Origin of the sequence: Rhodanobacter sp. C06 (assembly GCF_002001105.1) — a bacterium.
Classification (GTDB): Bacteria; Pseudomonadota; Gammaproteobacteria; order Xanthomonadales; family Rhodanobacteraceae; genus Rhodanobacter_A.
The window spans coordinates 1-46,960 of the sequence record NZ_MUNP01000019.1 but is presented as its reverse complement, the minus strand read 5'-3'; the positions used below and the strand labels follow the sequence as shown (position 1 = coordinate 46,960).

At 68.6% G+C, this 46,960-nt stretch carries 35 protein-coding genes; 20 read left to right on the top strand and 15 right to left on the bottom strand.

Annotated elements, in window-relative coordinates:
- From B0E52_RS00840 to B0E52_RS00820, 5 genes are all read right to left on the bottom strand, one after another.
- A partial coding sequence (locus B0E52_RS00840) for an AarF/UbiB family protein (RefSeq protein ID WP_254426656.1) occupies nt 1-884 on the bottom strand: 884 nt, incomplete at its 3' end.
- Nucleotides 881-1,558, bottom strand: coding sequence for an SCP2 sterol-binding domain-containing protein (locus tag B0E52_RS00835; RefSeq protein WP_077480806.1), 678 nt, complete (start codon nt 1,556-1,558; stop codon nt 881-883). The genes B0E52_RS00835 and B0E52_RS00840, both read right to left, overlap by 4 nt.
- A gap of 106 nt (nt 1,559-1,664) precedes the next feature.
- Nucleotides 1,665-2,132, bottom strand: a complete 468-nt coding sequence (locus B0E52_RS00830) for a tRNA (cytidine(34)-2'-O)-methyltransferase (protein WP_077480804.1) — start codon at nt 2,130-2,132, stop codon at nt 1,665-1,667.
- Between the two features lie 48 nt (nt 2,133-2,180).
- Nucleotides 2,181-2,384: a hypothetical protein gene (locus B0E52_RS00825; protein WP_077480802.1), complete on the bottom strand. Its 204-nt coding sequence runs from the start codon at nt 2,382-2,384 to the stop codon at nt 2,181-2,183.
- 33 nt (nt 2,385-2,417) lie between these two features.
- A complete protein-coding gene (locus tag B0E52_RS00820; RefSeq protein ID WP_077480800.1) occupies nt 2,418-2,612 on the bottom strand; it encodes a hypothetical protein in 195 nt (64 codons plus the stop codon).
- A gap of 526 nt (nt 2,613-3,138) precedes the next feature.
- Here B0E52_RS00820 and B0E52_RS00815 point away from each other — a divergent pair.
- Together B0E52_RS00815 and B0E52_RS00810 are read left to right on the top strand one after the other, a co-directional pair.
- Entirely contained in the window at nt 3,139-6,009 is a 2,871-nt protein-coding gene (locus tag B0E52_RS00815) for a pitrilysin family protein (RefSeq protein WP_077480798.1), read from the top strand.
- A gap of 284 nt (nt 6,010-6,293) precedes the next feature.
- A complete protein-coding gene (locus B0E52_RS00810; protein ID WP_077480796.1) occupies nt 6,294-6,695 on the top strand; it encodes a DUF4156 domain-containing protein in 402 nt (133 codons plus the stop codon).
- A 103-nt stretch (nt 6,696-6,798) separates the two neighbouring features.
- On the opposite strand, the gene B0E52_RS00805 is transcribed toward B0E52_RS00810, so the two are convergent.
- Entirely contained in the window at nt 6,799-8,880 is a 2,082-nt protein-coding gene (locus B0E52_RS00805; protein WP_077480794.1) for a S46 family peptidase, read from the bottom strand.
- 632 nt (nt 8,881-9,512) lie between these two features.
- Here B0E52_RS00805 and B0E52_RS00800 point away from each other — a divergent pair.
- The 8 genes from B0E52_RS00800 (at nt 9,513) to pssA (ending at nt 18,538) form a co-directional block, all read left to right on the top strand.
- Nucleotides 9,513-10,091, top strand: coding sequence for a TetR/AcrR family transcriptional regulator (locus tag B0E52_RS00800; RefSeq protein ID WP_077480792.1), 579 nt, complete (start codon nt 9,513-9,515; stop codon nt 10,089-10,091).
- The gene (locus B0E52_RS00795; RefSeq protein WP_077480790.1) at nt 10,088-11,506 is read left to right on the top strand and encodes a nitrilase-related carbon-nitrogen hydrolase; all 1,419 of its coding nucleotides are present in this window, start codon (nt 10,088-10,090) and stop codon (nt 11,504-11,506) included. Before B0E52_RS00800 ends, B0E52_RS00795 begins: the two co-directional genes overlap by 4 nt.
- Before the next feature lie 265 nt (nt 11,507-11,771).
- Entirely contained in the window at nt 11,772-12,266 is a 495-nt protein-coding gene (locus B0E52_RS00790; RefSeq protein WP_077480788.1) for a MarR family transcriptional regulator, read from the top strand.
- A gap of 3 nt (nt 12,267-12,269) precedes the next feature.
- Nucleotides 12,270-14,375, top strand: a complete 2,106-nt coding sequence (locus tag B0E52_RS00785; RefSeq protein WP_077480786.1) for an FUSC family protein — start codon at nt 12,270-12,272, stop codon at nt 14,373-14,375.
- Nucleotides 14,365-14,565 (top strand): DUF1656 domain-containing protein, encoded by a 201-nt coding sequence (locus B0E52_RS00780; protein ID WP_077480784.1) that lies wholly within the window; start codon nt 14,365-14,367, stop codon nt 14,563-14,565. Before B0E52_RS00785 ends, B0E52_RS00780 begins: the two co-directional genes overlap by 11 nt.
- Nucleotides 14,566-14,573: 8 nt before the next feature.
- The gene (locus B0E52_RS00775) at nt 14,574-15,605 is read left to right on the top strand and encodes an HlyD family secretion protein (RefSeq protein ID WP_077480782.1); all 1,032 of its coding nucleotides are present in this window, start codon (nt 14,574-14,576) and stop codon (nt 15,603-15,605) included.
- Nucleotides 15,602-17,077, top strand: a complete 1,476-nt coding sequence (locus tag B0E52_RS00770) for an efflux transporter outer membrane subunit (RefSeq protein WP_077480780.1) — start codon at nt 15,602-15,604, stop codon at nt 17,075-17,077. The genes B0E52_RS00775 and B0E52_RS00770 overlap by 4 nt, the downstream gene beginning before the upstream one ends.
- 72 nt (nt 17,078-17,149) lie before the next feature.
- Entirely contained in the window at nt 17,150-18,538 is a 1,389-nt protein-coding gene (pssA, locus tag B0E52_RS00765) for a CDP-diacylglycerol--serine O-phosphatidyltransferase (protein WP_077480778.1), read from the top strand.
- A gap of 81 nt (nt 18,539-18,619) precedes the next feature.
- Here the strand turns inward: pssA and dbpA are convergent, their stop codons facing one another.
- Nucleotides 18,620-19,999: an ATP-dependent RNA helicase DbpA gene (gene dbpA, locus B0E52_RS00760; RefSeq protein WP_077480776.1), complete on the bottom strand. Its 1,380-nt coding sequence runs from the start codon at nt 19,997-19,999 to the stop codon at nt 18,620-18,622.
- Between the two features lie 33 nt (nt 20,000-20,032).
- On the bottom strand, nt 20,033-20,443 hold the full coding sequence (locus B0E52_RS00755) for an OsmC family protein (protein WP_077480774.1): 411 nt from the start codon (nt 20,441-20,443) through the stop codon (nt 20,033-20,035).
- A gap of 142 nt (nt 20,444-20,585) precedes the next feature.
- On the opposite strand from B0E52_RS00755, the gene folB reads away from it, so the two are divergent.
- The 4 genes from folB (at nt 20,586) to B0E52_RS00735 (ending at nt 23,735) form a co-directional block, all read left to right on the top strand.
- Nucleotides 20,586-20,954 carry a dihydroneopterin aldolase gene (gene folB / locus B0E52_RS00750; RefSeq protein ID WP_077480810.1) on the top strand — a complete coding sequence of 123 codons (369 nt, stop codon included), beginning with the start codon at nt 20,586-20,588 and terminating at the stop codon, nt 20,952-20,954.
- Nucleotides 20,955-21,050: 96 nt separating this feature from the next.
- On the top strand, nt 21,051-22,268 hold the full coding sequence (locus tag B0E52_RS00745) for a mechanosensitive ion channel domain-containing protein (RefSeq protein ID WP_077480772.1): 1,218 nt from the start codon (nt 21,051-21,053) through the stop codon (nt 22,266-22,268).
- Nucleotides 22,269-22,318: 50 nt separating this feature from the next.
- Complete coding sequence (gene folK / locus B0E52_RS00740) at nt 22,319-22,801, top strand: 2-amino-4-hydroxy-6-hydroxymethyldihydropteridine diphosphokinase (RefSeq protein ID WP_077480770.1); 483 nt, start codon at nt 22,319-22,321, stop codon at nt 22,799-22,801.
- A gap of 79 nt (nt 22,802-22,880) precedes the next feature.
- Entirely contained in the window at nt 22,881-23,735 is an 855-nt protein-coding gene (locus tag B0E52_RS00735) for a DUF6159 family protein (protein WP_077480768.1), read from the top strand.
- A gap of 1 nt (nt 23,736) precedes the next feature.
- Here B0E52_RS00735 and B0E52_RS00730 read toward each other — a convergent pair whose 3' ends face one another.
- The gene (locus B0E52_RS00730) at nt 23,737-24,483 is read right to left on the bottom strand and encodes a pteridine reductase (RefSeq protein ID WP_077480765.1); all 747 of its coding nucleotides are present in this window, start codon (nt 24,481-24,483) and stop codon (nt 23,737-23,739) included.
- A gap of 71 nt (nt 24,484-24,554) precedes the next feature.
- Nucleotides 24,555-25,340: a hypothetical protein gene (locus B0E52_RS00725; protein WP_077480763.1), complete on the bottom strand. Its 786-nt coding sequence runs from the start codon at nt 25,338-25,340 to the stop codon at nt 24,555-24,557.
- 214 nt (nt 25,341-25,554) lie between these two features.
- On the opposite strand from B0E52_RS00725, the gene B0E52_RS00720 reads away from it, so the two are divergent.
- Complete coding sequence (locus B0E52_RS00720) at nt 25,555-27,750, top strand: TonB-dependent receptor (RefSeq protein WP_077480761.1); 2,196 nt, start codon at nt 25,555-25,557, stop codon at nt 27,748-27,750.
- A 164-nt stretch (nt 27,751-27,914) separates the two neighbouring features.
- A complete protein-coding gene (locus tag B0E52_RS00715) occupies nt 27,915-29,108 on the top strand; it encodes an SAM-dependent methyltransferase (protein WP_077480759.1) in 1,194 nt (397 codons plus the stop codon).
- A 118-nt stretch (nt 29,109-29,226) separates the two neighbouring features.
- On the opposite strand, the gene B0E52_RS00710 is transcribed toward B0E52_RS00715, so the two are convergent.
- From B0E52_RS00710 to B0E52_RS00695, 4 genes are all read right to left on the bottom strand, one after another.
- A complete protein-coding gene (locus tag B0E52_RS00710) occupies nt 29,227-30,606 on the bottom strand; it encodes a S41 family peptidase (RefSeq protein WP_077480757.1) in 1,380 nt (459 codons plus the stop codon).
- A 122-nt stretch (nt 30,607-30,728) separates the two neighbouring features.
- On the bottom strand, nt 30,729-31,949 hold the full coding sequence (locus B0E52_RS00705) for a peptidoglycan DD-metalloendopeptidase family protein (RefSeq protein WP_077480755.1): 1,221 nt from the start codon (nt 31,947-31,949) through the stop codon (nt 30,729-30,731).
- Nucleotides 31,950-32,018: 69 nt separating this feature from the next.
- Complete coding sequence (locus B0E52_RS00700; protein WP_077480753.1) at nt 32,019-32,723, bottom strand: phosphatase PAP2 family protein; 705 nt, start codon at nt 32,721-32,723, stop codon at nt 32,019-32,021.
- On the bottom strand, nt 32,723-34,960 hold the full coding sequence (locus B0E52_RS00695; RefSeq protein WP_077480751.1) for a TonB-dependent receptor: 2,238 nt from the start codon (nt 34,958-34,960) through the stop codon (nt 32,723-32,725). The genes B0E52_RS00700 and B0E52_RS00695 overlap by 1 nt, the downstream gene beginning before the upstream one ends.
- 393 nt (nt 34,961-35,353) lie before the next feature.
- Here B0E52_RS00695 and gltB point away from each other — a divergent pair, with 393 nt between their 5' ends.
- The 4 genes from gltB to B0E52_RS00675 all read left to right on the top strand — a co-directional run bounded on the left by gltB (nt 35,354) and on the right by B0E52_RS00675 (nt 45,859).
- Nucleotides 35,354-39,799 (top strand): glutamate synthase large subunit, encoded by a 4,446-nt coding sequence (gene gltB, locus B0E52_RS00690; protein ID WP_077480749.1) that lies wholly within the window; start codon nt 35,354-35,356, stop codon nt 39,797-39,799.
- Between the two features lie 409 nt (nt 39,800-40,208).
- Entirely contained in the window at nt 40,209-41,648 is a 1,440-nt protein-coding gene (locus B0E52_RS00685) for an FAD-dependent oxidoreductase (RefSeq protein ID WP_077480747.1), read from the top strand.
- A 266-nt stretch (nt 41,649-41,914) separates the two neighbouring features.
- On the top strand, nt 41,915-44,716 hold the full coding sequence (locus B0E52_RS00680; protein ID WP_139351536.1) for a TonB-dependent receptor: 2,802 nt from the start codon (nt 41,915-41,917) through the stop codon (nt 44,714-44,716).
- Nucleotides 44,717-44,974: 258 nt separating this feature from the next.
- On the top strand, nt 44,975-45,859 hold the full coding sequence (locus B0E52_RS00675) for a methylglyoxal synthase (protein ID WP_077480745.1): 885 nt from the start codon (nt 44,975-44,977) through the stop codon (nt 45,857-45,859).
- Nucleotides 45,860-45,885: 26 nt separating this feature from the next.
- Here B0E52_RS00675 and B0E52_RS00670 read toward each other — a convergent pair whose 3' ends face one another.
- Nucleotides 45,886-46,800, bottom strand: coding sequence for an alpha/beta hydrolase (locus B0E52_RS00670; RefSeq protein ID WP_256363966.1), 915 nt, complete (start codon nt 46,798-46,800; stop codon nt 45,886-45,888).
- Nucleotides 46,801-46,960: the final 160 nt, after the last annotated feature.

Genomic DNA, 46,960 nt, shown 5'->3' with positions numbered 1-46,960 from the left:
ACCCAGATGTTGCCGGGGTGGGCGTCGGCGTGGAAGAAGTTGTCGCGGAACACCTGCTCGTAGAACACCCGCACGCCCTTGACGGCGAGTGCCTTGCGGTCGATGCCGGCGGCGTCGATCGCGGCGATGTCGTCGCTGCTGATGCCGTGCACACGCTCCAGCGTGAGCACGCGCTGCGCGGTCAGGTCCCAGTGCACCTCGGGTACGTAGAGGTCGACGCCGCTGGCGAAGTTGCGGCGCAGCAGGCTGGCGCTGGCGCCTTCGCGCTGCAGGTCCAGCTCGTGCTCCAGCATCTTCTCCACCTCCGCGACGACATCCAGCGGCCGGATCTTGTCGGCGTTCGGGTGCCAGCGCTGCGCGAGCAGGCCCAGCGAATGCAGCAGGCGCACGTCGCGCGCGATCTTCGCGTCGATGCCGGGACGCAGCACCTTCACCACCACCGCGCGGCCGTCGGGCAGCTCCGCGGCGTGCACCTGGGCGATCGAGGCGGAGGCCAGTGGCGTCTCGTCGAAATGGGCGTACAGCAGGTGGATCGGCGACTTCAGCTCGCGCTCGACGATCGCCTTGGCCTCGACGCCGGGGAACGGGGGCACCTGGTCCTGCAGCAGCGCCAGTTCGTCGGCGATGTCCTCCGGCACCAGGTCACGGCGGGTGGACAGCACCTGGCCGGCCTTGACGAAGATCGGGCCCAGCTCGGTGAGCGCGAGGCGCAGCCGCACGCCGCGTGCCAGCGGGCGCACGTCGACGGCGGGCCGGCCCAGCAGCGGGCGCAGGAATTTCAGCGGGCGGAACAGGTGGGTGGCGTCGACCAGCTCGTCCAGCCGGTAGCGCAGCAGCACCACGGCGACACGCAGCAGGCGCGGCACGACGGCGAGCGGGGTCACGCGCCAGCTCCCTTGGGGCGTGTCCCTTTCAGGCGCCCTTCCAGCCTGGCGAGGCGCACCTCCAGCCGTTCACCGCGTTCGCGCAGCGCGTCCACGCCGTCGAGGAAGGCTTCCGCCTCGCCCGGCGCCAGCGCGAGGCGCGACTCGTCGCGCAGCCACGCCGCGCCGTCCTCGGCGAGATGGCTGGCGGTTTCTTTCGCATGCTCGAGCGCCTTGCGCACGGCGCGCGCTATCGGCACGCCCAGCACGTCGCCGAACGTGCGCGCGAACGCTTCCTCGAAATCCGGCGCGAACTGGCTGGCGAGTTTTTCCAGCCGTCGCGCGAGGTCGGCGTCGCCGGCGATCTCCACTTTGCCCGGCGCCACGCCGTCGTCGCCGCGGCGCAGCGCCATCGCCAGCAGGCTGCCGGGCGTGGCGGCTACGCGCAGGGTGCTGGCGCCGGCTTCGCCTTCCTGCGGCGGGCCGACCTTGAGGCGGCCGTCTTCCACCTGCACGGCCAGCGCCAGTTCCGGCCCGCGCAGTTGCAGCAGCACGCGGCGGCCGTTCAACGCGGCGAGCTTCTGCTGCGTGTCCGGGTCGAGCGACAGCGTGTGGTTCAGCGCGGTTTCCAGCGTGCGTCCGGCCAGCTTGCGCAGCGGCGTGGGTAGCCAGGCGTTGGGTGTGGGGTCGGTCATCCGGCGATTGTAGCTGGCACGCGTCCGTGGGTCGGGATTCATCCCGACACGTACGAGTCTGTCGGGATGAATCCCGACCTACGACCGGCCATCGCGCAAGGGGTTTTCAATCGATGGCGCCGTCGAAGCCGAGTTGCCGCCAGGCTTCGTACACGGCCACGGCGACGGCGTTGGAGAGATTGAGGCTGCGGCTGTCCGGTCGCATCGGCAGGCGCATGCGCTGCGCCTCGGGAATGCCATCCAGCACTTCGGCGGGCAGGCCGGCGGTCTCGCAGCCGAACAGCAGCGCGTCGCCGTCGGCGTAGCGGGCATCGACATGGCGCGTGCGGCCGCGGGTGGTGAATGCATACACGCGTGGCTGGCCGATCGCGGCGAGGCAGTCGTCGAGCTTGTCGTGCACCTGCACGCGGGCGTACTCGTGGTAGTCCAGGCCCGCGCGGCGCAGGCGCGCATCGTCGAGCGCGAAGCCGAGCGGGCGGATCAGGTGCAGCGCGGCGCCGGTGTTGGCGCACAGGCGGATGGCGTTGCCGGTGTTCGGCGGGATTTCGGGGCGGAACAGGATGACATGCAGCATCCGGTGATTATCGCGTGCTCGACGGCACGCGAGCCAACCATCCAGCGATCAGCCGCGTGGCAGCGGGCAGATTGCGCCGTGGCCCGGCGCCACGCAGGCGTTGGTCGAGGCAACCAGCGCGTGGGCGGTGCCGGCCTTGGCGGCGAACTGCGCCGACAGCGGGACCGTCGTCAGCATCGAGCCGACCACCAGGGCGCAGACCAGCAGGCAGGCGGCGAACAGGCCGTGCAGCATCAGGGTTTCGTGTTTCATGGTGGTACTCCGGTAGTCGTGTCGCGGATGGACTCAGCCCGGCTGACGGGGGCAGATCACGCCGTCGGCCAGCAGCGCGCATTGCGCGGGCGAGGCCAGCAGGGAGCTGCCGGCGCTGGCCAGCTGCACGGACGAAGGGGTGGCACTCAGCATCGCGCCCAGCACCAGGGTGCAAACCAGCAGGCAGACGACGAACAGGCCGCTCAGCATCAGGTTCTCGTATTTCATGGTGTGTCTCCGACTAGGGTGGGTGGTTCCTGCACGTGTTCTGGTGCAATCCGCGTGCCAAGTCGAAAATTGTTTACAAGTGGTTGAATTTGAACGATTTGAAGAACCCACTGCGCAGACCGATCGCTTGTCCGCGGACAGCTGGACAGGCAAACCGGACAGCCGGCCGGACGGACCGGCGGGCATGCCCATCGTCATCTGGCAAGAAGTTGCGAACTCCCATAGGCTCAGAGCCTGCTCCTGGTCTCCAAGCCCCTCGCGCCTGGAACTGTTTGCGTGCAAGCCAAGGAAGAACGAAGGAGTGGACGTCGGTCCACGACTGAGTGATGACACAGGCATGCGGGCAAACAGACCCGGCCCAATGGGTTGTCATCGAGTGGCCGCCATGCGGCAGCGCGCGGTTTGACCTGCCAGCCAGGCAGGCGCTACGCCACGCACTACCACCTGACGGCCACTCGATGGCAACGCGAGATGTTTGGAGACCAGGAGCAGGCTCTCAATATCCGAACCGAAAAGGAGCGTCACGATGGGAAGCAAGCCACTCGCCCTGCTGATTGCGGGCCTGATGAGCGTCGCCGGCGGTGTCGCGCCGGACGTGGCCATGGCCGCGAACAGCGCGTCGGCCGCACACGGCATGCCGGAGATCGCCTACACCCGCTTCACCCTGCCGAACGGCCTCACCGTGATCGTGCACGAGGACCACAAGGCGCCGGTGGTGGCGGTGAGCATCTGGTACCACATCGGTTCGGCCGACGAGCCGAAGGGCAAGACCGGCTTCGCCCATCTGTTCGAGCACCTGATGTTCTCGGGCTCGGAGCACCACAAGGGCACCTACTTCCAGCCGTTCGAGCTGGCCGGCGCCACTGACATGAACGGCACCACCTGGTTCGACCGCACCAACTACTTCGAGACCGTGCCTACCACCGCCCTGGACATGGCGCTGTGGATGGAATCCGACCGCATGGGCCACCTGCTCGGCGCCATCGGCCAGGAGGAGCTCGACACCCAGCGCGGCGTGGTGCAGAACGAGAAGCGCCAGGGCGAGAACCGCCCCTACGGCCGCGTGGACGAGAACATCCTCGCCAACACCTATCCCGCGAACCACCCCTACCAGCACGACACCATCGGCTCGATGGCGGACTTGAACGCGGCGTCGCTGGCCGACGTGAAGAACTGGTTCCACGCCAACTACGGCGCCGCCAACACCACCCTGGTGCTGGCCGGCGACATCACGGTGGCGCAGGCGCGCGAAAAAGCGCTGAAGTACTTCGGCGACATCCCCGCCGGCAAGCCGGTGGCGCGCCAGCAGCCGTGGATCACCCCGCTGGCGAAGTCCACCCGCGGCGTGCAGCACGACCACGTGGCGCAGCCGCGCATCTACCGCACCTGGGTGGTGCCGCAGCTGGGCAGCGACGCGGCGATCCAGCTCGACCTCGCCAGCACGGTGCTGGGCGGCGGCAAGACCTCGCGGCTGTACCAGCGCCTGGTCTACCGGGACAAGCTTGCCGACAGCGTCTCGGCCAGCATCGCGCCGTTCGCGCTGGCCAGCCAGTTCCAGATCCAGGCCGACGTGAAGCAGGGCGTCGACCCGGCGAAAGTGGAAGCGGCGATCGATGACGAGCTGCGGAAGTTCCTTGCCGGCGGCCCCACCGCCGACGAACTCGACCGCGCCAAGATCGGCAACCGCGCGGCGTTCGTGCGCGGGCTGGAGAAGGTGGGCGGCTTCGGCGGCAAGGCGGTGATCCTCGCCGAGGGTCAGGTCTACCGCGGCAACCCCGGCGCCTACAAGCTCGATCTCGAGCGCGCCGACGCGGCCACGCCGGCCAGCGTCAAGGCCGCGGCCGACCAGTGGCTGGGCAAGGGCGATTACCTGCTGACCGTGCTGCCTGCCGGCAAGGGCTTCGACCCGGTGGCCGAGGACAAGGCGGTGCAGCCGCTGGGCGCCGCCGCCGGTCGGCCGCAGCCGAAGCTGCCGGCCGCGCACCCGTACAGCGTGGCGAAGAGCGACGTGGACCGCAGCCAGGGCGTGCCGCAGGTCGACACATTCCCGTCGCTGAGCTTTCCGCAGCTCGAGCGCGGCAAGCTGAAGAATGGCATCGAGGTGATCCTGGCCCAGCGCCATACCATCCCGGTGACCCAGGTGCAGCTGCTGTTCGACGCCGGCTACGCCGCCGACCAGGGCCGCAAGCTCGGCACCGCGAACTTCACCGCGAGCCTGATGAACGAGAGCACCGGCAAGCTCGACTCGGTGGAGGTCGCCAGAACCCGGCAACGGCTCGGTGCGATCACCAGCGTCGGCTGCGGACTGGACAACTGCAGCGCATCGCTCAACGCGCTGAACGACCAGCTGCAGCCGTCGCTGGCGCTGTTCGCCGACATCGTGCGCGATCCCGCGTTCAAGCCGGCCGACATCGAGCGCGTGCGCGGCCAGTGGCTGGCCGACATCGCGCAGGAGAAGACCCAGCCGGTCGGCCTCGCGCTGCGCACCCTGCCGCCGCTGCTGTACGGCGCCGGCCACGCTTACGGCATCCCGTTCACTGGCACCGGCACCGAGGCCAGCATCAAGGCGCTGACGGCCGCCGACCTGCGCACCTTCCAGCACGACTGGCTGCGCCCGGACAACGTGAAGATCCTGGTCGCCGGCGACACCACGCTGGACAAGATCATCCCGGAACTGAACGCCGCCTTCGGCGACTGGCAGGCACCGGCCGGCGCGATCCCGCACAAGAACATCGCGAAGGTGGCGGCGCAGGCCAAGCCGCGCGTGTTCCTGATCGACCGTCCCGATGCGCCGCAGTCGCTCATCATGGCCGGCCTGCTCGCGCCGTCCACGCGGGCGCCGGACAACCTCGCGATCCAGGTGGCGAACGGCGCCTTCGGCGGCACCTTCACCTCGCGCCTCAACATGAACCTGCGCGAGGACAAGCGCTGGGCCTACGGCGCGCAGAGCTTCCTGATGGATGCTCAGGGCCAGCGGCCGATGCTGTTCTACGCCCCCGTGCAGACCGACAAGACCGCGCCCTCCGCCGCGGAGGTGCTGAAGGAGGCGCGTGCGGTGATAGCCGACAAGCCGCTGACCGCCGCCGAGATCGCCAAGATCAAGGACCAGCGCATCCGCGCGCTGCCGGGCAGCTACGAGACCACCAGCGCGGTGCTCGGCGCGATGAACGGCATCGTCGAGTACGGCCGCCCCGACGATTACGTGCGGACGCTGAAGCCCAAGCTGGAGGCGATCACCCCCACGGAGGCCGAGGCGGCGATCAAGCAGATCGTCGCGCCCGAGGCGATGACCTGGGTGATCGTGGGCGACCTCAGGCAGATCGAGGCGCCGGTGCGCGCGCTGGACCTCGGCGAGGTGCAGGTGCTCGACGCCGACGGCAGGCCAGTGGCGAAGTAGTTTTCGCTCGTCATTCCGGCGCAGGCCGGAGGTGCTTCACAACAGCGAAGCTGGTCATCCAGCGGCGATCACGCTTGTTCAAGCCATTCGGCTACTGGACCCGGGCCTGCGCCGGGATGACAAGCCGGACGATGGCGCGGATTCGACCATCGGCGCCGGGCTTGGTGGGCGGAGCACGCACTCATACAGGCGCGATCCAGCATCGCGCGCTAGCATGGAGGCCGGACGGTTCGCCGTCCGGCCTCTTTCCATCCCGACCATTCCTCCCGACATCGGAGTCGTCCATGCGCAAGACCGTGCTAATGCTCGTTCCCACCCTGCTGCTGGGCGCCTGCACCTGGGGCATCAACCCCACGCCGGCTTCGCAGAACGTGCGCACGGCGTGGAACGGCGACGTTTCCGGCTGCAAGGACCTGGGCAAGATCACCGTCTCGGTGATGGACCACGTGGGTCCGGTGGACCGCAACGACATCAAGGTGCGCGACGAACTGCAGGTGATGGCGCGCAACGAGGCCGCCACCATGCACGCCGACACCATCAAGCCGTTGGCCGAGCCCAGCGACGGCTCGCAGCCCTGGGGCGCCTACCAGTGCGGCTCGCACCTGGTCACGCCGGCTGCGCCGAATAGCCCGGCGCAGCCGGCGTCCAGCGGCGGCACCCAGACCTTCCCGGTCAAGGGCGGCTGAGCCGCAGACGCCATGGCGGGAAACACGAAGGGCGCCGGATGGCGCCCTTCGTGTTTGCGCGGATCGGTGCGCGGATGGGTCGCCGCGCGCACGGTGCGTCAGGTCACAGGTGGCCGCTGGCCAGCTCGTCGGCGAGTCGCGGCAGCTTGTAGACCTTGCGGATCGCTTCCATCAGCGCGGCGGTGTCCACCGCCACCGCGCGGTTGTTGCTGCCGTCGTAGACGAAGTCGCCGCCGATGGAGTGGATGTTGCCGTCGAAGATCAGGCCCACCGCGTGGCCTTCGCGGTCGATCACCGGGCTGCCGGAGTTGCCGCCGATGATGTCGTTGTCGGTGACGAAGTCGAACGGCGTGGAGAGATCCAGCGAGTCCTTCGCCCTGATCCAGCTGTCCGGCAGCTTGAACGGATCGGCGCCGGTGGCGCGCCGGTAAGCGCCGGCGAAGTGGGTGAACGGCGGCACCTCATGGTCGCCTTCCTTCCAGCCGACTACCTTGCCGTAGGACAGGCGCAAGGTGAAGGTGGCGTCGGGGTAGTTGCTGGCGCCTTCGCGGGCGAAGCGGGCCTGGGCGATCGCCTCGTCGGCCTTGGTGGTGGGCGCCTGCACCTCGTCCTCATACTGCTTGCGCAGCTTCGTCGCCGTGGGCTCGATCTTGCGCGCGAACACGATCATCGGGTCGGTGGACGCCGCGATCGCCTTCGCGCCGCCGTCCCACAGCTGCTTGCGCAGCGCGGGGTCGGCGAGTTTCGTGCCGTCCACCAGCGTCTGCGCCAGCTCGTCGGGCGATTGCTTGCCCAGCGTCTGGTGCACGAAGGCGTCGTCGGCACCAAGGATCTGGCGCATCTTCTCCATCGACCACGCCATCATGGTGCGCTCGTACTCGGGGTACACCGGCACCTTCGCCTCCAGCGACTGTTCCACCGCGGGCAGGTTGGCGTTGCGGAATTGCGGCAGGCGTTCGGCGTCGGGTTTGGCGCGCTGGGCCGCGCCGCGCACCAGGGTCATCGCGTCGGCGAACAGCTGCGTGCCCACGCCGAAGCCACGGCCGCCGGCAATCATCAGGTAGCGGTTCTGCAGCTCCTTGCCGCGCTGCTGGGCATTGGCCAGTTCCGCCCACGGGTCGCCGTACTTCGCGCGGCGCGCCGGGTCGGCGGCGATCCAGTCGCGCAGCGCGGCGTCCGACTTCTGCTTGTGTGCGATGAACTGCTCGTCGGTGAGCGTGGCCAGCCAACCCTTGAACACCTTCAGCGTGTTCTCGATGCCGAACAGCATGTCCTGCGCTTCCTTGGCCTGCTGCGTGCCGGCGCGGCCGTACTGCCACAATACGCCGCGCAGGTCGGACAGGTAGCCGTACAGCGGGATCAGCGTGTCGTCGCGCATCGCCGACAGCTGGATCCACGGTGTTTGCCGCTGGGTGGAGCCGGGGTTGCCGACCACGAAGGTGAGCTCGCCGGCCTTGGGGCCGTGCGGGTCGAACTTCAGGAACTGCGGCGTCTTCGCCGGCTTGCCGTCCACCCAGGCGCGGAAGAAGGTGACGTCGAGGTCGTAGCGCGGGAAGTTGAAGTTGTCCGGGTCGCCGCCGAAAAACGCGATGCCCTGCTCGGGCGCGAACACCAGGCGCACGTCCTGATAGCGGCGGTACTTGTACAGCGCGTAGCGGCCGCCGTGGTACAGCGAGATCACGTCGCAGCGCCAGCTCTTCGCATCGCCGGCGACGCATTGCTCCTCCAGCTGGCTGTCGATCGCGCGCTCGGCCTTGATGCGCTCGGCGCCGCTCTTGCCGTTCGTCGCCGCGTTCACCTTGGCGGTGACGTCGGTGATCGAGTCGAGCTGGTTGAGTTCGACATCGGGGCACTTCGGCTCGTCCTCGGGCTTCATTGCCACGTAGCCGTCGGCCATGTAGTTGTGGCCGCTGCCGGAGAGCTGGGACAGGCAGGCGTTGGCGCAGTGGTGGTTGGTCATTACAAGGCCGTCGGCGGAGACGAACGAGCCGGAGCAGCCCTCGGCCAGCCGCACCGCTGCGTGCTGGATCAGGTCGATCCACTGCGGCGTGGGCGTGAAGCCGTAGCGTTGCTGCAGCTGCTTCGTCGGCAGATGGTCCAGCGTCCACATGCCTTCGTCGGCCATCGCGCCGGCGGCGGCGCCCAGCAGCAGACCGGAAAATCCCAGGAGCAACCAGCGTTTCATCGCGTCCCCTCCGTGTGTGGGCGGGCGGCGCGGATGGCGCGAGCCCGCTTCGTGGTGGCAAACCGGCGGCCATCGTGGCACCGGCCGCAGGGATGCGGAAGTGAAGGCCGGCTGGGCATGACGGCAAAGGCTGCGCAGCACGGGCAGGTCATGCACACACGTGTGCTTGGAGCCAAAGAGCAAAGTATGTGTGCCCATGGTCGGATCAATGGCTTAGCTGTCTCGTCCGTGGGAGATTGGCCTCGCTTTGACAAGCGAAGTGTGTACGTAAGCGGGGCGCCCACTCTCGGGCTGACGGGAATGTCTAGCCTGGAGCCCACTTACACGAAATCTCGAACCCGCCCTCGTGGCGCGCCCGGCGGCATGTCTTTTGCCGCGGTTTGCATGCACGCCATTGCGCCAATCCGCGTTGATCTGTGCTATCGCCCGGGTTTCCGCTCGCTGTCGGCTCGGCCCACGCACGGACTAACCGAAAGAACCCTGCCGCCTCGTCGTCCGCGACTACGAGACGAATGCCGCGTCCTTTTAAGGTCACTTCGAACAATGGCATGAGCCTGAGCACCTCGGGTGCCTGGGGCCATGGCCGCGAGAATCGCTTGTGTACTTAGTACCCTTTTGTGTACGGTGTACGCATGACCAAGAACCGCATACTCTCGGCCGCGAAAGCGGTGCTCGAATCCGCAGGCTTCGAGGGGCTGACCATCCGCCGGGTCGCCCAGCGAGCGGGCCTCTCGCCGATGGCGCTCTACCGCCATTTCAAGAACAAGGACGAGCTGCTCAACGCCCTCATGCAGGACGGTATCTCCGCGTGGGAGGCGATCGTTCGCGGCATCCGCGCCCAAGACCCGGTGAAGTGGCTGGAGGCGCTCATGGAGGCCTATCTCGATTTCGCGCTCAAGCAGCCGCACCGGTTCGACGCGGCGTTCTTCCTGCCTGCGCCCGCGGCGCGCCAGTTCCCCGACGATTTCGCCGCGGGCCGCTCGCCGGCGATTGCACTCGTGATGGCTCGCATCGATCAGGCGAAGGCCGATGGTCGGTTCCGCGACGAGCCGACACTCGGGATCGCCGTGGCCCTCGCGGCCTACGGACAGGGATTCGTGTCGATGCAGCGCGCCAGGCGTTTCGCGAGCGACCAACAGTTCAAGGCGCTGTACCACGCGGCGCAGCGCCAGTTCCTCGATTCCCTCAAACCGTCCGGGAAAAGCGAATGATCACCCTGCTGGCCGCCGTGTTGAGCGGCATCATGTTTTATCTCGCACAGGGATACGACCACGTCTGGGCCCTGGTCTGGCTCGCGCCCGTGCCGCTGTTGTGGCTCGCCTATGGCAACACGCCCACGTGGCAAGTGGTCGGGGCGAGCGCCATCGCGCTCCTCGGCGGCGCAGGCTACATCTTGCAGTCTCCCTACCTCCACCTCATACCGCCGCTCGTCCTCACGTCGGTTCTGGTGGTCGATGTCGGGCTGTTTTGCGTCGCGGTAGGGTTTGCGCGCTTCGTGCAGCGCCGGGCGTCACCGCTCCTCACGCTGTTTGCGTTTCCGGCTTGCTGGACGGTCTTCGAATTCCTGATTGAATTGCACTCCCCGAACGGCACCTACGGATCGCTCGCCTACAGCACGATGTCAGCGCCCGTCCTGATCCAGGGCGCATCGCTCCTGGGGATGTACGCCGTCACGTTCCTGATCTGCCTCTTTGCCAATACCCTCGCCATGGCGCTGCGGCTCAAACGGAACGCGGCCGCAGTCGGCCTCGGGCTGGCGATCTGCGCGGCCAATCTGGTGTTCGGTATCGTGCGGCTCGCGCACCCGCAGCCCGACGTGCTGCGGGTGGCGGGAATCGTCGATGAGACGGCCGTAGCGGATTCCTGGCGGGCGAAGACCGTGTCCGCCGATCTCGCGGTGACCGAAACCTATGCGCGCGAAATCCGTGCAGCCGCCCGGGAAGGCACCAGATTCGTGGTTACGCCGGAAGGCGGCATGGCATCGACCCCTGCCGGACAGAGCACGATCGTTGCGCCGCTCGTTGCCGCCGCCAGGGATACGGGTGTGCAGATCATTGCCGGCTTCCATTCCGAGACGCCGGCCGCCGACTTCGCGCTTGCGATCGCGCCCGATGGCAGGATTCAGCGCTACGACAAGCGCCATCCGGTGCCGGGCCTCGAGGGCGATTTCACGCCGGGTCATGTCCCGGGCTGGTTGGGCGATGGCCGTGCCATGGAGATCTGCAAGGACATGGATTTCCCCGACACCATTCGTTCCGATGCCGCCAAGGGCGTCCGGCTGGTGGGCGTGCCCGCGGGCGACATGGGCATCGATGGCTGGCAGCACGGAATCATGTCCGTGATGCGCGGCGTCGAAGGCGGATTTTCGATCGTGCGGGCTGCCCATGACGGCCTGGTGTTCGCCAGCGACGCGCAAGGGCGTCTGGTCGCTCTCAAGAAGGATGCGCCTGCGGGCCTGACCATGATCGTCGCCGACCTGCCGCTGGGATCCGGGCCAACGCTCTACGCGCGGATCGGCAACGCCTTCCCGTGGCTCTGCGGGATCTTCGCTCTCGCGCTTGGCGCAGGGTTGCCGGCCTGGCGGCGGCTGCGAAGCGCCGCGCTCTTGCCGAGCCTTGAAAATTGACCAGAAAGGCGCGGTCCTGCGCACTGAGGATTGACCAGGGAATTCCAACCTGGTCTGCAGGATTCATGGCCCAGCAAGTACTCGCAGGGTGGTCGGTCTTCGACGCGTAGAGGTGGTCAATTTTCAGCGAGCGCCAACATGCTTGGCCTGCAAGCATCGGAGTTCTGTTCAACGCGACGGGGGCTTGCGGATCGTCGGAGCGAGGCATAAAATTCACGACTATATATTTCATATATGAAATACAAACGTAGACATTAATCCCGCCGTGAGCAGCTTCGCCCCCACCGAACAGCGCCTTGCCGTCACCTGCCGCCGCCAGCCCGCGTTCCCGCGGGAGCCGGCAGTGCTGGTGCGCCTGATCAAGCATCTCTACAAGCACCTGCACGACGACGCCAACGCGCTGCTGAAGCCGTGGGGGATCAGCCATCCGGAGTACAACATCCTGATGATGCTGTACGGCACCGAGGGCCATGCGCTCAATCCTTCGCAGCTGGCCGAAGCGGCGGGCGAGAAGTCGGCCAACATCACGCGGCTTGCAGACAGCCTGTGCGACAAGGGGTTGATCGAGCGCACCGCCAGCGACGAGGACCGGCGCAAGGTCAGCCTGAGCCTGAGCCGGCAGGGGCTGGCGATGATCGACGACTTCATGCCCGCGATCTGCGCATTGCTGGAGTGCCAGACCGCCGGCCTGAAAGCGTCCGAGACGGCGCAGCTGGTGCGCCTGCTCAAGAAATTCCTGGGCCAGCTGGAACGGGACTGAGGCATGCCGGTGGCATCGACGAAGACGGGGCTGGCGGCGCGTCGCTGGCCGGTGCTGGCGGAGGCGTTCGCCGGCGAGGGCCGCGCGTGGCTGTTCGTGTTCAAGACGCTGTTGGCGCTGTACCTCGCGGCGTGGCTGGCGATGTGGCTGCGGCTGGAGCAGCCGGCCACCGCGATGATCACGGTGGGCATCGTGATGCATCCGCACACCGGCATGGTGCAGGCCAAGGGCTTCTATCGCGCGATCGGCACGCTGTGCGGCAGCACGTTCGGCCTGGTGTTGCTGTGCGTGTTCCCGCAGCAGCGCGTGCTGTTCCTGCTGTGCCTGTCGCTGTGGGTGGCCTTGTGCGCCGGCGGCGCCACGCTGTACCGCAACTTCATGGCCTATGGCTTCGTCCTCGCCGGCTATACCGCGGCGATCGTGTCGCTGCCGGCGGTCGGCAACCCGCTGGGCGTGTTCGATTCGGCGCTGATGCGCGTGAGCGAAGTGATGCTGGGCATCGTGGTGGCCGGCGTGGTCAGCGACCTGGTGTTCCCGGATCGCCTGCGCCTGGTGCTACGGCAGAGCGCGCGCGAGCATTTCGCGCACTTCATCGACTTCGTGCGCGGCTCGACCGGCGGCGGCATTCCGCGCGAGGAAATGGAACAGGCGCACCTGCGCTTCGTGCGCGCCGCGGTCCAGCTGGAGAACCTGCGCGCCTCGGTGATCTTCGAGGACCCGGAAGTCCGTGCGCGCAGCACCCGCATGCGCCTGCTCAACCAGCACAACATGGCGGCGGCGACCAGCTTCCAGTCGCTGCACCACCTGATCAACCGGCTGCAGCGCGAAGGCCGCCACGCCGAGGTGGCCGCGCTGATCGCGCTGTACCACCCGATCGGCGCGGCGCTGACCACGGCGCCCGAAGACCTGCACGATCCGGCCGTGCTGACGCCGCGCCTGCGCGACTGCGCGCAGCGCCTGCCGGCGCTGGAGGCGGAGCTGCGCGCGGGCCTGGCGCCTGGCCGTCCGCAGCTGGCCTTCGAGACCGGCGCCACCGTGCTCAGGCGCTTCCTCGACGAGCTGTGCGGGTATGCCGAACTGGAGCTGGCGCTGCGCGCGCACGTGCAGCGGGGCGGCGTGGAGCGCGTGCATTTCCAGCGCGGCAACGATGCCAGTGGCGCCGCGGTGGCGGTGCTGCGCACCTTCCTCACCATGACCGCGCTGAGCGCGTTCTGGATCGCCAGCGGCTGGACTTTCGGCGCCAGCGCGATGCTGCTGGCCACCATCTTCAGCGGCCTGTTCGCGGCGACGCCCAATCCGCTGGCCTCGGCATTCACCATGCTGCTCGGCTACGTCTTCGGCATGCTGGGCGGCATCGTCACGGCATTCTGGCTGCTGCCGGGCAGCGACGGCTTCGTCATGCTGATCGCGGCGACCCTGCCGTTGCTGATCATCGGCCCGTGGCTCAACGCGCATCCCGAGTTCGGCAGCCTGGGTGGCGGCTACGCGATCGGCATCGTCTATATCCTCGCGCTGAAGAATCCGATGGTGTACGACCCCGCGCTGGCGTTGAACGAGGCCATCGCCCAGCTGGCCGGGGTGGCGCTGGCGGCGGTGTCCTTCGTGTTCGTGCCGCGCGTCACCGGCAGCGGCTGGCAACGCCGCCGCCAGTTCCGCCGCCTGCGCGAGCAGGTGGTGCAGGCCGCCAGCGCGCCGCTGGACGGCTTGTCCTGGCGTTTCGAGAGCGTGAGCCGCGACCTGTTCCACCAGGCAATCGTGCATACCCGGCCGGGCAGTCGCCAGTCGCGCGAGCTGCTGGCGTGGGCGCTGGCGGTGCACGAGAGCGGACGCGCGCTGATCGAGCTGCGCCAGCAGCTGTACGCCAGCCCCGTGCAGACCGACGTGCGCGCGGCGGTGGATCGCGCGATAGCCGCGGTGGCGCAGCTATACCGGCATCCCGATCCCGCGCGCCGGCAACAGGCCGAGGACCGGGTGCGCGAAGCCATCGGCGCCTGCGCGGCGGTCCCCGCCCTGCGTCCGCGCCTGTACCAGCTGCTGGGTGCGTTGCGCGACGACGAATCGCCGCTGGCCACCTGGATGTCCGCCGAGGAGCCTGCCCATGCCACGTGAGATCGCCATCTACGGCGTGCTGGTGCCCGGCCTGCTGCCGCTCTTCCTCGGCTGCCTGCTGCTGATGCTGCTGGTGGACGCGCTGATCGGCCGCTACGGCCTGCACCGCTACGTGTGGCATCCGCCGCTGTTCCGCCTCGCCCTGTTTGCCTGCCTGTTCGGCCTCGCCGGCCTGCTGTTGCTCAACTGAGTACCTCGATGAACAAGACTTCCCTGCTGCGCTTCCTGCTCACCGCCGTGGTGGTGCTGCTTGCCGCCGTGCTCGGCCACGCCTTGTGGAAGCACTACCTGTATGCGCCGTGGACCCGCGACGGCCGCGTGCGCGCCGACGTGGTGCAGATCGCGCCGGACGTGGCCGGCCTGATCACCGCGGTGCCGGTGCACGACAACCAGTTCGTGCACAAGGGCGACGTGCTGCTGGTGATCGACCCGTCGCGTTACCGGCTGGCGCTGGACCAGGCACGCGCCAACCTCGCCGCGGCCGGAGCCAGCGCGCACGCCGCCGACGCCAGCATCGCGGCGGCCACCGCCGCGGTGGCGGCACGCAAGACGGACTATGCGATGTACCGCGCGCAGGCGCGCCGGCGCACGCAGGTGCCGGCGGGCAGCGTGGTATCCAGCGAGGCGCGCGGCAACGCGGTCGCCGCCGCCGAGGCGGCGGAAGCGGCCTGGCACCAGGCCGAAGCCGCGTTGAAGCAGGCCCGGGCGGCGCACGACCAAGCGCTGGCGGCCGGGGTGCAGGCGCAGGTGGCGGTGCAGGCCGCCGAGCTCAATCTCGCGCGCACCCAGGTGCGCGCGCCGGTGGACGGCTACGCCACCAACGTGCAGGTGCGCGTGGGCGACTTCGCCAGCGCGGGTGCGCCGCGGCTGGCCCTGGTGGACAGCCACAGCTACTACCTCTACGGCTATTTCGAGGAGACCAAGCTGCCGCAGCTGCACGTGGGCGATCCGGTGGACGTGCGCCTGATGGCCGGCGGCATCCACCTCAAGGGCCGCATCGACAGCATCGCGCGCGGCATCGCCGACCGCGACAATCCCGGCAGCCCCGAGCAGTTGGCCAACGTCAATCCCACCTTCAACTGGGTGCGCCTGGCGCAGCGCATCCCGGTGCGCATCGACATCGACGCCAGCCGGATGCCCGCGGGCAGCGTGCTGGTCGCCGGCATGACCGCGACCATCGAAGTGCACCCGCGCGACGACGACCGCACCTCGCGACGGGATCGGCCATGAGACGCGATCGCATCGTTGCGCGCCTGCAGCGAAGCCTGGCGGCGGCCGCGCTGACGCTGGCGCTGGCGGCCTGCGCGTCCACCCGCGGGCTGCATCCGGTCGGCCATGAAATCCGGCCGGACAGCCTGCGGACGCAGCAAAGCGTGGCCGGCGTGCAGGTGAGTCCGGCCGCGTGGCCGCGGCAGGACTGGTGGCGCGCGCTGGGCGACGCGCAACTCGATGCCTTGATCGACGAAGCGCTGCGCGACAACCCCGGCCTCGCCGTGGCCGGTGCGCGCGCGCGGCTGGCGCAATCCGAGGCCCAGGCGCTGGATGCCGCGCGCGAGCCCAGCGTGGAAGCCAGCTATGCCGCCACCGGCGCGCGGCTGTCGGAGAAGGAAGTCGGCCTGGTGCTGCCGGAGGCCGTGGGCTCGTTCGCGTGGATGCAGAGCGCCGGCGTCAACTTCTCGTGGAACCTCGACCTGTGGGGTGGCCAGCGCGCCGCGTGGGAGGCCGCGCTGGGCCGCAGCCGGGCCGCGGAAGTGGATCGCCGCGCGGCGCGCATCCAGCTGTCGGCGAACGTGGCGTTGGCGTACATCCAGTTGCGCCAGGCCTTCGTGCTGCGCGACATCGCGCAACGCGACGTCGAACGCGCGGATCGCATCGCCGCGCTTACCCACACCCTCGTCGCCAGCGGGCTGGGCCTGCCCGACCAGCTCCTGCAGGCGCGTGCCGAAGCCGGCATCGCGCACCAGCACCTGGCCGCCGCCGGGGCGGCCATCGACAGCGCGCGCATCAGCCTCGCGGTGCTGCTGGGCAAGGGCCCGGATCGCGGCCTGCAGATCGCGCCACCCGCCGGGTCCACGCCGGTGTCGCTGGCGGTGCCGCCCGATCTCGTGGCCAACCTGCTGGGCCGTCGCCCCGACCTCGTGGCCGCACGTTGGCGCGTGGAAGCCGCCGCGCACGATATCAAGGCGGCCAAGGCGCAGTTCATGCCCAACCTCAACATCAGCGCGATGGCGGGTTTCCTCGCGATCGGCGACAACGTGCCCTTGTTCCAGTTGCCTGCGCGCACCTACAGCGTCGGCCCCGCGCTGTCGCTGCCGCTGTTCGACGGCAAGCGCCTGCGCGCCGGCCTCGGCGCGCGCGATGCGCAGTACGACCAGGCGGTGGCCAACTACAACCAGACGCTGGTGCGCGCGGTGAACCAGGTGGCCGACCTGCTCAGCCTGTCGCGTTCGGTGCACAGCCAGCTGCAGATGCAGCAGGGCGTGCTGCACAACGCGCGGGGCGCCTACGACAACGCACAGGCCGGCTACAAGCTCGGGCTGGGCACCGAGTTGAACACCCTGGTCGCCCGCCGCGTGCTGCTCACGGCCGAGCAGAACGAGGCCGTGCTGCAGAGCCGGCAGGCGGAACTGGCCGTGCGCATGGTCGAGGCGCTGGGCGGCGGCTTCAAGGACGACGAAGCGCCGTCGAGCGGCGCCAGATAATCAGGCTTTGCTGTCCGTTGGGTGACCGTCGCGGGTAGGCAAGCCCGTGCCGGGTTTGCCATCATCGCGGCCATGAACAGCTTGTTGAACGCCCCGGGCCGCCTTGCTCGCCGCCTGTTGCCGCGTCGTCGTGGCGCGGCGCCGGACCGGCCACCCGCCTTCGCCGTGCCGGCCGATGCCATCACGGCGCTGCCCGATCCAGCCGCGTTCCGCCAAACCCTGCTGCAGCTGATCGCGCAGGCCGAGCGGCGCATCGTGATCGTGGCGCTGTACCTGCAGGACGACGACGGTGGCCGCGAGGTGCTGGAGGCGCTGTACGCAGCCAAGGCGCGACGCCCGGCGCTGCGCATCACGCTGTACGTGGACTGGCACCGTGCCCGTCGCGGCCTGATCGGCCAGGCGCACAGCGAAGGCAACGCGGGCATGTACCGCGAGTTGGCCCGGCGCTTCGGCGACGGCGTGGAGATCCGCGGCGTGCCCGTGCAAGGCCGCGAACTGCTCGGCGTGCTGCACCTGAAGGGCTGGGTGATCGACGACGCCGTGCTGTATACCGGCGCCAGCCTCAATGACGTCTACTTGGCGCGGCACGGCCGCTACCGGCTGGATCGCTACCATCTGCTGCGCCATCGCGGGCTGGCCGACACGCTGGCCGGTTTCGTCGAGCGCCAGTTCGCCGGCAACGCGGCCGTGCCGCGGCTGGATACGCCGGATGCCCCGGCCACCCGCGCGCTGCTGCCGGCGATCCGCGAGCTGCGCCAGTCGCTGCAGTCCGCCAGCTACGCCGTGCCCGGCGAGACGCCGCAGGCCGGCGAGGTGGCGGTGACGCCGCTGCCGGGCCTGGGCCGCAACGGCAACGCGCTCAACGACGCCGTGCTGGGGCTGCTGCGAGAGGCGCGCGAACGGGTGATCCTGCTCACGCCCTACTTCAACCTGCCGCGGCCAGTGCGCGCGGCGGTAGGCCAGGCGCTGCGCCGCGGCTGCCGCATCGACATCATGGTGGGCGACAAGACCGCCAACGATTTCTACATCCCGCCGGGCCAGCCGTTCACCACGATCGGCCTGCTGCCGTATCTCTACGAGAACAACCTGCGCCGCTTCGCCCGCGCGCACGCGCACCAGCTCGTCAGCGGCCAGTTGAACCTGTGGTTGTGGCGCGACGGCGACAACAGCTACCACCTGAAGGGCCTGCTGGTGGACGACCACGCGGCCCTGCTCACCGGCCACAACCTCAACCCGCGCGCTTGGGCGCTGGATCTGGAGAACGGACTGCTGCTGCGTGATCCGGAGCACCGCCTGCTCGCGATGCACGAGGCCGAGTGGGCGGCGCTGCGCCGGCACGCCACGCGGCTCGCCGACTACCGCGCGCTGGAAAGCCCGCGCCACTATCCGCCGGAAGTGCGGCGCCTGCTGCGCCGGCTGAGTCGGGTACGGCTGGATCGGCTGGTCAACTGGCTGCTGTGAGCCTGGTGCCTGCCGGCGGGCGTGAGAAGTGCCCGCCGCTCACTCCTGCCCCGGCCGGACGGAAGCGGGTGCGGCCAACGCTCAACCCAGCGCGCGCACGCGGAAATTGCGGCCCTTGATGCGGCCGGCGCGCAACCGTTCCAGCGCCTTGGTCGCCAGCGCGCGGCTGATCGCCACGTAGGCGCGGGTGGCGAACACGTCGATCTTGCCGATGTCCTTGGCGTCCAGCCCAGCGTCGCCGGTGAGCGCGCCGAGGATGTCGCCGGGTCGCAGCTTGTCCTGCCGGCCCGCGTCGATCACCAGGGTCTTCATCGGCGCCAGGTTGAGCGTCTTGCCGCGCGGCGAGGCGATTTTCAGCGCGCGCCACGGCAAGGGCGCGCCGAGCGCCTGTTCGATGTTCGCCGCCTTCGGCCGCTCGCGCGGCGTGCACAGCGTGATCGCCAGTCCCGTCTCGCCGGCGCGGCCGGTGCGGCCGATGCGATGGGTGTGGGTGTCCGGGTCGTGCGCGATGTCGTGGCTGAGCACCAGCGGCAGCGCGGCGATGTCCAGCCCGCGCGCGGCCACGTCGGTGGCCACCAGCACGTTGCAGCTGCGGTTGGCGAAGCGCACCAGCACCTCGTCGCGGTCGCGCTGTTCCATGTCGCCGTGCAGCGCCAGCGCGGAGTAGCCGCGGCGATCCAATTCCTGCGCCACCGCGTCCACGTCCTTGCGCATGTTGCAGAACACCAGTGCGTGCTGGCCGCGCTCGCCGGCGAGCAGCTGCGCCAGCGCATCGAGCTTGTGCGCAGGTTCCACCTCGACGAATTGCTGTTCGATCGCGGGTTTTTCCTCGGCGGGCGCGTCGACGGTGACCTCCACGGGATCCTGCTGCACGCGCCGGCTTACCGCGCGGATTTCCTCGGGGTAGGTGGCCGAGAACAACAGGGTCTGGTGGTGCTTGGCGATGCGTCCGACGATGTCGTCGATTGCCTCGCTGAAACCCATGTCCAGCATGCGGTCGGCCTCGTCCAGCACCAGCACCTTGATGCCGCCACCATGCAGGCTGCCGCGCTTGAGGTGTTCCTGTACACGGCCGGGCGTGCCGACCACGATGTGCGGGTCGTGCGTGAGCGAGGCCAGCTGCGGCCCCAGCGGCATGCCGCCGCACAGGGTCAGCAGCTTCACGTTCGGGATGTTCGCGGCCAGCTTGCGGATCGCCTTGCTCACCTGGTCGGCCAGCTCGCGGGTGGGGCACAGCACCAGCGCCTGCAGGCGGATCGTCTCCGCATCCAGCGCCTGCAGCAGGCCGAGCCCGAATGCCGCGGTCTTGCCGCTGCCGGTTTGCGCTTGCACGATCGCGTCGCGGCCTTCCAGCATCGGCGGCAGGCTCTGCTCCTGCACCGGGGTCATCGTGGCGTAGCCGAGGGTTTCCACGCTGGCGAGGAGGGCGGGTTTGAGCGGGAGGGTGGCGAAGGCAGTCATGCGCCATGATCGCATGCCGCCGCCGTGACCCGCCTATTCCAGCGCCGAGTCGATGCGGATCTCGCCGGAGAGCACCTTGTGGATAGGGCAGGCGTTGGCGATCTGCAGCAGGCGTTCGCGCTGCTGTGCGTCCAGCTTGCCGAACACCGCGATGCGCCGCCGGATCAGGCTGCTGCCGTCTTCCGGCTTGCCATCGGGGTTGAAGTCCAGCGCCACCTCGACGCCGTCCAGCGGCCAGTCCTTGCGCGCGGCGTACATCTTCAGCGTGATCGCGGTGCAGGCGCCAAGCGCGGAGAGCAGCAGCCGGTGCGGGTCCGGGCCGGCGTTGGCGCCGCCTTGCTCGTCCGGTTCGTCGGCCAGCCATTGGTGGCCTTGGTCGTCGCCGAGGCGGACGGTGTATGGCGTGCTCGCGATCGCGGCGCTGACGGTGGCGGGGGTGTTCATTGCGGCTCCAGTCGGTGGCGTGGTGTCCACATCTAGCACGTCGGGCACGGACGCGTGTGCCACTTTCGTGAAGCGGCGCCGACTTGCATCGGCGCGCGCAGTCGCCGACCCTGTGCAGTCCCAGTTCCACCGACGCACCGCCATGGACATCGTTTTCATCGAGGATCTGCGCATCGACGCCGTGATCGGCATCTACGACTGGGAGCGCCGCGTGCGCCAGACGCTGGCGTTCGACATCGAGATGGCGTTCGACAACAGCGTGCCCGCCGCCAGCGACGACATCGCGCTGACGCTGAACTACAAGGATGTGTCGAAGCGGCTGATCGACTACGTCGGCGCGTCCAGCTTCGGCCTGGTGGAGACGCTGGCCGAACGCTGCGCCGCGATCATCCGCGAGGAGTTCGGCGTGAGCTGGGTGCGGCTGAAGCTCTCCAAGCCCGGCGCGGTGCGCGGCGCGAAGGCGGTGGGCGTGTGCATCGAGCGTGGTACTCGCCCCGGCGAGCGCCACTGATCCCTTCCGCGAGGGCCGGCGGCTTCCCCGCGCCGCCGGTGGTGCGGCCCGGCGGCGCGTCGATTGCGCCGCTTCGAGACCCGAGGAGCGAAGCGAATGGCTTCATTGCAACAACTGCTGGACCTGCCCGGCATGCGCACGGCACTGGGCCTGCTGGCCCTGTTGCTGCTTGCGTGGCTGGCCGGCGCGCTGGCGCGCCGCGTGCTGTTGCGCGTCGTGCGCGGCATCGCCGAGCGCACGCAGTGGCGCTGGGACGACGCGCTCTACCGGCGGCGCAGCTTCCTGTGGCTGACGCGGATGCTGCCGGCCTTGCTCGTGCAATATGGCGTCGCGCTGGTGCCGGACCTGCCGGGCGAGCTGGAGGCGTTCGTGCGCAAGATCGCGGTGGCGCTGGTGGTGCTGTGCGTGGCGATGGCGATCGGCGCCGCGCTGTCGGCGCTGGAGGATCTCTACCGCGAGACGCCGCGCGGGCGCGAACGCTCGATCAAGGGCGTGGTGCAGCTGGCCAAGATCGTGCTGTTCGTGCTGGCCGGGCTGGTGATCGTCACCGCGCTCACCGGACAGCGCATCGGCCTGCTGTTGTCGGGCCTGGGCGCTATGTCGGCGGTGCTGATGCTGGTGTTCAAGGACACCATCCTAGGTTTCGTCGCCGGCGTGCAGCTCTCCTCCAACGACATGCTGCGCGTGGGCGACTGGATCGAGATGCCGCAGCTCAACGCGGATGGCGACGTGATCGACATCGCCCTGCACACGGTCAAGGTGCGCAACTGGGACAAGACCATCACCACCATCCCCAGCTGGCGGCTGATCTCCCACTCGTACAAGAACTGGCGCGGCATGCAGGAGACCGGCGGGCGGCGCATCAAGCGCGTGCTGACCATCGACGCGTCCAGCGTGCGCTTCCTCGACGACGCGGCGCTGGGGCGGCTGGCCCGGCTGCGCCTGCTGGCGGACTACCTGCCCGCGAAGCGGCGCGAAGTCGCCGCATGGAACGGCGCACTGGGGGAGGCCGGCGAGGTGGCCGCCAACCGTCGCCGACTCACCAACCTCGGCACCTTCCGCGCCTACGCGCAGGCTTACCTGGACGGCCATCCGCGCATCCACCGCGACCTCGGCCGCATGGTGCGCCAGCTCGCCAGCGGGCCGCAGGGCATTCCGCTGGAGCTGTACTGCTTCACCGCCACGGTGGCCTGGGCCGAGTACGAGGGCATCCAGGCGGACATCTTCGACCATCTGTTCGCGCTGCTGCCGGAGTTCGGCCTGCGCCTGTACCAGCAACCCTCCGGGCACGACATGCAAGCCGGGCTGGCGTGACTGGGCGCGGGGCAGGCAGAATCGCGAGCCTTCCAGCCCGTGACATCGTGATGGCCCGCGTCTATCTCAGCCTCGGTTCCAACCTCGAGCCGCAGCGTCATCTCCATGCGGCGCTGGACGAATTGCGCGTGCGTTTCGGCGCGATCGCGGTGTCGCCGGCCTACCGCAGCAAGGCGGTGGGTTTCGACGGCGCGGATTTCGTCAACCTCGCGGTGGGGCTGGACACGGAGCTGGAGCCCGCGCCGCTGAATGACTGGCTGCACGCGCTGGAAGATCGCCACGGCCGCCGCCGCGACGTGCCGCGCTACTCGGACCGCACGCTGGACGTGGACATCGTGCTGTACGACGAGCGCGTGATAGCCGGCCCCGGCCATCTGCAGATCCCGCGCAAGGAACTTCGGCACGCTTTCGTGCTGAAGCCGTTGGCCGACATCGCGCCCGCGATGCGCCATCCGGTCGGCGGGCAGACGATGGCCGCGCTGTGGGCGGCGTTTCCCCAGGAACGCGAGCCGCTCACGCCCGAGCCGCTCTGAGCGGGCCCCGCCGTCCCGCACTGTCGCCGCGATGCGGCCGGTGCTAGAACTGCGGCTCCAATCGCATGGGGGCAGGGGCATGGCCGGCAAGTTCGCCCGCAGCTGGGCATTGATGAAGGCGAGCGCGGGCGTGTTGCGCGCGGACAAGTCGCTGTTGCTGTTCCCGTTGCTGTCGGGGCTGTGCAGCATCGTGGTGGCGGCGAGCTTCCTGCTGCCGGTGGTGCTGGCGATGATCGGCCACCACGGCGGCGACTTCGAAGGCCGCCGTTTCGCGCCGGCCTACTACGTGGTGCTGTTCGCGTTCTACCTGGCGCAGTACTTCGTGATCGTGTTCTTCAACACCGCGCTGGTCGGCGTGGCATTGGCGCGCCTGCGCGGCGAACCGGCCGGGCTGGCCGACGGCTTCGCGCTGGCGCGCTCGCGGCTGGGCAGCATCTTCGGCTATGCGTTGATCGCCGCCACCGTGGGCCTGTTCCTGCGCGCGCTGCAGGAGCGGCTTGGCCTGATCGGCCGCTTCGTGGTGGGCTTGCTCGGCCTGGCGTGGACGGTAGCCACCTTCCTGGTGGTGCCGGTACTGGCCAGCGAGGGCACGGGACCGGTGGATACGGTGAAGCGCAGCGCGGAACTGCTCAAGCAGACCTGGGGCGAGAACGTGATCGGCAACGCGGGCCTGGGCGTGGTGTTCGGCCTGGTGTTCTTCCTCGCGGCGTTGCTGGCAGCGGTGCTGGTGTTCGGCGCGATCGCCACGCAGTCGATCGCCGTCATCGCGCCGGTGATCGTGCTGGTGGTGGTCGGCTTCCTGCTGCTGGGGCTCGTGCAGTCCACCCTGCAAGGCATCTACGCCGCGGCGTTGTATCGCTACGCGGAAGCGGGCGAGGCGGGCGGTGGTTTCGACCAGGCGCTGCTGGAATCCGCGTTCCGCCTGAAGCGCTGATTCAGGTCGACAACGTGCGACCACCGTCCACACGGATGATCTGGCCAGTCACGTAGGGCGCGTCACGCAGCAGCCAGAGCACCGCGCCGGCCACATCTTCGGGCGTGCCGGCGCGCGCCAGCGGCGTGCGTGCCAGCAGCGCCTGCTGGTCGGCATAGGGCTTGCCGTCGCTGGGCCACAGTACGGCGCCGGGCGCCACGCCGTTGACGCGGATGTCGGGCGCGAGGTCGAGCGCGAGCGAGCGCGTCATCGCCGCCAGCGCGGCCTTGGCCATGCAGTAGATCGGGTGGTCCGCCAGCGGGCGCTCGGCGTAGATGTCCACCAGGTTCACGATCGCGCCATGCGTGGCGCGCAGCGCGGGCGTGGCAGCCTGGGCGAGGAAGAACGGCGCCTGCGCGTTCGAGGCGAACAGCTCGTTCCACTGCGTCACGGTGGCGCTGGCCACCGGCGTGGGGTGGAAGGCCGAAGCATTGTTCACCAGCGCGTCGAGCCGGCCGTAGCGGGCCAGCGTGGTGTCCACCAGCGCGGGCAGCGCGTGCGGATCGGCCAGTTCGGCCTGCAGCACCAGAGTGCTGTCGGCACGTTCGTATTCCAGCTCGGCGGCCAGCGCCTCGGCATCTTCCACCGAGCGGCGGCAGTGCAGGGCGAGGTCGTAGCCGGCCGCGTGGAGCGTGCGCGCGATCACCGCGCCCACGCGCTTGCCGGCGCCGGTGATCAGCGCGACGGGGCGATCCTGGCGTGGCGGCATGCGACGATTCCTGCGCGGCGATGGGTGACAGCTTGCCGGATCGTCGCCGTTGCGTCACCCGCGGCGGCGCTTCAGGTCACGTCCGATGGCGGGCGCCGTCGGCGCGTGCCTACCTTGCGTGCCGCGCCGGCGAGCTTGCGTGCGGCCTCGCCTGCGCTCTTGCGCACCGACGCGGTACCGCGGTGCGCGGGTGCCGGCGGTTCCGTCTGCGCCTCGCTACCTTCGTGCTCGATACCGCCGCCGAACAATTCGATCGCGGTAGCGGCCACCTGTCCGGTGTCGTAGTACGCGTAGGCGCCCACCCCCAGCGCGCCGATCACCGGCAGCCAGCGCGACACGCCTTCGCCGAGCGCGCGGCGGCTGAGCTTCACGCCCAGCTGCTTGGCGATGCGTTCCACCACCGCATGCGACATGCGGCGGAACAGCAGGCGGTCGCCCATGCGCACCACCAGGTCGCGGAAGGCCTGCGCCGCGGTGTGGCGGAACAGGCAGTACAGCATCTGCTCGCGACCCAGCTCGGCGTGGCGGCCGTAGGCGGCGGCGATGTCGCTGACCATCTGTGCCTGGATCTTCCAGATCGCCACCAGCTCCGGCAGCACGGTGAGCCAGCCCAGCGGCCCCGGCGGCAGCGCCAGCGTGCCGGCGGTGAGCGCGGCGCGCTGGGCGGCGCGGCCGGCAAGCTGGCGCGCTTGGGTCTGCGGGTCGGCGGCGCCGTCCACCTTGCTGTCGGGGATGCGGCTGACGAAATCGAGGATCGCCTGGGTGACCCGGTTCGCTTCCTCGTGGCGGCCGATCACCGCGGGCACCTGGCGACTGGCGTCGACGCGATCCGGTTCGGGCGGGTGTCGCGGATTCATGGCGCACTCCGTGAACGCGCAGGCGTGGCGCGTGGGAAGCCAGTCTAGGTGGCGGGGATGAAGCGCGCATCAATGCCGGTGTTCCGGCGAGCCGAGATATCGCGCGGCCATGACTTGTGGCCCGGGTCGGCTCGGGATCTTCTTAGTAATGTTATAACATTACGTAAATTGGCCCGGCCGCCACGACGGGCCCGCATCCCTGGAATCCGTGCCCATGAAATTGTCGACACTCGCCCTGAGTCTTGCCGCCGCACTGTGTGTGGCATCCGTCCCTGCCCGTGCCGGCGACGCCACGCCCGCTACCGCCGCAGCCCCGACGCCGACCGGCGGTAGCGCGACGGACGGCGGCCCCGGCGGCTCGCGCAACCAGCCTGCGCCCACGGTGCGCAACCTCGGCGCGATCAGCGTCTCCGCCGCGCTGGACCAGGCACGCAATGCGTTGTCGCCGGACACCGGGTCCAGCCAGTACGTGATTGACCACAAGGCGATCGCGCAGTTGCCGCTTGGCGCCGCCACCCCGGTGAACCAGGTAATCCTGCAGGCGCCGGGCGTGGTGCAGGATTCCTACGGTGGCCTGCACGTGCGCGGTGACCACGCGAACCTGCAGTACCGCATCAATGGGGTGATCGTGCCCGAATCGATCTCGGGCTTCGGCCAGACGCTCGACGCGCGCACGATCCAGAGCGTGAGCCTGCTCGACGGCGCGCTGCCGGCGCAGTACGGCCTGCGCACCGCGGCGGTGGTGAACATCACCACCAAGAGCGGCCGTGACCTCGGCAACGGCGGCAGCGTGGGCGTCACCGGCGGTTCGTTCGGCACGCTCAATCCGAATGCCTCCATCTGGGGCAGCAACGACCGGTGGAGCTGGTTCCTCACCGGCAATTATCTCGAGAACGATGTCGGCATCGAGAACCCCACGTCCAGCCGCAAGCCGATCCACGACCACACCAACCAAGTGAAGGGTTTCGGCGACATCTCCTACCTGATCGACAACGACACGCGCCTGTCCTTCATGTTCGGCTTGGCGAACAACCGTTTCCAGGTCCCGAATCGGCCAGACGCCACGCCGGCGTTCGGTTATCTCGGCATCGCCGATTTCGATTCGGCCGACCTCAACGAGCAGCAACGCGAGAACACCCGCTTCGGCGTGCTGTCGCTGCAGGGCAAGCTGGGTGCGACCAACTACCAGGTCTCGCTGGGCCAGCGTTACACCAGCGTGGCCTTCAGCCCGGACCTGGTCGGCGACCTGATGTTCAACGGCGTCGCCTCGGCCGTAAGTCGCAACAACCGCGCCAGCACCCTGCAGGCGGATTTCGCCACACCGCTGGGCGACAGCAACACGCTGCGCTATGGCATCTACGGCAGCTTCGAACATGCGGGCAGTGGCAACAACGCGTGGGTATTCCCGGCCGATGCCGACGGCAATCAGACCAGCACCACGCCGATCAACATCGTCGACAACACCCGCCTCACGGCCAGGACCTGGTCGGGCTACATCCAGGATGAATGGAGCATCGGCCAGGACTGGACGGTGAACTACGGCGTGCGCGGCGACCAGTACACGCTGGCCGGCACCAGCAGCAGCCAGCTCAGCCCGCGCCTGGGCGTGGTCTGGCAGGCCACCGGCAGCACCACGGTGCATGCCGGCTATTCGCGCTACTTCACGCCGCCGGCCACCGAGATGATCACCACCGCCAACATCGCGAAGTTCGCCGGCACCACCAATGCGGTATCCAATCCCGGCAACGCGACGCCACTGGCCGAGCGCGCGAATTACTTCGACGTGGGTGTCTCGCAGAACATCGGCGACGCTTGGACGCTGGGCCTGGATACCTACTACCGCCAGGTGCAGCGCCTCCAGGACGAGGGCCAGTTCGGCGCCGCGCTGGTCTACTCCACCTTCAACTACGACCGCGGGCACATCGGCGGCGTGGAATTCACCGCCAACTACAGCGATGGCCCGCTGTCGGCCTACTTCAACCTGGCCTACAACCGGGCGATGGGCAAGCGGGTGATCACCAGTCAGTACAATTTCGCGGTGGATGACCTGGCCTACATCGCCGACAACTACATCCATCTCGACCACGATCAGACGTACACCTCGTCGGGCGGCATCAGTTACGCACTGGCCGACAGCACCCGGGTCGGCGCCGACTACCTGTTCGGCAGCGGGCTCCGCAAGGACGGCGCGGTGCCGAACGGCGCCCATCTGCCGGCGTACTTCCAGCTCAACCTCAACGTGTCGCACGACTTCACCTTCGACCACTTCGGCAAGCTGCACACCCAACTGGCGCTGATCAACGCGCTGGATCGCACCTACGAGTTGCGCGACGGCACCGGCATCGGCGTGGGTGCGCCGCAGTTCGGTCCGCGCCGCGGCCTGTACCTCGGCCTGCAGAAGGACTTCTGACCTCGAACGCCTTCCCCCTTCGGGGTAGCGGGGAGCGGCCATGGATGGCCGCAGCTTTGAGGAGCGAGGAGAGGGCTGGGATGAGGGGCCAGTCTCGCGGCAACCCAAAGCCATTGCGGGTCATCCGTTATGCTTGCTTCCTTAGCAAGCGATGACACACCCGCATGGCCTCCCGTCTCCCCGAACCCTCCGCCGACGAACGCGCGCATTCCGATTACCTGCTGCGCCAGCTGCGCGAGCAGATCGCCGCGCACGGGCCGATGCCGTTCTCGCAGTACATGGAGCGTTGCCTGTATGCGCCCGGGCTGGGTTACTACAGCGCGGGCAAGACCAAGTTCGGCGAGGCGGGCGATTTCGTCACCGCGCCGGAGCTGGGCGAGCTGTTCGCACGTTGCGTGGTGAATGCCGTGGCACCCGTGCTGGGCACGCTGGGCGACGAGGCGGATTTCCTCGAACTGGGCGGCGGCAGCGGCGCGTTCGCCGAGGCGGCGCTCAAGGCCTTTGCCGCGTCCGGGGTGCTGCCACGCTGTTACCTGATTCTCGAGCCCAGCGCCGACTTGCGCGAACGCCAGCGCGAGCGCGTCGCCGCTGCATTGCCGGCCGAGCTTGCCGCGCGCGTCGAATGGCTGGATCGGCCGCCCGAGCAGGAATGGCGCGGCGTGCTGTTCGCCAACGAAGTGATCGACGCGCTGCCCACCACGCGCATCGCGATGAAGGGTGGCGAGGTGTACGAGGAACACGTGGCGCTGGACGGTGAAGGCCGCCTGATGCGCGTGGATCGCCCCGCCGACGCGCTGGTGGCCGGCGCGATGCGCCATGTCGAGCGCGACCTCGGTGCGGATTTCGCCGACGGCTACCGCACCGAGATCCTGCCGCAGCTGCCGTACTGGCTGCAGGCGGTGGCCGGCGCGCTGGAGGCCGGCCTGATGCTGTTCGTGGATTACGGCTACGTGCGCCGCGAGTTCTACCAGCCCGAGCGCCGCGACGGCACCTTGATGGCGCATTACCGCCACCACGCGCACGCCGATCCGCTGTGGCTGCCCGGCCTCAACGACCTCACCGCCTCGGTGGATTTCACCGCACTGGCCGAGGCCGGCAACAGCGCCGGTTTCGGCGTGGCCGCCTACCTGCCGCAGGCGCAGTTCCTGATCGCCAGCGGCCTGCAGGAGGCGTTCGAAGCCGCCCAGGCCGAGGCCACCGATGAGCTGGCGCGCTACCGCCTCGCGCAGGAAGTGAAGCGACTCACCATGCCCGACCAGATGGGCGAGCGCTTCCAGGCGATGCTGTTCGCGCGTGGGCTGGAAGCGTTGCCGCTGCCGGCGGAATTGCTGGCCGCCGACCAGGGCGGAAGGCTGTAGGAGCGCACCCTGTGCGCGAAAGCGCGGCCTGACCCCAATCGTAGGTCGGGCTTCAGCCCGACACATCCGGACGACAGGACCCGACCTGTCGGGATGAATCCCGACCTACGGCTACTGCCTATTTCACCGCCGGCGTCGCCGCCGCCCCGCGCCCCAGCGCCATGCCCTTGAGCACGTTGAGCGCCTGCGCCAGCGCGTAGTCGCTGGTGGCAAGCGTGCCCTCGGCGGCGCTGCCGTCGGCGTTGATATTGCCGCCGGCCTTCGCATTCTCGTTGGCGAGATGGTTCGGCAGGTCGGCCTCGGAGCTGATCAGCTCGGGCGCCACGTCGGCCTTGCGCACGCTGAGGTCGGCGAGCGGGATGTCGGGCCGGATGCCTTCGGCCTGGATCGAGGTACCGTTCGGCGTGTAGTAGCGCGCGGTGGTGATCTTCACCGCGTGCTCGGCGTCCAGCGGCAGCACGGTCTGCACCACGCCCTTGCCGAAGGTGCGCTGGCCGATCAGCAGGGCGCGATGGTTGTCCTTCAGCGCGCCGGAGACGATCTCGGCGGCGGAGGCGGTGCCGTGGTTCACCAGCACCACCAGCGGCGCGCCGTCGAGCAGGTCGCCCGGATGCGCGCTGAAGCTCATGTTGGCGTCGGCCAGGCGGCCGCGGGTGGTGACGATGGTGCCGGAGTTCAGGAAGTCGTCGCTCACCGACACGGCGGCGGTGAGCAGGCCGCCGGGGTTGTTGCGCAGGTCGAGCACGGCGCCTTTCGGCGCGCCGTCCTTGGCGACCAGCGCGGCCAGCTTGCGTTCGAGGTCGGCGGCGGTGTCGCTCTGGAACTGGGTGATGCGGATGTAGTCGTAGCCGGGTTCGAGCTGGCGCACCTTGACGCTGGTGATCGCGATGTTCTCGCGCACCATGTGCATGTCCACCGGGTTGTCGCTGCCCTTGTGCAGGATGGTGAGTGTGACCTTGCTGCCGGGCTTGCCGCGCAGCTTCTTGAACATGTCGTCCACGTTCTGCGGGTCGACCAGCACGCCGTCGATCTTCACGATGCTGTCGCCGGGCTTGATGCCGGCGCGCGAGGCAGGCGTGTCGTCGATCGGGGTGACGATCAAGAGGCCGCCGTCCTGCTGCAGCACCTCGATGCCGAGGCCGCTGTACTGGCCGGTGGTGTCCTCGTCGAGCTGGGCCAGGCCTTCCTTGTCGAGGTATTCGCTGTGCGGGTCGAGCCCGGCGAGCATGCCGGTGATCGCGTCCTTCATCAGCGCGTGGTTGCTCACCGGCTCCACGTAGGCCTGGCGCACGATGTCGTAGACGCGGCTGAAACGGCGGATGTCCTCGAGGTCGACCTGGTTGTCGGCGGCCTTGGCGGGCGCGTTGGCGCGCACGTGGGTAGGCGCCAGCTCGGTGGGCGGCTCGGGCACGCTCGCGGCCGGTGCCGGTGCGTTCTGCGCATGCACGAATGGCGCCGCCAGCAGCAGGGCGCACAGGCTGTAGATGGGAAACCGCATGGAACGACTCCGGGGAAGGGGATGCACCCGCCGCGCGGCAGCGGGTTTCACGCCGCCAGCCTGCGACGATGGCGGGCGGCCGTCAACGGTGCCGGCTGAACGGGTGGCCGGGCCCGGCCGGCTCAACGGCGCTGGCCGAGCCAGCTGCGGGGGTCGACCGGCTGGCCGTCGCGGCGCAGCTCGAAGTACACGCCGGTGTTGATGCCGGTGGGCGGCGCAGCGGTGCCCACGGCCTGGCCGGCGGTGACCGCATCGCCCACGTTGTGCAGCAGCGCCTCGTTGTTGCCGTACATGCTCATCCAGCCGTTGCCGTGGTTGAGGATCAAGAGCATGCCGTAGCCGCGCAGGAAGCCGGCGTAGACCACCCGGCCGTTCGCCACTGCGCGCACCTCGCTGCCGCCGGCGGCGCGGATCAGCACGCCGTTGCCGTAGCGGTGCACGTCGCCCGCCGCCGGCCAGGGCAGGTTGCCGCGGATGTTGGCGCCGGCGCCGCCCACCGCGATCGGCGGCGGCGCCTTGCCGCCGTGCTTCTTCGCTGCTGCCTGGCGCGCGGCCTCGCGGGCGGCGGCCTCGCGCAGCGCCTGGTCGATCTGCTTCTGCAGCTTGTCGACCAGGCTGTTGAGCGACTGCTCGTCCTGCTTCAGTGCGGCCAGCCGTTGCGCCTGGTCCTGGTAGGTGGCGTCGGTTTCGGCGACCAGTTTCTGCTGGGCGGAGCGCTGCTTGCCCAGCTGCCTGCTTTGCTGTTCGCGCTGGGCGCGTTGGGCCTGCAGCGCCTGCTGCTCGGCGGTGATCCGGGCTTCCAGCGTCTGCAACTGGGCCAGGCTGGCCATCAGCTGCTGCACCTTCTGCACGCGGTCCTGCTGGAAGTATTTCGAGTAGACCAGCGCCCGCGCGATGCGGCCCACGTCCTCGTTGTCCAGCAACAGGCGCAGGTCCGAGCCGTGGCCCAGCGCGTAGCTGGCACGCAGCAGGTCGGCGATCGCGGCCTTCTGGCTGGCCAGTTTCTGCTTCAGCTCGGCGCGCTGCTGCTGCAGCTGGTCGAGTTGCTGCTGCTTGGTGGCGATCTCGGCATCGGTCTGGCGCAGCGCGCGCGCGGCGGCGGCCAGTGCGGTGGCCTGTTTCGCGAGTTCAGCGTTGAGCTGGTCGCGGCGGGCGGCCGTGGCGGCCTGCTGCTTGCCCAGCGCCTGCACTTCCTGATGCACGTTGCTCAGCTTCTGCTTCGCCGCGGCCTGCTCGGTCTGGTTCTTGTCCTGCCGTGCCTGCGCGCTTGCCACGACGAGGGCGGCGCTCAATGCCACGACGGAGAGGAGGGGAAGGCGGGCGACGCGGACGAGGCTGGGCATCGGCCGATTATCGCCGAGCCCGCGGGCGGCGGCGAGCCGCCCGCGGGCCGGTCGTTCATGCGGACAGCGTCAGCGGGCCGCGGCGACGGTCGGCGCGGCCGGCTGTGCCAGCGCCTTGCGCAACTCGGCGCGCGCCGCCGCGTAGTCCGCCTGCCAGGCGGGATCGTCCAGCAGCCGGCCGCCCAGCACGGTGCCGGCGAGTCGGCCGGCCGCCACGTCGCTGGGGTAGTGCACGCCCATCACGATGCGGTGCTGGGCATACCGGTCGGCGCGGGCAAAGATCGCCGCGCGCCGCTCCGGCACCATGTTCGCCAGCAGCACCGCCTCGGTGTAGCCCAGCGTGGAATGGCCGCTGGGGTAGCTCCAGTCGTCCGGCTGCTCCTGGCTCAGCGGATGCACCGCGTGCGACACCAGCACCGGGCGCGGGTGGTGCCAGAACGCCTTCACCGCCTTCACCTCACCCTTGTCGTAAGCGACCACGCGCGCGAAGAATGCCGCCGTGTGCGGCAGCCGTGCGGGGGTGAACACCGCGCCGAACACGTCGGCGTAGCGGAACACGCTGTGCAGGCGGTCGGCCTGCGCGGCGGCGATCTCCGCGGGCGTGCGGTGCGCCTGTACGGCGAGCACGCCTTGCAGGTCTTGCCGTGCCGCCGGCGAACCGGCGGCGGGCGGTGGAGGCAGCAGTGCCGCGAGGTCGACCGCGGGCCCGTTGTCGTCGGCCATCGCGGGTTGGCCGATCAGCAGCATCAGCATCAGCAATGCAGTGTGTTTCATCAGAACAGGTCCGCCGAGATGGTGAAGTTGAAGTTGCGCGCCGGGATGGTCCAGTACAGCGGCGTGCCATCCGCACCGGTGGTGCCGGCCAGGGCGTTGATGTGGGTGTTGTCGAAGATGTTGTTGAGCTGCACGCCGATCTTCAGGTCCTTCACGTTGGCGATGTGCGGATCGAACCGGTAGCTGGCGGTGAAGTTGGTCACCGCATAGCCGCCGATCGGCGTGTCGTTTTCTGCGTTGGCCGTGTAGTAGGTCTTGCCGACGAACTTGTCGACCAGCGACACGTAGGCGGGGCCGTTGCTGTAGATGAGGCCCAGCGCGGCGGTCTTGTGCGGCGTGTTCGCGTTCCACGCGTTGTCGGTGGTCTGGATCGCGCGGTTTAGCGAGCCGTTGGCGTAGACGCTGAGTCCGCCGCCGACCATGTACGTGCCTTCCAGCTCGAGGCCGGTGTAGTGCACGCCGCCGCCGTTGTAGAACTCGGAGATGCCGCCGACGTTGTGCTTCTGCACGAAGTTGTTGAAGTTGATCTTGTAGACGTCGCCGGACAGCGTCAGGTTGTCGTTGGTCCAGGTCGTGCCGAGCTGCCAGTTGGTGGTCTTTTCCGGAGCCACGGCGCTGTCGGAAACCGCCGGGTTGGGCACGTAAAGCAGGTTGAGGTTGGGTGCGAGGTAGCCCTTGGCCCACTGCGCATAGGCCGTCCAGCTGGAGCTGAACGCGTAGTGGAACGAGGCCGACGGCAGGGTGGCGTTCCAGGTCTTGGAATAGGTCAGCGGGGTGCCCGTCTTCTGGTTCACCGGCGCATCGATGCTGCGCTTGAAGTCGTTGTACTTCACGCCGCCGATGAAATACGCGTTGTCGGTGAGGTTCCACTGGTATTCGAGGTAAGGCTGGAACGTGACCAGGGTGTCGTTCATGCGGCGGTCCGCCGCGGCCAGCTGCAGCGTGGGCGCGCCGGGGTTGACCACCGGGTTCAACTGGTCGAGCGTGTCGTCGAACTCGTACAGCCAGCGGATGTCGTCCTGGTGGTCGTACCACACGCCGGTGCGCACTTCGCCTGGGCCCAGCGCCTTGCTCAAGCGGAAGATGTCGCCCCACGAACGGTTCGTGTTGCGCATGTGCTGGCCGGGCACGTCGGTGGCGCCGTAGAAAGTGCCGTTGGGCGTTTCGCCGTTCGGATCCTCGCCGTTGAAGCCGAAGTGGTTGTAGCCGTAGGTGTAGGCCTTGTTGTCGATCGTCCAGCCGTCGAACGCCGAATGCAGGCCGACATAGCCCATGTTGGTGTTGATTTCGTCTTTGTTGTATCGGTAGTAGGCCTGGCTGGTCGGGTCGTTGTTGAGCCCGTAGTTCACGCCGAACTCCGCGATCTGCGCCTTGGTGGCGCCGAACGGCACGTACTGGTCGAGCTTGTTCGCCATCGCGGCGAAGGTCAGCGTGGTGTTCTCGCCCAGCGGTTGCACGAGCTTGGCAAACACGCTCTGGCGGCGCTGGCCGGCATAGGTGAGGTAGCCGTCGGAATCGCTGTTCTGCAGGTTGATCACGGCGCTGGTGCCGCTGCCGGTGAAGCTGCCCGTGTCGATGCGGGCGCCTTCCACGGCCGTGGCCCAGCTGCCGAGGCTGACGTACGGGCTGATGCCGAACTGCTTGCGCGGATTGATCGAATCCACCGTGATGGTGCCGCCGAACGTGGCGTTGCCCAGCGTGCTGGCCGTGCCCGGGCCGCGATCGACCGTGACGCTGTCGGTTTCCTGGTTGGTGAAGTACGAGGTGGAGTGGTGCGTGAAGTCGTTGGAGTCCATCCATGGAATGCCGTCGAACGTCACGTTGTACTGGCCGTCCTGGAAGCCGCGGATCGAAACCACCGCCGATTCCATCAAGCCGGAGCCGTTCGGCGTGACGGTGTACACGCTTGGCGAAATGGCCACCGCGTCGGTGTAGTCGCCGGTCGGGGCGATGTTCTCCTGCAGGTACAGGCTGCCGATGATCGACTGCGGCTCGGTTGCCAGCATGGAGCCCTGCGTCGGTGCAATGGTGCTTGCGGTCGTGGCGGCGGTCACCTGGACGGCGCCGAGGTTCTTGGCGTCCTGCGGCGAGGCGGCGGAGCCTGTGTCGGCCGCAGTCGACGCGGGCTGCGCGGGGTTCGTGACATCGGCGCGGACCGGCGATGCCAGCGCTGTGGCGATGGCGAGGGCAAGCAGGGCAGCGCCGCAGGAACGGAAGACGGGCATGGGTTGGGACATGGCGGGTCCGGAGAGTGGAAGGCAGGATGCGGTCCGGCACGCTAGGGCCCGCGCATGACAGCCACGCAACAAAAGGAAGATGCGAATCCGGGCGGCCGATCGTGAGGAATTGCGATCTGGTGGCCGGCGCCAGGCACATGCCGCGCGAACCGGTGCCGAACGCGCGCGACGCGCGCTTCGCTCGACGTGGGCGCCGCGTTGCGTCCATGCAGGCCTGCCCGCCGCGGGCGGTCATGCGATGACAGATAGTTGCATTTGAAATTGCATTTGGACGTTTAGAAGTCTTTGACGCGACGCAGCAATTGTGTTGTAGTCGAATCGCAAACCCTGCATCCAGCCCGGCGCCTCGGCGCCGCTGGCCTTCTGTGCCCTGCCATCCAGCGAGTGAGCAAGATGAAGCAGTCCGGTGGAACCAGCCTGTACGACGCGTCCTTCGAGCACGACAGCTGCGGCTTCGGCCTGGTCGCTCAGATCGATGGCCGCGCCAGCGCCTGGGTGGTCGACACCGCGTTCGAGGCGCTGGCGAAGCTCTCGCACCGCGGCGCGGTGAACGCGGACGGCGTGAGCGGCGACGGCTGCGGCGTGCTGATCCGTCGCCCGCAGGCGTGGTTGCGTGCCCTGGCGGACGAGGCGGGCATCGCGCCGGGCGGCCGTTTCGCCGCGGGGCTGGTGTTCCTCGATCCGGCGGCCGGCGATGCGTCGGCGAGCGTGCTGGAACGCCATCTCGCCGAGGAAGGCGTGCGCGTGGCGGGCTGGCGCGAGGTGGCGGTGAACGAGGCGGCCTGCGGCCCGTTGGCCGCCGCGGCGCGGCCGCGCGTTCGCCAGCTGTTCGTGGATGCCGGTGACGGCATGGACGACGAGGCGTTCGAACGCGCGCTGTTCCGTGCGCGCCGCCGCGCCGAGACCGCGCTGGCCGACGACCCGCAGTTCTACGTGGTGACGCTGACGGCCGAGCTGATCGGCTACAAGGCGATGGCCGCGCCGGGCCGGCTGCGCGAGGTGTTCGCCGATCTCTTGCATCCGGCCCTGGTCGCCGACGCGGTGGTGTTCCACCAGCGCTTTTCCACGAACACCACGCCGCAATGGCGGCTGGCGCAGCCGTTCCGCCTGCTGGCGCACAACGGCGAGATCAACACGATACGCGCGAACCGGCGCTGGATGCAGGCGCGCGCGTCGATCTGGCGCTCGCCGCGGGTGGAGCTGGGCGACCTCGGCCCGCTGGTGCGCCAGCAAGGTTCGGATTCGGAAAGCCTGGACAACGCGCTGGAAGTGCTGCTCGCCGGTGGCCTCGACCTGCTCGCCGCGATGCGCGTGCTGGTGCCGCCGGCGTTCGCCGCGCGCGAGAACATCGACGAGGATCTCGCGGCGTTCTACGAGTACTACGCGCTGCACAGCGAACCCTGGGACGGCCCCGCCGGCCTGGTGATGTGCGACGGCCGCTACGCCGCATGCACGCTGGACCGCAACGGACTGCGCCCCGCGCGCTGGGCGCTGTCCGACGACAACCATTTCATCATCGCCTCCGAGGCGGGCCTGTGGGACATGCCCTCGGCGCGCGTGGCCGCCAAGGGGCGCCTGGCGCCGGGCGAGATGATCGCGGTGGACTTCCGCGAACACCGCCTGCTGCGCGACGCCGACATCGATGCGGTCAACCGTTCCCGCGCGCCGTACCGCGATTGGTTGCGCGCGGGTGTGAGCTACCTGGAATCGGACCTGATCGATCCCTCGCTGGCCGCCGAGCCGCTGCCGGTGGAGCAGCTGCGCTGCTACCAGAAGCTGTACGGCCTCTCGCGCGAGGAGCGCGAGACGGTGTTGAAGGTGATCGCGGAACTCGAGGCCGAGGCCACCGGCTCGATGGGCGACGACACTCCGGTCGCCGCGCTGTCGCGGCAGGTGCGCCCGCTGTTCGACCGCTTCCGCCAGGCCTTCGCCCAAGTCACCAACCCGCCGATCGACCCGTTGCGCGAGAAGCTGGTGATGTCGCTGGTCACCCAGATCGGCGCGGAAGGCAACGTTTTCGAGCTCAAGCCCGAGAACGCGAAGCAGGTGCTGATCAACTCGCCGATCCTCTCCCAGCGCAAGCTGCGCCAGCTGCTGGCGCTCCCGCAATTCGTCGACACGCCGCGCTTCGACCTGATGTACGCGCCGGAGCTGGGCCTCGAAGCCGCGCTGCGCCGGTTGTGCGAAGAGGTGGCGCAATCAGTGCGCGAGGGCAACGCGCTGGTCTTCCTCAGCGACCGCTACCCCGAGCGCGACCAGCTGCCGATCCACTCCCTGCTCGCCACCGGCGCGGTGCACGCGCACTTGGTCGAGCAAGGCCTGCGCTGCCAGTGCAACCTGATTGTGGAAACCGCCACGCCGCGCGACTCGCACCAGTTCGCCTGCCTGCTCGGCTTCGGCGCTACCGCGATCTATCCATGGCTGGCCTACCAGAGCCTGTTCGAGCTGGGCCGCGAGGGCCACATCGACGGCGACCGGCTGGAGATCGGCCGTAGTTACCGCCGGGGCATCCGCAAGGGGCTGCTGAAGATCCTGTCGAAGATGGGCATCTCCACCATCGCCGGTTACCGCGGCGCGCAACTGTTCGAGATCGTGGGGCTGGCGCCGGAAGTCGTCGCGCTGTGTTTCCCCGGCACGCCCTCGCGCATCGGTGGCGCCGGCTTCGCCGAACTGGAACACGAGCAGCAACTGCTTGCCGCCGAGGCGTGGAACGCGGCGCAGCCGCTGCGCGCCGGCGGCATCTACAAGTACATGCACGGCGGCGAGTACCACATGTACAACCCGGAGGTGATCGCCTCGCTGCAATTGGCGGTGCGTTCGGGCGACCCGGCGGATTACCGCGCTTACGCCGACCACGTCGACCGCCGCCCGGCTTCGGCATTGCGCGACCTGCTCGCGGTGCAGCCGCTGGGTGCGCCGGTGCCGCTGGATGAGGTCGAGCCGGTCGAGGCGATCCTCAAGCGCTTCGATTCCGCCGGCATGTCGCTGGGCGCGCTGTCGCCCGAGGCGCACGAGGCGCTGGCCACCGCGATGAACCGCCTCGGCGCACGCAGCAATTCCGGCGAGGGTGGCGAGGACCCGGCGCGCTACGGCACCGAGAAGATGTCGAAGATCAAGCAGGTCGCCTCCGGCCGCTTCGGCGTCACCCCCGCCTACCTGGTCAACGCCGAGGTGCTGCAGATCAAGATCGCGCAGGGCGCCAAGCCCGGCGAGGGCGGCCAGCTGCCGGGCCACAAGGTGGACGCCACCATCGCGCGCTTGCGCTACGCCAAACCCGGCATCGGCCTGATCTCGCCGCCGCCGCACCACGACATCTATTCCATCGAGGATCTCGCCGAGCTGATCCACGACCTCAAGGAAGTGAATCCCGACGCGCTGGTCTCGGTGAAGCTGGTCAGCCACGCCGGCGTGGGCACGGTGGCCGCGGGCGTGGTGAAGGCCGGCGCCGACCTCATCACCGTGAGCGGCCACGACGGCGGCACCGGCGCGAGCCCGCTCACCTCGATCAAGTACGCTGGCACGCCGTGGGAGCTTGGTCTGGCCGAAACGCAGCAGACCCTGCGCCGCAACGCGCTGCGCGGCCGTGTGCGCCTGCAGACCGACGGCGGCCTGAAGACCGGCCTCGACGTGATCAAGGCTGCGCTGCTCGGCGCGGAAAGTTTTGGTTTCGGCACCGGCCCGATGGTGGCGCTGGGCTGCAAGTACCTGCGCATCTGTCATCTCAACAACTGCGCCACCGGCGTGGCCACCCAGCATCCGGTGCTGCGCAAGGAACACTTCACCGGCTTGCCGGAGATGGTGATGAACTACTTCCAGTTCATCGCCGCCGACGTGCGCGAACACCTCGCGCGGCTGGGCGCGCGTTCGCTGGCCGAGCTGGTCGGCCGCAGCGAACTGCTGGCGCAGCGCGCCGACGCCACGCCGGTGCGCCATGGCCTGGACCTCGCGCCCCTGCTCGATGGCGCCGGCCTCGGCGCAGCTGTCGACAGCGCCTGCGCGATGGCGCGCAACCCGATGCGCGATGCCGCCGCACTGGCCACGCGCATCGCGGCGGACACCGCGCCGCTGGTCGAGCTGGGCGAGGGCGGCCACTTCAGCTACGCGATCGCCAACACCGATCGCGCGATCGGCGCGCGCCTGTCCGGCGCGATCGCGCGCCGGCACGGCGACCACGGCATGGACGAGCGCCCCATCGTGCTGCAGCTGGAAGGCGCGGCCGGCCAGAGCCTGGGCGCGTGGAACGCGGGCGGCGTGCAGATCGAGCTCATCGGCGAGGCGAACGACGGCGTGGGCAAGGGCATGGCCGGCGGCCGCATCGTGGTGCGCCCGCCCGCCGACTCGCCGTTCGCCACGCAGGACGCCTCCATCATCGGCAACACTTGTTTGTACGGCGCCACCGGCGGCGAGCTGTTCGCGGCCGGCCGCGCGGGCGAGCGCTTCGCGGTGCGCAACTCCGGCGCGGTGGCGGTGGTGGAGGGCGCCGGCGACCACTGCTGCGAATACATGACCGGCGGCGTGGTAGCGGTGCTCGGCAAGGTCGGCCTCAACTTCGGCGCGGGCATGACCGGTGGCTTCGCCTACGTGCTCGACCTCGAGCGCGACTTCGTGGACTGCTACAACCACGAGTTGGTCGACATCCTGCGCATCTCGCCCGAGGGCATGGAGCACCACATGCAGCACCTGCGCGGTCTGGTGACGCGCCACGTGGAGCTCACCGGCAGCGACTGGGGGCGGCAGGTACTGCGCGACTTCCGCGGGTTGCAATACAAGTTCTGGCTGGTGAAGCCGAAGGCGGCGAGCCTCGCGGTGTTGGCGGAAGAGTTGCGGAGGGCCGCATGATGGGTGCGCGGCCGCGATTTTTTCCCTCTCCCCTTTGGGGAGAGGGCAGGGTGAGGGGCGGGTGCTCGCCTCATGGTCTGCTTCGCAAGCGACAAGGCGGTTCCGTCCGCCTGCCGGCGGCCGGGTCACTTTTCTCTTGCGTGGCCAAGAGAAAAGTAACCAAAAGAGAAGGCCACCCCGCGACGGCGCGCGGCAGGCTTCCTGCCCGCCGCGTCCCCTGCGGTGCTCGCCGGCAGCAGGCCGCCAAACAACTCGGCCATCCCTGGCCTCGAACAGTTTGGCTTTCCCCTGCTGCCGGCTCCGCTCCTCGGCGCCGTCGAGGGGCCCCAATTCAAGGCGCGGCCATCGTGGCCGCCTTCGAGCAAGATCAAAAGCAAAAGCAGCGCCTGCGGCGGTGTTGGAGGTTCGCATGAGCGAGCACAAGCTGTTCCAGTTTCTCGACGTGCCGCGGGAGACGCCGCGGACGGTGCCGGTGGCGATACGCGTGCTGGGATATGGCGAGATCGCGGGGGATTTCGGCGAGGCGAATGCGGGAGCGCAGTCGGCGCGCTGCCTGGATTGCGGCAATCCGTATTGCGAGCATGCCTGCCCGGTGCACAACTACATCCCGAACTGGCTGAAGCTGGTGGAGCAGGGCCGCATCCTCGAGGCGGCGACGCTGATGTACGAGACGAACCCGCTGCCGGAGATCTGCGGTCGCGTGTGTCCGCAGGATCGCCTGTGCGAAGGCGCCTGCACGCTGGAGCAGACCGCGTTCGGTGCGGTGACGATAGGCAGCGTGGAGCGCTGGGTCACCGATGAGGCGCTGCGCCAAGGCTGGCGGCCGGATCTTTCGGCGGTGCAGGAAACCGGCAAGCGCGTGGCCATTGTCGGCGCCGGCCCCGCGGGCCTGGCCTGTGCGGATCGGCTGCGCCATGCCGGCATCGCCGCCGACGTATACGACCGCCAGAGCGAGATCGGCGGCCTGCTCACGTTCGGCATTCCGCCGTTCAAGCTGGACAAGGCGGTGGTGCGCACGCGCCGCGCTTTCCTCGAACAGTTGGGCGTGCGCTTCCTGCTCGGCCGCGAGGTGGGACGCGACATCGAGTTCGGCGAACTGGTGGACGATTACGACGCGGTGTTCGTGGGTACCGGCGCCTACACCTACGTGGACGGCAAGCTGCCGGGCCGTGGCCTGCACGGCGTGCACGACGCGCTGCCGTTCCTGATCGCCAACACCGAGCGCCTGCTGCGCGACGAACCACCCGCGCCCGCGTTCGACCTGCGCGGCAAGCACGTGGTGGTGCTGGGCGGCGGCGATACCGGCATGGACTGCAACCGCACCGCGATCCGCCTCGGCGCGGCCTCGGTCAGCTGCGTGTATCGTCGCGACGAGGCCAGCATGCCGGGCTCGCGCCGTGAGGTGGGTTACAGCCGCGAGGAGGGCGTGAACTTCCTGTTCCATCGCCAGCCGCTGGAAATCCTCGGCGACGAACACGGCCGCGCGCGCGCGGTGCGCGTGGTGCGCACCGAGCTGGTCGACGACGGTCACGGGCGCCCGCGTCCGCGCAACGTCGAGGGCGGCGAGAGCGAGCTGCGCGCGGACGTGGTGATCCAGGCCTTCGGCTTCCAGCCCAGCCCGCCGGACTGGTTGGTCTCGCATGGCGTGAAGCTGGCGCACTCCGGCCGCGTCGTCACCGGCGCCGACGGCGCGCTGCCGCAGCAAACCAGCCACCCGCGCATCTTCGCCGGCGGCGACAACGTGCGTGGCGCCGACCTGGTGGTGCGTGCGGTGCATGACGGCCGCGAAGCGGCGGCCTCGATCGCGCGCCTGCTGGTGGAGGCGCCGACGGCGATGGTCGCCGTCTGAGCAGTTGCCGATGTTTTCGCGTCATTCCGGACGTTGACTCGGCAGTCGTTGCGACAATTGGAAACGGTGCATGAACGCGCTTCGTGACGGCCACTTGTAAAGGCCGTGTGCGAGGAGTAATCAAATCGTTCAGCGACGGTTGTCCGCGTCCCCACGCCCGTCGGCCGCTAGAAGCTGCATGTTCCCGCATCAAGACGGGAACCCTCCTGCGTGCCCCTGAGCCATGCGAACACCTCGCTACGGTTCCCCGCGCCGGAGGTTCGCCCATGAAACGCATGACGATGATTTCCCTCGCCGGTCTGGCGATGACCCCGCTGGCCGCGGCGTTTGCGCAAGACGCGCCACCGCCGGCTTCGTCCGCACAACAACAATCCACGCAACAGCAGCCCACGCAACAGCAGCCATCGCCACCGCCATCGGCGAAACAGGCACAGCAGTTGCAGACCATCGTGGTGACCGGTTCGGCCATACCGCGCATCGACACCGAGACGACCTCGCCGGTGACGGTGATTTCGGCGGTGCAGATCCAGCGCAGCGGTTTGACCACGCTCTCCGATGTGGTGCGCTCGATTTCCGCCGACAACAGCGGCTCGATCCCGAATGCATTCAGCAACGGCTTCGCGGCCGGCGCCTCCGGCGTGGCGCTGCGTGGCCTCACCGTCAATTCCACCCTGGTGCTGATCGACGGTCATCGCAACGCCAGCTACGCGGTGTCGGACGACGGCGAGCGCTCCTTCGTCGACCTGAACACCATTCCGCTCGCCGCGGTCGAACGCATCGAGGTGCTGAAGGACGGTGCCTCGTCCCTGTACGGTGCCGATGCGATCGCCGGCGTGGTCAACGTCATCCTGCGGCCCGACTATCACGGCGTCGAGGCCACGGCCGATGTCGGCACCTCGCAGCGCGGCGGCGGCTTCACCCGCAAGGCGACCTTCCTCGCTGGCGGCGGCGACCTGGACACCGACCGCTACAACGCTTATTTCAGCGCGCAGTTCCAGAAGGACAACTCCATCCGGGTGAACCAGCGGCCGTTCCCGTACAACACGACCAACCTGAGCTCGCTCGGCGGCCCGAATCCCGGCGTGCCTTCCAATGCGGTAGGTTCGATCTACGGCTCGGTCACGCCGTCCACCGGCGGCAACATCCAGCCGTTGCGGAGTTGCGCGGGTGCCCCCTATGAAACCCTGGTGACCAACGACCCGAACAGCCCGGGCAGCTATTGCCAGCAGAACCTGGCTGCCCAGTACGGGCAGCTGCAACCGGCGATGGAACAGGGCGGCCTGTACGGCCGCTTCACCGTCAAGCTCAACGACACCACCACGGCCTACCTGTCGGCCAGCTATTTCCAGGCCAAGACCTGGACAGTGGCGCCGCCATCGCAGATCCAGAATTCGACGCCGAACAATACCGACGCCATCACCTTGCCGGTGGGCAACCCCTCCAATCCGTTCGCGGTGCCCGCGGCCATCAATTATGCGTTCGGCGACATTCCGAACGGATTCAACTACAACAATCACAACGCGCGCATCGTGGGCGACGTTACCGGCCAGTTCGACAATTGGCACTGGGATGTCGCGGCGGTGCTCAACCACACTTGGTTGAACACGGACCAGTTCGGTTTCATCAGCTATGACGCCTTGCTCAGCGCAGTCGCCAACGGCACCTACAACTTCGCCAACCCGTCGGCGAACTCGTCTTCCATCCGCGCGACACTTGCACCGGGTTATTCGAAGACATCGACCTCCGACCTAGACTCGCTGGATCTGAGTGCCAACCGGGAGCTGTTCGACCTGCCGGGCGGCAGTCTCGGCCTCGCCGTGGGTGCGCAACTGCGCCATGAGGCGCAGAACGATCCGACGCTGAATCCCAACTTCGAGTTCCAGGGCTTGGGCAATGCCCATACCAAAGGCAGCCGCGACGTGAGCGGCGTCTACGCCGAACTGGATGCGCCGCTGCTGCAGTCGCTGGAAGCCGATGTCTCCGGTCGCTTCGATCATTACTCCGACGTGGGCAACAATTTCTCGCCCAAGCTCGGCATCAAGTGGAAACCGTTCGACTGGATCGCCCTGCGCGGTACCTGGTCCAAGGGCTTCCGCGCGCCGTCGTTCGCCGAGAACGGCTCCAGCGCGGCCGAGGGTTTCGTCACCTACACGCCGCCGCCCGCGTTCCAGGCGCTGCACAACAACAATGGCTACGTGCAGCCGTACGCGCTGGCCGAGGACGCAGTGGCGAACAAGAACATCAAGCCGGAAAAGGCCACCAACTTCACGCTCGGCGTGGTGCTGCAGCCGACCAACTGGCTGAGTGCCTCGCTGGATTACTACAACATCAAGAAGACCGGGGTGATCGTGCAGTCGCAGACGAGTTCCGCGCTCGCTGCCTATTACGCGGGCACGCCGCAGGCGCCGGGGGTCAGCGTGACGCCGGATGCACCCGATCCGCAGTTTCCGAACGCGCAGCCGCGGCCGGTCGTGGTGACCGGCGAGTACGTCAACGCGAACCAGCTCAAGACCACCGGCATCGACCTGGATCTGCAAGGCCACTGGACCTTCGGCGACGATATCAAGTACATCAGCGAGCTGTCGGCCACCAACGTCTTCAGCTGGAACCTGACCCTGCCTGACGGCACGGTCCAGCGTTACGTGGGCACCCAAGGGCCGTACAACCTGTCCTCGGGCGCCGGCACGCCGCGCCTGCGCGGTTCGTGGGCCAACACGATCATCTGGGGGCCGCTCACGGTGACCGGCACGCTGTACCGCACCAGCGGCTATGCCCAGATCGCCGAAGACGTGGGCGTCGGCCCCGGCTCGTGCATCACCACCACGCCGGCCGGCACGCCGTTCCCGGCCAGTTGCCGGATCGGGGCGTCCACCTTCTTCGACCTGACCGGCAGCTATGCGATCAACGACCACGTCACCATCACCGGGTCGGTCCTGAACGCGTTCAACAAGCTGCCGCCGTTCGATCCCGCCAACTACGCGGGCCCGGGCACCAACTACAACCCCACCTGGTCGCAGGAGGGCATCGTCGGTCGCTTCTTCAACCTCGGCGTCAAGGTCGATCTGTAAGTCAATGGACGACGACAGGCCACGGCGCGCCGGGTGACCGGCGCGCCGTGGCGTTTTCGGGATCGCGGCTTGTCGCATCGCTGGTCGGCGCCCGCGATGTCACCGACAATGCATGCCTGCCTCGTCCCTTGCGTCTGCCGTCGCATGCCGAGCCGGCTCGGTCCTCGTCGCAGCAGCGGCCATGCAGCTGCTCGGCGTGTCGGCCTTGATCGGGACGGGCGCCAGTTCTTCGGTTGAAACGACAAGAGGACGAACGCGATGCGCCTGGGCCTGGCCGCCAACCAGCTTCACCACAGCCACGACGACGCGGCGCTGTTCCGCTGGTTGCGCGCCTGCGAGCGCGGCATCCGCGAACTCGGGCTCGGCCTGCACGCGGTCGGTCGCACCCACGACGCCATCGTGCGCGCCGGCCTGCTCGCGGATTACCCGCCGCTGCGCCGCTATCCCTACGGCCGCGAAGGCGGGCTGATGAAGCTGGTCGCCGAGGTGGTGGGCATGGACGGCGCGGCACGCACGCTGGATGGTGCGATCTATTTCATCGATCCGGTCGATCCGTCCTCGGTGTTTCCCGAGGCGGTGGCGCTCAAGCGCCAGTGCGTGATTCACGCCAAACCCTTCCTCTCCACCGTGGCCTCGGCGCGCGACTGGATCGAGCTGGAACGCATGCACGCCGGGCTGGCACCCGATCCCAATGCGGACGACCTCCACGCGCCGGAATCGCAGACATTGGCCCTGATCGCCCACGATGCGATGAAGCCCGCGATGCTGGCCTACGCGGCCCAGCACTTCGACACGCTATCGCGCTTCGCCCGCCGCGTGGCCACCGGCACCACCGGCCAACGCCTCAACGAATTGGCCTGGAGCCGCGGCTGGCCGCAGGGCCAGCCGTGGGCGGATCGCTACCAGAGCGGCCCTATGGGCGGCGATGCGCAGATCGCCGACCTGGTGTTGGAACACCGTTGTCAGCGCGCGATCTTCTTCGAGGACCCGCACGTGGCGCGCCAGCACGAAGCCGACATCCAGTTGCTGGAGCGCGCGGTGACCACGGTCACCGACACGGCGGTGTGCATCACCACGCCGAAGCTGGCGGCGCGCTGGGCCGAGGCGGCGGAGTTGCGGAGGTCGCGGTTGGCGGGTCGCTGATTGCAGCTCCGAGTTCGAAAGCGGATCTAGGGCAACTGCTCCCCGAACCGGGTCATGGCGCTCACCACTTCGGCCGGGTTGGACAGGAACACAAAGTGGTGGCCGTGCGGTATCCGCACGATCTTTGCCGATGGCTGTTGACGCTGGAGCGTAGCGATCTCCTGCTCCTGCATTCGAGTGTGCAGCGCATCCGCTGCTTGACGCTTCGCCTCATCACTGCCGACTGGAAGATCCGACGTGCGTGGTACGGGGACGATGTCGAGTATGGGCACGTCGGGTGCGTGGAAGCGCTCTTCGCCTTCAAGGATGGCGTTGTAAACGAACGCCGGTGCTTTCTGCTTTCCGATGCCGCCCGTGGCGCTTGTCGCAAACGTCTGGCGTATTTCGTCTTCAGGTATGACTCCACCGAGTTGTGCAGAGACGAAACAACGAAACGCCGGGAAGCTGGCTAGTTCTTTGGGCGTTGGTTCGGGAGGCGGAGCCCCCGTTGTGCTGGCGTCATCCGCAGCTATCCCAGCAAGCTCGCTCCCAAGGCTCCGTTGCAACACAGAGACTTCATTCAACAGCTTAGTCATCTGCGACTTGTCTGTCGGGTCATTGTGCATGCGCGAAATCTGCGCGGACAGATGACTCAAGTCAGGATGATAGGCTCCGCGGTTCTGATCGTAGATCGCGTATTCGTGCGCGGCATCGAGGTAGATCAGTCCGGCAATTTTGCCTTGATAGTGTGTCCCTGCCGCGCTCAATTCCTCGCCGGCGATCGAATGGCCGGCAAGGATGGGGCGATCGATATCGAGTGCTTTGACCACGGCCATGACATCATCGGCCAGCCGATCGGCGTCATAGCCGTTCTTGGGCACGGACGATGCTCCGAAGCCGCGTCTAGCAGGCTGTTGAGAAGCACCGTCTCGCGCCACTCTCGATAGCCGCGATCTATGCATGACGGTCGTGATGGTGGGCGCATGGCGCGTTTCCCCGCCCTGCGGACGCACGTCTCCCACCGTTGCTCATGTCGGCGACGGTTCCCACCACTCGCCGATGCCACCGAGGCGGATCAGGTTGTAGGCGGCAAACGTCCAGGTCACCCAACCGCGCACTGCG

Excerpts from the sequence above, each read along its gene's own strand:
- B0E52_RS00835 (WP_077480806.1), bottom strand. The coding sequence starts at position 1,558 with ATGACCGACCCCACACCCAACGCCTGGCTACCCACGCCGCTGCGCAAG.
- B0E52_RS00830 (WP_077480804.1), bottom strand. The coding sequence starts at position 2,132 with ATGCTGCATGTCATCCTGTTCCGCCCCGAAATCCCGCCGAACACCGGC.
- B0E52_RS00825 (WP_077480802.1), bottom strand. The coding sequence starts at position 2,384 with ATGAAACACGAAACCCTGATGCTGCACGGCCTGTTCGCCGCCTGCCTG.
- B0E52_RS00820 (WP_077480800.1), bottom strand. The coding sequence starts at position 2,612 with ATGAAATACGAGAACCTGATGCTGAGCGGCCTGTTCGTCGTCTGCCTG.
- B0E52_RS00815 (WP_077480798.1), top strand. The coding sequence starts at position 3,139 with ATGGGAAGCAAGCCACTCGCCCTGCTGATTGCGGGCCTGATGAGCGTC.
- B0E52_RS00810 (WP_077480796.1), top strand. The coding sequence starts at position 6,294 with ATGCGCAAGACCGTGCTAATGCTCGTTCCCACCCTGCTGCTGGGCGCC.
- B0E52_RS00805 (WP_077480794.1), bottom strand. The coding sequence starts at position 8,880 with ATGAAACGCTGGTTGCTCCTGGGATTTTCCGGTCTGCTGCTGGGCGCC.
- B0E52_RS00800 (WP_077480792.1), top strand. The coding sequence starts at position 9,513 with ATGACCAAGAACCGCATACTCTCGGCCGCGAAAGCGGTGCTCGAATCC.
- B0E52_RS00795 (WP_077480790.1), top strand. The coding sequence starts at position 10,088 with ATGATCACCCTGCTGGCCGCCGTGTTGAGCGGCATCATGTTTTATCTC.
- B0E52_RS00785 (WP_077480786.1), top strand. The coding sequence starts at position 12,270 with ATGCCGGTGGCATCGACGAAGACGGGGCTGGCGGCGCGTCGCTGGCCG.
- B0E52_RS00780 (WP_077480784.1), top strand. The coding sequence starts at position 14,365 with ATGCCACGTGAGATCGCCATCTACGGCGTGCTGGTGCCCGGCCTGCTG.
- B0E52_RS00775 (WP_077480782.1), top strand. The coding sequence starts at position 14,574 with ATGAACAAGACTTCCCTGCTGCGCTTCCTGCTCACCGCCGTGGTGGTG.
- B0E52_RS00770 (WP_077480780.1), top strand. The coding sequence starts at position 15,602 with ATGAGACGCGATCGCATCGTTGCGCGCCTGCAGCGAAGCCTGGCGGCG.
- pssA (WP_077480778.1), top strand. The coding sequence starts at position 17,150 with ATGAACAGCTTGTTGAACGCCCCGGGCCGCCTTGCTCGCCGCCTGTTG.
- dbpA (WP_077480776.1), bottom strand. The coding sequence starts at position 19,999 with ATGACTGCCTTCGCCACCCTCCCGCTCAAACCCGCCCTCCTCGCCAGC.
- B0E52_RS00755 (WP_077480774.1), bottom strand. The coding sequence starts at position 20,443 with ATGAACACCCCCGCCACCGTCAGCGCCGCGATCGCGAGCACGCCATAC.
- folB (WP_077480810.1), top strand. The coding sequence starts at position 20,586 with ATGGACATCGTTTTCATCGAGGATCTGCGCATCGACGCCGTGATCGGC.
- B0E52_RS00745 (WP_077480772.1), top strand. The coding sequence starts at position 21,051 with ATGGCTTCATTGCAACAACTGCTGGACCTGCCCGGCATGCGCACGGCA.
- folK (WP_077480770.1), top strand. The coding sequence starts at position 22,319 with ATGGCCCGCGTCTATCTCAGCCTCGGTTCCAACCTCGAGCCGCAGCGT.
- B0E52_RS00735 (WP_077480768.1), top strand. The coding sequence starts at position 22,881 with ATGGCCGGCAAGTTCGCCCGCAGCTGGGCATTGATGAAGGCGAGCGCG.
- B0E52_RS00730 (WP_077480765.1), bottom strand. The coding sequence starts at position 24,483 with ATGCCGCCACGCCAGGATCGCCCCGTCGCGCTGATCACCGGCGCCGGC.
- B0E52_RS00725 (WP_077480763.1), bottom strand. The coding sequence starts at position 25,340 with ATGAATCCGCGACACCCGCCCGAACCGGATCGCGTCGACGCCAGTCGC.
- B0E52_RS00720 (WP_077480761.1), top strand. The coding sequence starts at position 25,555 with ATGAAATTGTCGACACTCGCCCTGAGTCTTGCCGCCGCACTGTGTGTG.
- B0E52_RS00715 (WP_077480759.1), top strand. The coding sequence starts at position 27,915 with ATGGCCTCCCGTCTCCCCGAACCCTCCGCCGACGAACGCGCGCATTCC.
- B0E52_RS00710 (WP_077480757.1), bottom strand. The coding sequence starts at position 30,606 with ATGCGGTTTCCCATCTACAGCCTGTGCGCCCTGCTGCTGGCGGCGCCA.
- B0E52_RS00705 (WP_077480755.1), bottom strand. The coding sequence starts at position 31,949 with ATGCCCAGCCTCGTCCGCGTCGCCCGCCTTCCCCTCCTCTCCGTCGTG.
- B0E52_RS00700 (WP_077480753.1), bottom strand. The coding sequence starts at position 32,723 with ATGAAACACACTGCATTGCTGATGCTGATGCTGCTGATCGGCCAACCC.
- B0E52_RS00695 (WP_077480751.1), bottom strand. The coding sequence starts at position 34,960 with ATGTCCCAACCCATGCCCGTCTTCCGTTCCTGCGGCGCTGCCCTGCTT.
- gltB (WP_077480749.1), top strand. The coding sequence starts at position 35,354 with ATGAAGCAGTCCGGTGGAACCAGCCTGTACGACGCGTCCTTCGAGCAC.
- B0E52_RS00685 (WP_077480747.1), top strand. The coding sequence starts at position 40,209 with ATGAGCGAGCACAAGCTGTTCCAGTTTCTCGACGTGCCGCGGGAGACG.
- B0E52_RS00680 (WP_139351536.1), top strand. The coding sequence starts at position 41,915 with ATGAAACGCATGACGATGATTTCCCTCGCCGGTCTGGCGATGACCCCG.
- B0E52_RS00675 (WP_077480745.1), top strand. The coding sequence starts at position 44,975 with ATGCGCCTGGGCCTGGCCGCCAACCAGCTTCACCACAGCCACGACGAC.
- B0E52_RS00670 (WP_256363966.1), bottom strand. The coding sequence starts at position 46,800 with ATGCATAGATCGCGGCTATCGAGAGTGGCGCGAGACGGTGCTTCTCAA.